Origin of the sequence: Nocardioides oleivorans (assembly GCF_004137255.1) — a bacterium.
GTDB lineage: Bacteria > Actinomycetota > Actinomycetes > Propionibacteriales > Nocardioidaceae > Nocardioides > Nocardioides oleivorans.
On sequence record NZ_SDWT01000002.1, the window covers coordinates 567884 to 625328 of the forward strand.

The 57445-nt window shown below is 73.2% G+C and carries 51 protein-coding genes, 1 pseudogene and 1 riboswitch (1 of these 53 only partly in view); of the genes and pseudogenes, 26 read left to right on the top strand and 26 right to left on the bottom strand.

Annotated features, from left to right (window positions below; translation table 11 throughout):
- Positions 1 to 730, bottom strand: the 5' portion of a protein-coding gene (locus tag EUA93_RS18325; RefSeq protein WP_129401719.1) for a zinc-dependent alcohol dehydrogenase. The gene continues 455 nt to the left of window position 1, outside the view; 730 of the gene's 1185 nt are visible here — the first part of the coding sequence; its start codon is at positions 728 to 730; its stop codon lies beyond the left edge, outside the window.
- Positions 731 to 867: 137 nt separating this feature from the next.
- Between EUA93_RS18325 and EUA93_RS18330 the strand changes: the two genes are divergently transcribed.
- The 7 genes from EUA93_RS18330 to EUA93_RS18360 all read left to right on the top strand — a co-directional run bounded on the left by EUA93_RS18330 (position 868) and on the right by EUA93_RS18360 (position 9106).
- Positions 868 to 1302 carry an SRPBCC family protein gene (locus tag EUA93_RS18330; RefSeq protein WP_129401720.1) on the top strand — a complete coding sequence of 145 codons (435 nt, stop codon included), beginning with the start codon at positions 868 to 870 and terminating at the stop codon, positions 1300 to 1302.
- Entirely contained in the window at positions 1299 to 2249 is a 951-nt protein-coding gene (locus tag EUA93_RS18335) for an SDR family NAD(P)-dependent oxidoreductase (protein ID WP_129401721.1), read from the top strand. Before EUA93_RS18330 ends, EUA93_RS18335 begins: the two co-directional genes overlap by 4 nt.
- 1 nt (position 2250) lies before the next feature.
- Positions 2251 to 3849, top strand: a complete 1599-nt coding sequence (locus EUA93_RS18340) for a phytoene desaturase family protein (protein WP_129401722.1) — start codon at positions 2251 to 2253, stop codon at positions 3847 to 3849.
- 140 nt (positions 3850 to 3989) lie between these two features.
- The gene (locus EUA93_RS18345; protein WP_129401723.1) at positions 3990 to 6068 is read left to right on the top strand and encodes a catalase; all 2079 of its coding nucleotides are present in this window, start codon (positions 3990 to 3992) and stop codon (positions 6066 to 6068) included.
- Positions 6061 to 7095, top strand: coding sequence for an acyl-CoA dehydrogenase family protein (locus EUA93_RS18350; RefSeq protein ID WP_129401724.1), 1035 nt, complete (start codon positions 6061 to 6063; stop codon positions 7093 to 7095). The genes EUA93_RS18345 and EUA93_RS18350 overlap by 8 nt, the downstream gene beginning before the upstream one ends.
- Complete coding sequence (locus tag EUA93_RS18355; RefSeq protein ID WP_129401725.1) at positions 7092 to 8411, top strand: bifunctional PIG-L family deacetylase/class I SAM-dependent methyltransferase; 1320 nt, start codon at positions 7092 to 7094, stop codon at positions 8409 to 8411. Before EUA93_RS18350 ends, EUA93_RS18355 begins: the two co-directional genes overlap by 4 nt.
- On the top strand, positions 8408 to 9106 hold the full coding sequence (locus EUA93_RS18360; RefSeq protein WP_129401726.1) for a glycosyltransferase family 2 protein: 699 nt from the start codon (positions 8408 to 8410) through the stop codon (positions 9104 to 9106). The genes EUA93_RS18355 and EUA93_RS18360 overlap by 4 nt, the downstream gene beginning before the upstream one ends.
- Before the next feature lie 31 nt (positions 9107 to 9137).
- Here EUA93_RS18360 and EUA93_RS18365 read toward each other — a convergent pair whose 3' ends face one another.
- The 3 genes from EUA93_RS18365 to EUA93_RS18375 form a co-directional block, all read right to left on the bottom strand.
- Entirely contained in the window at positions 9138 to 9848 is a 711-nt protein-coding gene (locus EUA93_RS18365) for an FAD-binding oxidoreductase (protein WP_242497501.1), read from the bottom strand.
- 12 nt (positions 9849 to 9860) lie between these two features.
- Positions 9861 to 10469, bottom strand: a complete 609-nt coding sequence (locus EUA93_RS18370; RefSeq protein ID WP_129401727.1) for a sulfite oxidase-like oxidoreductase — start codon at positions 10467 to 10469, stop codon at positions 9861 to 9863.
- A gap of 86 nt (positions 10470 to 10555) precedes the next feature.
- Positions 10556 to 10999, bottom strand: coding sequence for a PA2169 family four-helix-bundle protein (locus EUA93_RS18375; protein ID WP_129401728.1), 444 nt, complete (start codon positions 10997 to 10999; stop codon positions 10556 to 10558).
- Positions 11000 to 11565: 566 nt separating this feature from the next.
- On the opposite strand from EUA93_RS18375, the gene EUA93_RS18380 reads away from it, so the two are divergent.
- Positions 11566 to 13254, top strand: coding sequence for a CHAP domain-containing protein (locus EUA93_RS18380; RefSeq protein ID WP_129401729.1), 1689 nt, complete (start codon positions 11566 to 11568; stop codon positions 13252 to 13254).
- 37 nt (positions 13255 to 13291) lie between these two features.
- The gene (locus EUA93_RS18385; protein WP_129401730.1) at positions 13292 to 14071 is read left to right on the top strand and encodes a maleylpyruvate isomerase N-terminal domain-containing protein; all 780 of its coding nucleotides are present in this window, start codon (positions 13292 to 13294) and stop codon (positions 14069 to 14071) included.
- A 14-nt stretch (positions 14072 to 14085) separates the two neighbouring features.
- On the opposite strand, the gene EUA93_RS18390 is transcribed toward EUA93_RS18385, so the two are convergent.
- The 7 genes from EUA93_RS18390 to EUA93_RS18420 all read right to left on the bottom strand — a co-directional run bounded on the left by EUA93_RS18390 (position 14086) and on the right by EUA93_RS18420 (position 25018).
- On the bottom strand, positions 14086 to 14565 hold the full coding sequence (locus EUA93_RS18390) for a group II truncated hemoglobin (protein ID WP_129401731.1): 480 nt from the start codon (positions 14563 to 14565) through the stop codon (positions 14086 to 14088).
- Positions 14566 to 14568: 3 nt separating this feature from the next.
- Positions 14569 to 15429, bottom strand: a complete 861-nt coding sequence (locus EUA93_RS18395; protein WP_129401732.1) for a hypothetical protein — start codon at positions 15427 to 15429, stop codon at positions 14569 to 14571.
- Between the two features lie 44 nt (positions 15430 to 15473).
- The gene (locus tag EUA93_RS18400; protein WP_129401733.1) at positions 15474 to 17651 is read right to left on the bottom strand and encodes a glutamine synthetase III family protein; all 2178 of its coding nucleotides are present in this window, start codon (positions 17649 to 17651) and stop codon (positions 15474 to 15476) included.
- 109 nt (positions 17652 to 17760) lie between these two features.
- A complete protein-coding gene (locus EUA93_RS18405; protein WP_129401734.1) occupies positions 17761 to 21240 on the bottom strand; it encodes an ATP-binding protein in 3480 nt (1159 codons plus the stop codon).
- A 2-nt stretch (positions 21241 to 21242) separates the two neighbouring features.
- Entirely contained in the window at positions 21243 to 22010 is a 768-nt protein-coding gene (locus EUA93_RS18410; RefSeq protein WP_129401735.1) for a DUF4194 domain-containing protein, read from the bottom strand.
- A complete protein-coding gene (locus EUA93_RS18415) occupies positions 22007 to 23506 on the bottom strand; it encodes a DUF3375 domain-containing protein (RefSeq protein WP_129401736.1) in 1500 nt (499 codons plus the stop codon). Before EUA93_RS18415 ends, EUA93_RS18410 begins: the two co-directional genes overlap by 4 nt.
- Before the next feature lie 66 nt (positions 23507 to 23572).
- Positions 23573 to 25018, bottom strand: coding sequence for an MDR family MFS transporter (locus EUA93_RS18420; RefSeq protein ID WP_242497502.1), 1446 nt, complete (start codon positions 25016 to 25018; stop codon positions 23573 to 23575).
- A 102-nt stretch (positions 25019 to 25120) separates the two neighbouring features.
- On the opposite strand from EUA93_RS18420, the gene EUA93_RS18425 reads away from it, so the two are divergent.
- Positions 25121 to 26239 (top strand): NADH:flavin oxidoreductase/NADH oxidase, encoded by a 1119-nt coding sequence (locus EUA93_RS18425; protein ID WP_129401737.1) that lies wholly within the window; start codon positions 25121 to 25123, stop codon positions 26237 to 26239.
- A 36-nt stretch (positions 26240 to 26275) separates the two neighbouring features.
- On the opposite strand, the gene EUA93_RS18430 is transcribed toward EUA93_RS18425, so the two are convergent.
- Complete coding sequence (locus EUA93_RS18430) at positions 26276 to 26920, bottom strand: LuxR C-terminal-related transcriptional regulator (RefSeq protein WP_165355220.1); 645 nt, start codon at positions 26918 to 26920, stop codon at positions 26276 to 26278.
- Between the two features lie 184 nt (positions 26921 to 27104).
- On the opposite strand from EUA93_RS18430, the gene EUA93_RS18435 reads away from it, so the two are divergent.
- The 7 genes from EUA93_RS18435 to EUA93_RS18465 all read left to right on the top strand — a co-directional run bounded on the left by EUA93_RS18435 (position 27105) and on the right by EUA93_RS18465 (position 34363).
- Positions 27105 to 27539: a MarR family winged helix-turn-helix transcriptional regulator gene (locus tag EUA93_RS18435; RefSeq protein WP_129401739.1), complete on the top strand. Its 435-nt coding sequence runs from the start codon at positions 27105 to 27107 to the stop codon at positions 27537 to 27539.
- Between the two features lie 129 nt (positions 27540 to 27668).
- A complete protein-coding gene (locus tag EUA93_RS18440; protein ID WP_090970269.1) occupies positions 27669 to 27902 on the top strand; it encodes a BatC protein in 234 nt (77 codons plus the stop codon).
- 5 nt (positions 27903 to 27907) lie between these two features.
- A complete protein-coding gene (locus EUA93_RS18445) occupies positions 27908 to 29131 on the top strand; it encodes a cupin domain-containing protein (protein ID WP_129401740.1) in 1224 nt (407 codons plus the stop codon).
- Positions 29128 to 30036, top strand: a complete 909-nt coding sequence (locus EUA93_RS18450; protein ID WP_129401741.1) for a sucrase ferredoxin — start codon at positions 29128 to 29130, stop codon at positions 30034 to 30036. The genes EUA93_RS18445 and EUA93_RS18450 overlap by 4 nt, the downstream gene beginning before the upstream one ends.
- A gap of 39 nt (positions 30037 to 30075) precedes the next feature.
- Positions 30076 to 31137, top strand: coding sequence for an NAD(P)-dependent alcohol dehydrogenase (locus tag EUA93_RS18455; RefSeq protein ID WP_129401742.1), 1062 nt, complete (start codon positions 30076 to 30078; stop codon positions 31135 to 31137).
- Complete coding sequence (zwf, locus tag EUA93_RS18460) at positions 31134 to 32549, top strand: glucose-6-phosphate dehydrogenase (protein ID WP_207208834.1); 1416 nt, start codon at positions 31134 to 31136, stop codon at positions 32547 to 32549. Before EUA93_RS18455 ends, zwf begins: the two co-directional genes overlap by 4 nt.
- Entirely contained in the window at positions 32546 to 34363 is a 1818-nt protein-coding gene (locus EUA93_RS18465) for a glycoside hydrolase family 15 protein (protein ID WP_207208835.1), read from the top strand. The genes zwf and EUA93_RS18465 overlap by 4 nt, the downstream gene beginning before the upstream one ends.
- A gap of 3 nt (positions 34364 to 34366) precedes the next feature.
- Here the strand turns inward: EUA93_RS18465 and EUA93_RS18470 are convergent, their stop codons facing one another.
- Positions 34367 to 35074 (bottom strand): SDR family NAD(P)-dependent oxidoreductase, encoded by a 708-nt coding sequence (locus EUA93_RS18470; protein WP_129401744.1) that lies wholly within the window; start codon positions 35072 to 35074, stop codon positions 34367 to 34369.
- Between the two features lie 120 nt (positions 35075 to 35194).
- On the opposite strand from EUA93_RS18470, the gene EUA93_RS18475 reads away from it, so the two are divergent.
- Positions 35195 to 35830 (top strand): YceI family protein, encoded by a 636-nt coding sequence (locus tag EUA93_RS18475; protein WP_129401745.1) that lies wholly within the window; start codon positions 35195 to 35197, stop codon positions 35828 to 35830.
- A gap of 24 nt (positions 35831 to 35854) precedes the next feature.
- Here EUA93_RS18475 and EUA93_RS18480 read toward each other — a convergent pair whose 3' ends face one another.
- Complete coding sequence (locus EUA93_RS18480; RefSeq protein WP_129401746.1) at positions 35855 to 36646, bottom strand: nucleotidyltransferase family protein; 792 nt, start codon at positions 36644 to 36646, stop codon at positions 35855 to 35857.
- Between the two features lie 100 nt (positions 36647 to 36746).
- On the opposite strand from EUA93_RS18480, the gene EUA93_RS18485 reads away from it, so the two are divergent.
- Entirely contained in the window at positions 36747 to 37331 is a 585-nt protein-coding gene (locus EUA93_RS18485; protein ID WP_129401747.1) for a hypothetical protein, read from the top strand.
- Positions 37332 to 37490: 159 nt separating this feature from the next.
- Here EUA93_RS18485 and EUA93_RS18490 read toward each other — a convergent pair whose 3' ends face one another.
- The gene (locus EUA93_RS18490) at positions 37491 to 37844 is read right to left on the bottom strand and encodes a DNA polymerase ligase N-terminal domain-containing protein (RefSeq protein WP_207208836.1); all 354 of its coding nucleotides are present in this window, start codon (positions 37842 to 37844) and stop codon (positions 37491 to 37493) included.
- 63 nt (positions 37845 to 37907) lie between these two features.
- On the opposite strand from EUA93_RS18490, the gene EUA93_RS18495 reads away from it, so the two are divergent.
- From EUA93_RS18495 to EUA93_RS18515, 5 genes are all read left to right on the top strand, one after another.
- Complete coding sequence (locus tag EUA93_RS18495) at positions 37908 to 39473, top strand: peptide chain release factor 3 (RefSeq protein ID WP_129401748.1); 1566 nt, start codon at positions 37908 to 37910, stop codon at positions 39471 to 39473.
- Positions 39474 to 39506: 33 nt separating this feature from the next.
- Entirely contained in the window at positions 39507 to 40967 is a 1461-nt protein-coding gene (locus EUA93_RS18500) for a protein adenylyltransferase SelO (protein ID WP_129401749.1), read from the top strand.
- 85 nt (positions 40968 to 41052) lie between these two features.
- Positions 41053 to 42201, top strand: coding sequence for an AI-2E family transporter (locus EUA93_RS18505; RefSeq protein ID WP_129401750.1), 1149 nt, complete (start codon positions 41053 to 41055; stop codon positions 42199 to 42201).
- Between the two features lie 32 nt (positions 42202 to 42233).
- Positions 42234 to 42359, top strand: a riboswitch (cobalamin riboswitch).
- A 53-nt stretch (positions 42360 to 42412) separates the two neighbouring features.
- Entirely contained in the window at positions 42413 to 42793 is a 381-nt protein-coding gene (locus tag EUA93_RS18510; protein WP_129401751.1) for a (2Fe-2S) ferredoxin domain-containing protein, read from the top strand.
- Positions 42794 to 42795: 2 nt separating this feature from the next.
- Positions 42796 to 43074, top strand: coding sequence for a hypothetical protein (locus tag EUA93_RS18515; protein WP_129401752.1), 279 nt, complete (start codon positions 42796 to 42798; stop codon positions 43072 to 43074).
- On the opposite strand, the gene EUA93_RS18520 is transcribed toward EUA93_RS18515, so the two are convergent.
- The 8 genes from EUA93_RS18520 to EUA93_RS18555 all read right to left on the bottom strand — a co-directional run bounded on the left by EUA93_RS18520 (position 43058) and on the right by EUA93_RS18555 (position 52631).
- Positions 43058 to 43795, bottom strand: a complete 738-nt coding sequence (locus EUA93_RS18520) for a class I SAM-dependent methyltransferase (RefSeq protein WP_129401753.1) — start codon at positions 43793 to 43795, stop codon at positions 43058 to 43060. The genes EUA93_RS18515 and EUA93_RS18520 overlap by 17 nt on opposite strands.
- The gene (locus EUA93_RS18525; protein ID WP_129401754.1) at positions 43792 to 44601 is read right to left on the bottom strand and encodes an ABC transporter ATP-binding protein; all 810 of its coding nucleotides are present in this window, start codon (positions 44599 to 44601) and stop codon (positions 43792 to 43794) included. Before EUA93_RS18525 ends, EUA93_RS18520 begins: the two co-directional genes overlap by 4 nt.
- Positions 44598 to 45584: an ABC transporter substrate-binding protein gene (locus EUA93_RS18530; protein ID WP_129401755.1), complete on the bottom strand. Its 987-nt coding sequence runs from the start codon at positions 45582 to 45584 to the stop codon at positions 44598 to 44600. Before EUA93_RS18530 ends, EUA93_RS18525 begins: the two co-directional genes overlap by 4 nt.
- A 46-nt stretch (positions 45585 to 45630) precedes the next feature.
- Positions 45631 to 46674, bottom strand: a complete 1044-nt coding sequence (locus tag EUA93_RS18535; RefSeq protein WP_476703586.1) for a FecCD family ABC transporter permease — start codon at positions 46672 to 46674, stop codon at positions 45631 to 45633.
- Between the two features lie 110 nt (positions 46675 to 46784).
- Complete coding sequence (locus EUA93_RS18540) at positions 46785 to 47456, bottom strand: ABC transporter ATP-binding protein (RefSeq protein ID WP_129401756.1); 672 nt, start codon at positions 47454 to 47456, stop codon at positions 46785 to 46787.
- Positions 47453 to 48292 carry an ABC transporter ATP-binding protein gene (locus EUA93_RS18545; protein WP_129401757.1) on the bottom strand — a complete coding sequence of 280 codons (840 nt, stop codon included), beginning with the start codon at positions 48290 to 48292 and terminating at the stop codon, positions 47453 to 47455. Before EUA93_RS18545 ends, EUA93_RS18540 begins: the two co-directional genes overlap by 4 nt.
- Positions 48289 to 51360 (bottom strand): FtsX-like permease family protein, encoded by a 3072-nt coding sequence (locus EUA93_RS18550; RefSeq protein ID WP_129401758.1) that lies wholly within the window; start codon positions 51358 to 51360, stop codon positions 48289 to 48291. The genes EUA93_RS18545 and EUA93_RS18550 overlap by 4 nt, the downstream gene beginning before the upstream one ends.
- A 62-nt stretch (positions 51361 to 51422) precedes the next feature.
- Positions 51423 to 52631 carry a glycoside hydrolase family 16 protein gene (locus tag EUA93_RS18555; RefSeq protein WP_129401759.1) on the bottom strand — a complete coding sequence of 403 codons (1209 nt, stop codon included), beginning with the start codon at positions 52629 to 52631 and terminating at the stop codon, positions 51423 to 51425.
- Between the two features lie 111 nt (positions 52632 to 52742).
- Here EUA93_RS18555 and EUA93_RS18560 point away from each other — a divergent pair, with 111 nt between their 5' ends.
- Entirely contained in the window at positions 52743 to 53042 is a 300-nt protein-coding gene (locus EUA93_RS18560) for a helix-turn-helix domain-containing protein (protein WP_129401760.1), read from the top strand.
- A 26-nt stretch (positions 53043 to 53068) separates the two neighbouring features.
- On the opposite strand, the gene EUA93_RS18565 is transcribed toward EUA93_RS18560, so the two are convergent.
- From EUA93_RS18565 to EUA93_RS18575, 3 genes are all read right to left on the bottom strand, one after another.
- Entirely contained in the window at positions 53069 to 53671 is a 603-nt protein-coding gene (locus EUA93_RS18565) for a ClpP family protease (protein WP_129401761.1), read from the bottom strand.
- Positions 53668 to 54282, bottom strand: coding sequence for a ClpP family protease (locus EUA93_RS18570; RefSeq protein WP_129401762.1), 615 nt, complete (start codon positions 54280 to 54282; stop codon positions 53668 to 53670). Before EUA93_RS18570 ends, EUA93_RS18565 begins: the two co-directional genes overlap by 4 nt.
- A gap of 76 nt (positions 54283 to 54358) precedes the next feature.
- The gene (locus tag EUA93_RS18575) at positions 54359 to 55969 is read right to left on the bottom strand and encodes an amidohydrolase (protein WP_129401763.1); all 1611 of its coding nucleotides are present in this window, start codon (positions 55967 to 55969) and stop codon (positions 54359 to 54361) included.
- 523 nt (positions 55970 to 56492) lie between these two features.
- On the opposite strand from EUA93_RS18575, the pseudogene EUA93_RS18580 reads away from it, so the two are divergent.
- Positions 56493 to 57445, top strand: a pseudogene (locus tag EUA93_RS18580) (DUF222 domain-containing protein); the annotation flags it as partial.

Sequence of the window (57445 nt, forward strand, 5' to 3'; positions counted from 1 at the left end):
CGGTCAGGTCGCGCACGGCGTCGGCCACGTCGTCGACCGCGCTGAGGTCGATGGTGGTCGCACCCGAGGCCTCTGCCGCGGCGAGCCGCTCGGGGACGAGGTCCACGGCGATCACGTGCTCGATGCCCCGGTGCTTCGCGGACCGGACGGCCAGCTGGCCCACCGGTCCGAGGCCGAGGACCACGAGCGAGCCGCCCTCGGGCACGTCGGCGTACTCCACGCCCTGCCAGGCGGTCGGCAGGATGTCGGAGAGGTAGAGGTAGCGCTCGTCCTCCCCCTCGGCCGGCACCTTGACCGGCCCGAAGTCGGCGTGGGGCACCCGGACACGCTCGGCCTGGCCGCCGGGCACCGCGCCGTAGAGGCTGGTGTAGCCGAAGAGGCTGGCGCCCTTGCCCTGGTCGACGTTCTGCGTCGTCTCGCACTGCGCGAAGAGCCCGCGGCTGCACATCCAGCAGTGGCCGCACGAGATGTTGAACGGCACGACGACGCGGTCGCCGACCGCGAGGCGGGAGACGGCGCTGCCGACCTCTTCCACGATCCCCATGAACTCGTGGCCGAGGATGTCGCCCGGAGTGAGGTAGGGCGCCAGCACCCCGTAGAGGTGGAGGTCGGACCCGCAGATGGCGGTCGAGGTCACCCGCACCACGGCGTCCGTGGGCTGCTCGATGCGTGGGTCGGGCACCTCCTTGACCGCGACGTCGTTCAGTCCTTGCCAGGTGAGTGCCTTCATGTCTCGAACGTAGGCACCGTCCTCGCGGCCACGCACCACCCCACGGGGCTGCCGGGACCACCGCATCGCCTTCGGGGTGGTGGACGGCTGCGGCGGCCTCGTTAGCGTGGTGGGTCCCTCTACGTCAGGACCACGTCATGACCGAGAACACCCGGCTCGTCCACGCCACGCCCGACCAGGTCTGGAGCGTGATCAGTGACGGCTGGCTCTATCCGCTGTGGGTCGTCGGCGCCGCCCGGATGCGCGACGTCGACGAGGACTGGCCCGCGGTCGGCAGCAAGCTCCACCACTCCGTCGGCAGCTGGCCGCTCCTCCTCGACGACGAGACCGAGGTGCTGGACGCGACCCCCGGCCGCTCGATCACGCTGCGCGCGCGGGCCTGGCCGGCCGGCGAGGCCGAGGTGCACGTCCGTCTCGATGCCGTCGGCGTCGAGACGGAGGTCCGCATCACCGAGGAGCCCGTGGCGGGACCGGGGGCGCTGGTGCCGCGTGCCTTCGTCGCTCCGAGCCTGAAGTGGCGCAACACCGAGACGCTGCGGCGCCTCGCCCTCGTCGCCGAGAACCGGACATGAGCGAGGCCCGCGTCGTCCTGGTGACCGGCGCCTCGAGCGGCATCGGGGAGGCCACCTCTCGCCGGGCGGCCGCGCGCGGCGACCACGTCGTGCTGCTGGCCCGAGGCCGGGACAGCCTCGAGCGAGTGGCCGGCGCCTGCGACGACCTGGGCGCCGCGAGCACGCTCGTGCTGCCTGTCGACGTGGCGGACGACGACGCCGTGCGCGAGGCGGTCCGGACCGCGGTGGCGCGCCACGGCCGCCTCGACACGGTCGTCGGCTGCGCGGGCGTGGTCGCCTACGGCCGGATCCAGGACGTGCCGACCGAGGTCTTCGACGGAGTCCTGTCGACCAACCTGCACGGTGCGGCCAACCTGGCCCGCCACGTCGTGCCGGTCCTGCGCGACCAGGGTGATCGGGGTGACGGCAGCCTCGTGCTGGTCGGCTCGCTCATCGGCCACATCGCCGTCCCCGACATGGCGGCCTACGTGCTGAGCAAGTGGGGCGTGCGGGCGCTCGCCCGCCAGCTGCGCGTCGACAACCGCGACCGTCCGGGCATCCGGTTCGGCTACGTCGCCCCCGGCGGCGTGGACACGCCGATCTACCTGCAGGCGGCAACGTACGGCGACTCGGTGGGCCGCCCGCCCTTCCCCGTCGTCTCCCCCGAGCGGGTGGCGGCGAGGGCCCTCGCCGTGGCGGACCGACCGTGGCTTCCGAGCCAGGTCGGGGCGGCCAACCAGGTCATCCGGTTCGGCTTCGTCGCAGCGCCGTGGGCCTACGACCGCCTCGTGGAGCCGCTGTTCCGGGTGATCGCGCAGGACCTCGTCGCTCCGGTGGCGCACGGCCCCGGCAACGTGCTCGCGCCGCACCAGGCCCTCAACCGGCTGCGGGGCGACCAGGGCAACGCGCTCCTCGGCGCCGTCGACAACGTGCGCGAGCTCGTACGGCGCAGGCGTGGAGGACGGTGACATGAGCTGGGACGCAGTGGTGATCGGCGCAGGCCCCAACGGGCTGGTCGCCGCCAACCGCCTGATCGACGCGGGCTGGTCGGTCCTGCTGCTCGAGGCGCAGCCGGACGTCGGGGGTGCCGTCCGCAGCGACCGCGAGGTGCACCCGGACTTCGTCCACGACACCTTCAGCGCCTTCTACCCCCTCGCCGCGTCGTCACCGACGATCGCGTCCTTCGGGCTCGAGGACCACGGCCTGGAGTGGTGCCACGCCCCGTCCGTGCTGGGCCACCCGCTCCGCGACGGCAGCTGGGCCGTGCTCCACCGCGACCGCGCGGCGACCGCCACCGGGCTCGATGCCCTCCACCCCGGCGACGGGGAGGCGTGGCTCGACCTGTGCGCCGAGTGGGACCGGGTCGGTCCGCACCTGGTCGGCAGCCTGCTGACCCCGTTCCCCCCGGTCCGCAGCGGGGTCGCGCTCCTCGGGGCCCTCCGCCACGTGGGCGGCCTCGACATGGTGCGGACCCTGCTGACGCCCGTCGCCGACCTCGTGCGCCAGCGCTTCGGCGGAGAGGCCGCGCGGGTCCTGCTCGCCGGCAACGCCGGGCACGCCGACATCCCGCTCGACGCACCCGGGTCGGGACTGATGGGTCTGCTCCTCGCGATGATGGGCCAGACCGTCGGGTTCCCGGTGCCCCGCGGCGGGGCCGGCGAGCTGACCGGCTCGCTCGCACGTCGCTTCACCGCCAACGGCGGCACGATCCGTACCGGCGCCGAGGTCACGGAGATCCGTGTGCGCAACGGGCGTGCCCACACCGTGGTCACCGCCGACGGAGAGTGCCATCGCGCGCTGCGCGCCGTGGTCGCGGACGTCCTGGCACCGGCCCTCTACACACGGCTGCTCGATCCGTCCGTGGTCCCCCACCGCGTCCTGCGCTCGCTCGAGAGGTTCGAGCTCGACCCCGGCACGGTCAAGGTCGACTGGGCGCTCGGCGACGAGGTCCCGTGGACCGACGGACCGGTCCTCCGCAGCGGCACCGTCCACATCGCCGATGACGTGGACGACATGGCGCTCGCGCTGTCCCAGGTCGGCTCCGGGGACGTGCCCGCACGGCCCTTCATGCTCACCGGTCAGATGACCACCGCCGATCCCGACCGCTCCCCCGCCGGGACCGAGTCGTTCTGGGCCTACTCCCACGTACCCCAGCGCACCCGGCACGACGCGGGCGAGGGGGGCATCACCGGCCGGTGGGACCGCGACGACTGCGAGCGGTACGCCGACCGGATGCAGGCGCGCCTCGAGGAGGTCGCGCCCGGGTTCGGCTCGCGCGTGCTGGCCCGACGCGTCCTCGGCCCGCGCGAGCTGGAGGCGCGCAACGCCAACCTCGCCGGCGGCGCCCTCAACGGGGGCACGGCTCAGCTGCACCAGCAGCTGGTGTTCCGCCCCGTCCCGGGCCTCGGCAGGGCCGAGACGCCCGTCCGCGGGCTCTACCTGGGCTCGGCCTCCGCGCACCCGGGCGGTGGGGTCCACGGTGCGTGCGGCGACAACGCCGCGCGCGCCGCAGTCGCCCACGACCGGGTCGACCGCTGGGTGCCGGGGCGTTCCGGCCGGTCCTCCTGACGCGACGCCCGTCGCCAGCAGACCCGGAGGGGTGAGGTCGTCCCACCCCCATGCCCCTAGGGAGGTGACCGCGCCGTCTGCGCCGACCTAGCGTCGAAGATCCAGCGCGCTCCTGCGCCGACGACTCTTGGGGACACACCATGGCGAGCAAGCGACCGACCAGCACGACACCGGACCAGCGCGGGGCAGGCGACGAGCTGCACCAGGGCGTCAAGCGCGGAGAGCGCCTGACGACCGCCACCGGCACCCCGCTGGGGGACGGGCAGAACTCGCTCAAGGTGGGCGACCGGGGCCCGACGCTCCTGGAGGACTTCGCCTTCCGCGACAAGATGTTCCACTTCGACCACGAGCGCATCCCGGAGCGCGTCGTCCACGCGCGCGGCTACAGCGCCCACGGCACGCTCGAGTGCCTCGAGGCGATCCCCGACCTGACCCGCGCGGCACCCTTCCAGCGCAAGGGCCAGGAGACCGAGGCGTTCGTCAGGTTCTCCACGGTGGCCGGCAACCTCGGCTCCCCCGACCTCGCTCGCGACGTGCGTGGGTTCGCGGTGAAGATGTACACCGACGAGGGCAACTGGGACCTCGTGGGCAACAACATCCCCGTCTTCTTCATCCAGGACGCCACGAAGTTCCCCGACCTCGTGCACGCGGTCAAGGAGGAGCAGGACCGCGGCTGGCCGCAGGCGCAGTCCGCCCACGACACCTTCTGGGACTTCGTGTCCCTGATGCCCGAGTCGACCCACATGCTGCTCTGGCAGATGAGCGACCGCACCATCCCGCGCTCCTTCCGCTTCATGGAGGGCTTCGGCGTCCACACCTACCGCTTCGTCAACGCCGACGGTGACGACACCTTCGTGAAGTTCCACTGGAAGCCCCGCCAGGGCCTGCAGTCGGTCGTGTGGAACGAGGCGCTGAAGATCAACGGCGCCGACCCCGACTTCCACCGTCGCGACCTCTACGCCGCCATCGACAGCGGAGACCTCCCGCAGTGGGACCTCGGCGTGCAGGTCTTCGACGAGGCCTTCGCCGACGAGTTCGACTTCGACGTCCTGGACTCCACCAAGCTCATCCCCGAGGAGGTGCTGCCGGTCCGCGTCATCGCCCGGCTGACCCTCGACCGGGTCGTGGACAACATGTTCGCCGAGAACGAGCAGGTGGCGTTCGGCACCCACAACGTGATCCCCGGGATCGACTTCACCAACGACCCGTTGCTCCAGGGCCGCAACTTCTCCTACCTCGACACCCAGCTGAAGCGGCTCGGCAGCACCAACTTCACGCAGCTGCCGGTCAACGCCCCGCGCTGCCCGGTGCGGCACTTCCAGCGCGACGGCCACATGCAGACCGATCCCCAGCTCGGGCGCGGCAACTACGAGCCCAACTCGCTCTCCGGTGACGACCGCGGCCCTCGAGCCGACGTCGTCCACGGCTACCAGAGCGTGGTCCGGCAGGAGCAGGGGCCGACCCGGCGCCTGCGCGCGGAGTCGTTCGCCGACCACTACAGCCAGGCGCGACAGTTCTTCATCAGCCAGACCGACGTCGAGCAGCAGCACATCGTCAACGCCTTCGGCTTCGAGCTCAGCAAGGTGGAGGACCCCCGCATCCGCACCCGGGTGCTGGCCAACCTCCTCAACGTCCACGACGACCTCGCGTCGGGCATCGCCACCGTGCTGGGCGTGCCGCTGCCCGCAGCCTCGGAGGCCGCTGTGCCCACGCGCACCGACCTGCCGGAGTCGGCAGCGCTGAGCATCCAGCTCAACGGGCCCGAGTCCTTCGCCGGTCGCAAGCTCGGCGTGCTCGTCACCCACGGCAGCGACAAGGCGCTGGTGCAGGCCGTCGCCACCGCGTTCGAGGGTGCGGGGGCAGTCGTGGAGTACGTCGCTCCCGCGATCGGACCCGTCAAGCTCAAGGGGGGCGGCACCATCACGCCCCACCACGCCATCGACGGCGGCCCTTCGGTGCTCTTCGACGCGGTGGCGCTGCTGCCGTCGGCCGAGGGCGCCGCCGACCTCGCCGGACGTGCGAGCGCCCAGGACTTCGTGAGCGACGCGTTCGCCCACTTCAAGCTGATCGGCACCGGCCCGGCCGCCGCTCCCCTCGTCTCCGAGGCGGGGGTGGAGCCCGACGACGGGTTCGCGCACCTGGGCTCGGCGGACGACGCGGACGCCTTCCTGCAGCTGTGCGGCTCCCTGCGATTCTGGGATCGCGACATCCGTGCCTGACGCGGGACCGGTCCTGATCGGCGGCCGCACGGACCTCGAGCAGGGTGAGCTGGCCGAGCTCCACGAGCGCGCCGTCACGTCCGCCGCCGATGTGGAGTCGGCGCTCAAGATCGCCCTGGACGCCGGCGCCCGCCTGCCGTTCCCCGGCGACGGACGCACCGCCCACCTGTGGTCGGCCCTGGCCTCCGTCGCCGCGGCCGACCTGACGGTGGCACGGGTGCTGGAGCCGCACCTCGACGCCCTGGCGATCCTCGGACAGGCGCACGAGACCGCCGAGGCCGGGACCTACGGCGTCTTCGCCGCCGAAGGACCGGGCGAACCGCTGCGTGCCTCCGCTGACGGATGGGTCCACGTGCTCGACGGCCGCAAGCACTGGTGCTCGCTGGCCGGGATGCTCGACCGGGCGCTGGTCAGCGCGTGGGTCGGGGACGACCGGCAGCTCTTCTCCGTCGACCTCAGGCAGCCCGGCGTGCGCGTCGTCCCCGGCACGTGGGTGGCGCGCGGCCTGGTCGCCGTGGACTCGGGTCCGATCGACTTCGCCGGTGCGACGGCTCGGAAGGTCGGCGAGCCCAACTGGTACCTCGAGCGCCCGGGCTTCGCGTGGGGCGGGATCGGGGTGGCCGCGGTCTGGTTCGGCGGCGCCGTCGGCATCGCCCGGCGCATGAGGCGCGCCGCGATGTCCCGCACGCCGGACCAGGTCGCCCTGATGCACCTCGGGGCCGTGGACACCGTGCTGCACGCGGCTCGCTGCACGCTGGAGCAGGCCGCGTCGGCCGCCGACGCGGGGGTCCTCACCGGCTCGGACGGCTGGCGCGCCGCGCTGCGGGTGCGCGAGGTGGTGGCCCACGCCGCGGAGCAGGTCCTGCAGCGCTCCGCCCACGGGCTCGGCCCGGGACCGCTGGCCACCGACGAGGAGCACGCCCGTCGCGTCGCCGACCTGGAGCTCTACCTGCGCCAGTGGCACGCCGAGCGCGACCAGGCCGCCCTCGGCCAGGAGCTGCTCCGGCCCGGAGCACCCGGGTGGTGAGCGAGCCGACCTTCCGCCACGACAGCCCGGGAACCCCGGCCGACGACTGGGCCGGGTCGCCACGATGGAGCTCCCTGGCCGACCTGCGGCTGCCCGCAGGGCGCCGCCGTCTGGTGGTCGTCGGGGCCCACCCCGACGACGAGACCCTCGGCGCGGGTGGGCTGATCCGTGCAGCCGCGCTCGACGGATGGATCGTGGAGGTGGTCTCGGCCACCGCGGGCGAGGGCTCCCACCCCCTGTCCCCCACCCACTCGACCGACCGGCTCGCCGCACGGCGTCGAGGCGAGCTGGGCTCGGCGATCTCCTTGCTCGCCCCCGCCGCCACCGTGCGGTGCCTCGACCTCCCCGACGGTGGGGTCGCCGACGAGGTCGGCGCGCTCGTCTCCGCCCTGGTCGAGACCATCGGGACGGACGGCGACGAGGTGCTGCTCTGCGCGCCGTGGCGGCACGACGGCCACCCCGACCACGAGGCCGTCGGTCGGGCGGCAGCGCTCGCCGCAGCCAGGACCGACGCGCAGCTGCTCGAGTACCCCGTCTGGCTGTGGCACTGGGGGCGCATCGACGACCTCCCCTGGTCACAGACCCAGCGCCTCGCGCTCGACGTGCCGGCACACGACGCCAAGCGGGCCGCCGTCGCCGCCCACGCGAGCCAGGTGCGGCCCCTGTCGGACCAGCCGGGCGACGAGGTCCTGCTCGGCGCCGACCTCCTCGCCCACTTCGACCGCGACGGCGAGGTGTTCATCACCGACACCGGACCGGTCGACGACGACGCCCTCGACCTCGTGCACCACGAGCAGGCGGACCCGTGGCAGGTCGACTCCTTCTACGAACGGCGCAAGCGGGCCGTCACCCTCGCGTCCCTGCCCCGACAGACCTACGCCCGGGCGCTGGAGGTGGGTTGCTCCGTCGGCGCGCTCGCGCTCGACCTCGCCGGTCGCAGCGACCACCTGCTCGCCCTCGATGCCAGTCCCGCGGCGATCGACCTCGCCCGGGACCGTACGGCGCCCCTCCCGCACGTCGACGTGCGGCTGGCCCACGTGCCCGACGAGTGGCCCGACGGAGACTTCGACCTCGTGTCGATCTCCGAGGTCGGCTACTTCCTCAGCCCCCGCCAGCTCGCCGACGTGGTCCGCCTCGCGACCTCGGCGCTCGCGACGGACGGCCACCTGCTGCTGTGCCACTGGCGCCACCAACCCGTGGGCTGGCCGCTCGCCGGGCCGGCCGTGCACGACGCCTTCCTCGCGGCGGGCCTCGAGGTGCTGGTCGAGCACCAGGAGCCCGACTTCCTGCTCCACGTACTGGCGGTGCCGTCATGACCACGCCCACGGCGGTCGCGGTCGTGGTCCCGGCACGCAACGAGGAGGCGCTCCTCCCGGCGTGCCTGGACGCCATCGACGTCGCCGTCGAGGGCCTGCGGGCCGAGCACCCCCACGTGGAGGCCCGCGTCTTCGTGGCCCTCGACGCGTGCCGCGACGGGTCCGCCGCGGTCGTCGCCGGCAGGAGCGGCGTGACGGCTGTCGAGCTCTACGCCGGGTGCGTCGGGATCGCCCGCGCGGCGGCCGTCGATGCTGCCTCGGAGTGGGCCGCCGGCTCGTCGCACGGCAGCCTCTGGCTGGCCAACACCGACGCCGACAGCGTCGTACCCCCACACTGGCTCACCACCCAGGTGCGGCTGGCCACAGCGGGCTTCGACCTCGTCGTGGGGACCGTCCGCCCGCTGCCCGCCGACCTCTCCCCGGACGCGCTCGCGGCGTGGCACGAGCGGCACAGCACGGCCGACGGCCACGAGCACGTGCACGGGGCGAACCTCGGCTTCACGACGGCCGCCTACGCCACCGTCGGGGGCTACGCGCCGCTCCGCGCCCACGAGGACGTCGAGATCGTGGCGGCGATGAAGGAGGCCGGGCTCGGGTGGATCGCCACCGGCGCCATCCCCGTCACCACCTCGGGACGGGCCGTCAGCCGCGTCACCGACGGCTTCGCCACCTACCTCGAGGGCCTCGCGACCTGACGGATCCGTCGAGTCAGCCGAGTCAGCCGAGTCAGCCGGTGGCCCCGAACTGCTCCACCCGGATCATCGAGGGCGACAGCCCACACTCCATGAGCAGCGCCTCCGCGAGTCCGGCGAAGCGCGACGACCCGCAGACGAAGGCGAGCTCGATCCCGTCGAGCAGCGGCGCGAGCTCCGCAGCGCTCGGCGGTCCGGCGGGGCGGGTGCCGGTCGCGTGCCGTGTGTAGGTGACGGTCGCGCCGAAGCGGCGGAGCTCGTCGTCGTACGGCGTCTCCTCGGGGCTGCGTCCCACGGCGAGGACCCGCAGGAGGTCGGGCGCACCCGCGTGCCGGGCGGCGCGACTCATCGCGATCGCCGGGACGACACCCGTGCCGCCGACCAGGCACAGGGCCGGCGTCCGCACGTCCCAGGTGAACCACCGACCGATGGGGCCGCGCATCTCCAGCACGTCGCCGACCTCGGCGACCTCGGCCAGGAACTCCGACACCTCGCCGCCCGGCAGCTTCTCGACCAGCAGCTCCAGCAGCGGGTCGCTGTCGTCGGAGGCGACGGAGTAGGAGCGCTGTGCGGTGTAGTCGTCGGGCGCGCGCAGCCGGAGCAGGTAGTGCTGGCCGGGCCGGTGCCGCATCCGGTCGTCGACGTGCAGGCGCAGCCGGACGGTGGCTGGGGTCGGCAGCTCCTTGCTGATGATGCGGCCGGTGGTCCAGGCGGTGGCGGTCGGCGCGACGTCGTCGATGCTCAACGCGGGCCCTCGTCAGTCGCCCTGGTAGCGCTGCTCGAGCCACGGGTCCCCGCGGTCGTGGTAGCCGTTGCGCTCCCAGAAGCCCGGCTGGTCGTGCGCCATCAGCTCGAGGCGGCTGATCCACTTCGCGGACTTCCAGAAGTAGAGGTGCGGGACCAGCAGCCGCACCGGTCCGCCGTGCTCGCGGGCGAGCGGCTTGCCTCCGTGGTCCCAGACCACCCACGCCTTGCCACCCGTGACGTCGCTCAGCGGGAGGTTGGTGGTGTAGCCGGTACTCGAGTGCGCCATCACGAAGGCCGCCTCCGGCCGCGGCGTGGCCGCCTCCAGCAACACGTCGACGCTCACGCCCGTGAAGGCGACGTCGAACTTGGACCAGGTCGTCACGCAATGGATGTCGCCGGTGTAGGTCGAGCGCGACAGCTGGTGCACCTCGTCCCACGTCCAGCTCGTCGGATGATCCACCAGCCCGTCCACGGTGATCTTCCACGTGTCGGGCGAGATCCGCGGGGTGGCCTCGGCCGTCAGGACCGGCCAGCCGCTGCCGGTGTCGTACTGACCCGGCGGCAGCCGCCCCTCCGGCCCGTCCGGGCGACGACGCACGAAGCCCCTGGTCACCGGCATGGGCTCATCCTCCCGTGCAGGACACGAACGGGCAAGGAGCCGCGGTCACCCGGCGCCGCGTCATCACGCGACGCCGGGCAGGACCGCTAGCTGGCGCTCTGGAGCGCCTTGACCTCTTCGTGGGCCGCGGCGACCGCAGCCTGCTGGCGGACGACGACCTCGCGGAAGCCCGCGCTGAGGTCCAGCTCCAGGGCGTCCTTGTACTCCGAGACCGCGTGCTCCTCGCCGGTGACGACCGCCTTGAGGACGGCGCTGGCGTCATCGCCGGTCAGGGCGTCCTTGAGGGAGATCCAGCCGCGGTGCACGGCCGCGGCGACGCTGCCGCTCTCGTTCACGTCGTCGCCGTACTCGTGGCCCATGTCCACGATCTCGCGCCAGAAACCTGCGCGCTGCTCGGAGAGCCGCCCCATGACCGTGGCCCATGCGGCGTGCTCACCGTCGCGGAGCTTCTCGGCAGCGTCGGCGTAGCCGCGCTCCCCGTCCTTTAGCGTCTCGACCAGTTCCTTGGCCGCCTTGGCGTCATCAGACATCTGCGCTCCTATGTTGAGTGTGTCCTCCCACCGTCGCCGACGCGGCACTGCTGCGGACCACCCGTGGGGATGCCCGGGCGGGCGCGCGGCCCGACCACGCGGCGATCCCGGCCTGACGGGTCCGTCCGCTCACCCCTGCGGGGGCACCCGCACCATGCGCACAACGTGTATCAATGTTGTGGGAAAACCGCTGGCGCGTCCGGCCCGGTCTCGGGCTCACGCAGTCCACAGGCCGGACGGGCCAGCGGCCCCCCAGCGCCGGCCGCCCTGTTCCGTCGCAGAAGCCGCGCGACATCCGTAACCCGCGCGTGCAGGTGACGTTGAACTTGTTGCAGTGCCGGGAGCCGTCACGGTCCCCGCCGCCACCAGCGCGAGCGCGTGGAGGCACTGCCAGGTCGTCCGCCCTCCGCGGGGGCGAGGGCGGACGACGCGGCCTCGTGCGTGCCCGGGCTCCTCACCGGTCCGGCCCGTGGATTGTCGACCATGCGGCATTCCCACCCGAATTACACATTTGTTCTTCTCCCAACGGCGTGGCGGGCTTGACTAACTGCTCATAAGGTCTCCTCGTGCACCATCAGTCGCAGCAGTCACACCCGTCACATCGCACCCGGGGCGGTGCCCCGGCGCGCCTCGTCGTCGCGGTCGGACGGGTGCGCCGCATCGCTGGACTCCTGGTCGGCACCCTCGCCCTCGTCGTGACGGTCCTCCCGAGCACCGCGGGCACCCAGTCGGTGGCGTCGACGTACCTCTGCTCGAGCTACAGCGGGTGCCAGGCGGCGGGCTACGGCAGCGGCGGCTACCGCCAGGCCAACGGGACCCAGTACTGGAAGATGTTCGCCGGGCACAACTGCACCAACTACATCGCCTACCGGCTCATCCAGAACGGCATGCCCGACAAGCGGCCGTGGTCGGGCGACGGCGACGCCAAGAACTGGGGCGTCGCGATGGCCTCGATCACCGACCAGACGCCGCGGGTCGGCGCCATCGCCTGGTACCGGGCCGGGGTGTCCCCCGCGGGCTCGTCCGGGCACGTCGCCTACGTCGAGCAGGTCATCTCCCCCACCGAGATCATCGTCTCGGAGGACTACTGGGGCGGCGACTTCCACTGGCGCCGCGCCACGGCCGGCTCGGGCTGGCCAAGCGGCTTCATCCACTTCAACGACCAGGTGGTCGAGCCGACCACCGCACCGACCATCGCCGGCACGCCCATGGTCGGCGCGCCCCTGGAGGTGGTGCCCGGAGCCTGGACGCCCGCGCCCACCGCCGTGACGTACCAGTGGTCCGCCGACGGGACCGCGATCTCCGGCGCCACCGCCGCCACCTACGTGCCGACGCCCGACGTCAAGGGCAAGACGCTCACCGCGGCGGTGACCGCCCAGCTGAGCGGCTACGCACCCGGAGCAGCGACCCTGACGACCGCACCGGTAGCGCCCGGGACGTTCCAGCCCACCGCGCTCCCGGCGATCCAGGGCACCCCCGAGGTCGGCCAGACCCTGAGCCTCACCGCCGCTTCGTGGTCGCCCCAGCCCGCCAAGGCCACGACGCAGTGGTACGCCGACGGCAAGGCGCTGCCCGGCGCGACCGGGTCGTCCTTCGTGCTCGGGCGCGACCAGGTCGGTGCCCGCATCAGTGCCCGCGTCACCGGGAGCTCGAAGGGCTACCGCAAGGCCAGGACGACCGCACCGGACACCGAGCCGGTCCTCGCCAAGCCCGTCACGCTCACCAGCCCCAGCACCGTGTCGGGGCGGGCCGAGGTCGGCAAGGTCCTCACGGTGAAGGCCGGTTCCGCCCGCCCCAGCGGCGCGACGGTCTCCTACTCCTGGCTCCGCGACGGCAAGCCGATCGGCAAGGCCACCAACCCGCGCTACACGCTGCGCACCAAGGACCTCGGGCGCGCGATCTCCGTGCAGGTCACCTCGAGCCACCGCAACTTCCGCGCCACCACCGAGACGATCGCTGCGAAGGCGCCGGTCACCACAGTCGCGGAGGTGCGGGTCCGGGCCCAGGCCTCGAGGAAGCGCGTCACCGTCGACCTCCGCGTGAAGGCGCCCGGCGCGCCGGCACCGGACGGCGCCGTCACGGTGCGGATCGGCGGACAGACCGTGACCGGGCAGCTCACCCGGGGCCGCGAGCGCCTCGTCGTGCGCGGGCTCGCGCCGGGGCGCTACCGGGTGCTGGTGACGTACGCCGGGACCCCGCTGGTGCAGCCGGCGAAGGCCCGGGCGACGATCCTGGTCGCCCGCGGCCGCGGCTGACCGGAACAAGCCACCGGCCCGGACCGTTGAGCCCGGCATGACGGACCTCCTCGCACGCACCATCGCCGGACTGCGCACCAACCACGACGAGCTCGCCACCCTCGTGGCCGAGCTGTCCGAGGACCAGCTGGCCGGGCCCAGCGGAGCCTCCGAGTGGACGGTGGCCCAGGTGCTGTCGCACCTGGGAAGCGGCTCGGAGATCATGCACGGGCAGCTCGCGGCCGCGATCGCCGGCGAGCCGAACGGCGTCGACAACCAGACCGTGTGGGCGCGGTGGGACGCCGCGTCACCCGCCGACCAGGCCGCCGGCTTCCTCGAGCACGACGACCGCCTGGTGCGGGCGCTGGAGGGCCTCGACGCCGAGCAGCGGCGTGACCTGCGGGTCGACCTGGGCTTCCTTCCCGAGCCGGCGACCCTCTCGACGATGACGGGCATGCGGCTCAACGAGGTGGCCCAGCACGCCTGGGACGTCGCCGTCGCCGTCGACGCGGCCGCGGGGCTGGAGCAGTCGTCCGCGCCGGTGCTCGTCGAGCACTTCACGGGCGACCTCGCCTTCCTCCTCGGCTTCACCGCGAAGCCCGACGCGGCGCCCGCGCCGGCCCGGGTCGCCGCGGGCGACGTGGTGCTCACCATCGAGGACGGCAGCGTCGGGCTCAGCGACACCGTCGGCGACACGACGGCCACCTTCGAGGGACCGACCGAGGCGCTCGTGCGGCTGCTCGCCGGGCGCCTCAAGCCCGAGTTCACCCCCGCCGGGACCACGGTGACCGGCAACGTCTCCCTCGACGACCTCCGCCGGGTGTTCCCGGGCTACTGACGCCCGGGCGGGCCTCAGCCCTGGTAGGGCGGTGCCACGCCCCAGCCCCACCGGGGCGTGGGTGCCTGCTCGACAGGACTGGCTCCCGGCTGCGAGTTCTCCATCGCCAGCCGGGTGCCCCACTCGAGGTAGCCGATGATCGCGGCGCGGAACTCGGGATCGGCGGGCAGCTCGGCGTCGTCCGCGGCCAGGCTCATGGTCGAGGCGAACCGGTGCCGCTGGGCGGGTGTGATGGCGAGCCCGAGGTGGTGGCGCAGCATGGACTCGTAGCCGCCGTGCTGCTCGGTGTACGTCGCCGGTCCGCCGAGCACCTCCGACCACCAGTCGGCGACGTGCGCGCGGTGGTGCTGCGAGACGCCGCCGGGGAAGAAGTGCGACAACGCCTCGTCGGCCTCGACGCGGTCGTAGAAGGCGTCGATCATCCGGCGCAGGGCAGCGTCGCCTCCTGCCCACTCGTGGAGGGTGGGCAGTCCCGGTTCGTCGACGCCGGCCACGGGTCAGAAGCCCCCGAAGTCCCCGCCGCCACCGAAGTCGCCGAAGCCGCCACCGCCGTCGAAGCCGCCACCGCCGTCGTAGCCGCCGGAGTCACCGCCGCCGTCGTACCCGCCGCCGTCACCGCCGTCGCCGCCGCCGTCACCCGAGTCCCCGGAGCCGCCGTCACCGCCGCCGTCACCGCCGCCGTCACCGCCGCCGTCACTGCCGAAGCCGCCGAACATCATCCCGCCCATGAACATCCAGCTCATCGGGCCGAAGGCGCCGTAGTAGCCCGCGGCGTAGGGCTCGTAGGCCCGCCCGCCCTGCCAGTAGGGAACCCGCTGCGCGCCGACCATCACCTTGCGGATGTCGGGCTCGGCGCCGGCGTTCACCCGCTCGGCGTCGAGCGCGCAGGCGGGGACGTCGCGCTCGACGCCGTCGGGCGGCGTCCACAGGACGTCCGTGACCGCAGGGCCGTGGCGCGGGTCGAAGAAGCACGGCGGCCGGCGGGTCGGCAGGGCGTCGCCCGCCACCCGCGCCCGCACGCAGGCGACGGCGTACCGGCCGTCCTCGACGATCTCGGTGATGTGCCGGATGTCGTCGGGCTGCTTGATCGCGTCGCTGGCGACCTTGGCCGACTCGTAGGCGTCGAGCGCGCGCTGGTAGTCGGCGTTGGCGCTCGCGTCGAGGTCGGTGCCGAGCATCTCGCCGTCGAGGCGCTGGAGGTCCTCGCCGAAGGCCGTGATGTCCTCGAAGGCGAGCTTGCGGACCGGGTCCAGCTCCTCCTCGCGCTCACGCAGCTGCGCGGCCTGGTTGCGACGCTGCGCGGTGACGGCGATGGCGCCCAGGGCCGCCAGGACGAGGACCAGCAGGAGGAATCCCATCTCCTGAGCCTACGTGGCCCTCGTCTGCGGCGACCCGGCCTGCGTCACAGGATGTAGAGCATCTCCTGGTAGGTCGGCAGCGGCCAGAGGTCGTCGGCGACCAGGGTCTCGAGCGTGTCGGCCGCCGAGCGGACCGCCGCCATCGCCGGGAGCACCGAGTCACGGGAGAAGGTCGCCGCCTCGAGCGGGTCCGCCGGGTGCTCGTGGCCGATCGCGGCAGCCAGGTCGGCCAGTCCGGCGCGGAGGGCGGCGACGTGCGTGCTCACCGTCTCGAGGTCGGTCCTGTCCGGGTCGAGGCCGGCACCCGTGAGCGCGACGACGTTCTGGGCGAGCTCGGTCTGGTAGCGCAGGGCCGCCGGCAGGATCGTGGTCGCGCCGATCTCGAGGGTCAGGTTGGCCTCGACCGCGATCGCCAGGACGTACTGCTCGACGCCGACCTCGAAGCGGCTGTGCGCCTCGTGCTCGGTGAAGACGCCGTAGGTCGAGAACAGCTCGACGGCCTCGGGCGAGATCAGCTCGGGGAGCGCGTCGACCGTGGTGCGGAGGTTCTTCAGGCCCCGCTGCTCGGCCTCGATCGGCCACTCGTCGGAGTAGCCGTTGCCGTTGAAGATGACCGCACCGTGGTCGGCCACGATCTGCGCGAGCAGGGTCTGGACGGCCTCGTTGAAGTCCGTGCCGGCGGCGACCGCCGTCTCGAGCGCGGTGGCGCAGTGGTCGAGCGCCTCGGCCATGATCGTGTTGATGATGACCATCGGGGCGGCGACGGTCTGGTTGGAGCCCGGTGCGCGGAACTCGAAGCGGTTGCCCGTGAAGGCGAACGGCGAGGTGCGGTTGCGGTCGCCCGGGTCCTTGGTGAGGTTGGGCAGCGTGTCCACGCCGATGGTCAGCGTGCCCTTCTCCTTCGAGCGGGTGGCGCCGCCCTTGGCGATCTGGTCGAAGACGTCGGCGAGCTGGTCGCCGAGGAAGATCGAGATGATCGCCGGCGGGGCCTCGTTGGCGCCGAGGCGGTGGTCGTTGGAGGCCGACGCGACCGACACGCGCAGCAGGCCGCCGTACTTGTGCACCGCGCGGATCACCGCGGCGCAGAAGACGAGGAACTGCGCGTTGTCGTGCGGGGTGTCGCCCGGCACGAGGAGGCTGCCGAGCTCGGAGTTGCCGACCGAGAAGTTCACGTGCTTGCCGGAGCCGTTGACGCCCTCGAAGGGCTTCTCGTGGAACAGGCACTCCATGCCGTGCTTCTTGGCGACGGCCTTGAAGGTGGTCATCAGCAGCTGCTGGTGGTCGGAGGCCTCGTTGGCGCGCTCGAACATCGGCGCGACCTCGAACTGGCCGGGCGCGACCTCGTTGTGCCGGGTCTTCGCCGGGATGCCGAGCTTGAAGAGCTCCCGCTCGGTGTCCATCATGAAGCCGAGCACGCGCTCGGGGATGGCGCCGAAGTAGTGGTCGTCGAACTCCTGGCCCTTGGGCGGCTTCGCGCCGAAGAGCGTGCGACCGGCGTTGAGCAGGTCGGGCCGGGCGAGGAAGAAGTGGCTGTCGACCAGGAAGTACTCCTGCTCGGGGCCGCAGTAGGCCACCACGTTCTCCGGGTCCTCGTGGCCGAAGAGGGTGAGCACCCGCTTGGCGTGCACGGCCATCGCCTGCTGCGAGCGGAGCACCGGCGTCTTGTGGTCGAGCGCCTCCCCCGTCATCGAGATGAAGATGGTGGGGATGCAGAGCGTGTTGCCGTTGGGGTTCTCGAGGATGTAGGCCGGGCTCATCACGTCCCAGCCGGTGTAGCCGCGCGCCTCGAAGGTGTTGCGGAGGCCGCCGTTGGGGAACGACGACGCGTCGGGCTCGCCCTGGACGAGCGTCCTGCCGGAGAACGACGCGAGGGCGGTGCCGTCACCGACCGGGTCGAGGAAGCTGTCGTGCTTCTCCGCGGTCAGGCCGGTCAGCGGGTAGAAGACGTGCGCGTAGTGCGTGGCACCCTTCTCCAGCGCCCAGTCCTTCATCGCCGAGGCGATGGCGTCGGCGACCGCGGGGTCGAGGGGCGTCGACTTCTCGATGGTCGAGAGGACCGACTTGTAGACCGTCTTGGGCAGCCGCTTCTGCATCACGGTCAGGCTGAAGACGTTCTTGCCGAAGACCTCACCGGGCTCCTCGCCCGGGTCGAACGTGATCGGCGGCGGCTCGAAGGCCTCCACGGCAGTGATGGCAGACAGACGTACGGGGTTGGCGCTCACCCAGGCTCCTCGGGACGTGGCCACCCTCCGTGGCACTCCTGCGCAACCTAGGCCCGTCTCATGTCGGCGATGTTTCGCGGCCGTGACGGGCCCCGACGTGTGACGCACCTCATGGACGTACGTCCACCGCCGGGGCGTCGGTGATCGGGGTGATCCACGACTGGTGGGTCGTGGAGTTCTTGGTGATCGCGAGCAGCTCGTCCATGTGCGGCTCGAGGCCGGTGACCTTGTCGAGGGGGACGCCGACGATGAGCTGGAAGCCGAGCCCGCGCCACGCCTGCACGGCACGACCGGCGAACTCGGAGTCCGCCTTCACGAAGCCCTCGTCGAGGAACACCGGCGCGAACCGCGGCCGCGAGCGCATCTCGTCGCCGAGGCGGAACCGGAGGGCGGAGCCGACGATGAAGGCGACCAGCTCCTGGCTCTCGCCACCGCTCTTCTCCCCCAGCGTCCGGTAGGTCGCGCGCAGCTCGCCGGTGGTGTGGTCGTAGCGCTCGGCACTGATCTCGACGTGCCGGCGCACGTCGAGGAGGCGGTCGCGGTCGGTCAGCGAGGCCACTGCGTCACCGACCTGGCTGGGCCTGCGGAGCTGCTGCATGAAGCGGCTGAGCTCGGCGAACCGCTTCTCCAGCGCCTCCTCCCCCAGCTCGGGGGCGGCGCCGGACGACAACGCGCGGAGGTCCTTCATGAAGGCCTGGACGTGCGCCGGGGCGAGGCGGCGCAGGCGGATGCGCAGCCGGTCGCCGGAAGCGCCGAACTCCAGTCGCCGCAGGATCGCGTTGATCGGCTCGAGCCGGTCCTCGATCTCCTCGATGGACGCGGCCATCGCGCCGACGAGCGGCACGAGGTCCTGCCCGCTCCACTCGGTGAGCCTCCGGCGCCACTCGGCCCGACGGGCGGCGAGCCCCTCCCCGCGGATGTCGTCGAGGATGCGGGCGTAGTCGGGGTAGGAGTCCGCGGTCGCGCCGAGGTTCGGCGAGTCCCACTGGAGCTTGTAGAGCCGGAAGACCTGGGCGAGGTCGTCGTCGACCCGCTCGACCTCGGACTCCGCGTCGGTGACGGCGGTGCGCAGCCGCACCGCGAGCCGCTGCGAGGTCTCGGCGAAGCGCTCGAGGTCGTTCGGGTCGGCCGGCGCCGCTGCGGCGGCGAAGTCCTCCCGCAGGGCGGCGTCCTGCGCCTCGTCGAGGACGACCCGGCCCGCCTCCTCCATCGCCCGCAGGCGGTCGTTGACGTCGTCCTCGGCGTCGACGAGCTCGGCGTGGGCGGCATTGAGCGCGCGCTGCCGCTGCTCGACGGCGTACCGCGAGCGCCGGGTCTCCTCCAGCCGCGCGGTCAGGTCGGAGATCTGCACCTCCAGCGCCTGCAGCCCGTCGTCGGAGTCGAGGATCTCTGTGCGCCGGCGCTCGAGCTCGGCGATGCGCCGGTCGGTGCCGTCGACGTCGAAGTCGTCGAAGCGCGCGGTCACCACGGCGTCGTACGACGACCGCTGCCGCTCCAGGACCCGGGTCTGCCGGTCGAGCTCGCCGACCTGGGCGCCGACCTCGTCGAGCCGTCGGTCGAGCTCGGCGAGCTCGGCGTCGACCTCCGCGATCGCGTCGGTGTTGGAGAAGCCGATGATGCTGCGGGTGTCGTTGCGGCCGTGCGCGCCACGGCGGCCGCTGCGGGTCTGGCCGGCGAGGGTGACCCGCAGCCCCGGTCCGCGGGCGGCACCGGACAGGTCGTCCGCGGACTCGACGCAGAGCGCGTCGCGCGAGGGATCCGCCACGTGGGCCTGCACCCAGCCGGCGAACGGCGAGTCCTGGAAGACGAGCTTGCCAGCGACCCGCTCGGGGTCGCCGGGACCGAGGTCGGGCAGGTCCAGCTCGACGCCCTCGAAGACGAGCCGGCCGCGCAGCCGCAGCCCGTCGATCGCCGAGGAGAAGTCGTCGAGCCGGTCGAGCGGGACGAGCATCATCCGGGCGCTCGCACCCAGGACGGTCTCGATCGCGGTGCGCCAGCGTCCCTCGTCCGGCGCGACGTCGAGCAGCTCGGCGACGAACGGCAGGTCCGCGGGACTGATCCCGCTGGCCTCGGCGACCTCGGCCCGCAGCTCGTGCATCCGCGCCGGCATCCGACCGGCGCGGCCCTCCAGCGACGCCCGCTCGCGGCGGAGCGTGGACTGGCGCTCGCTGAGCGGGAACTGGCCGCGCAGCACGTCGTCGCGCTCGCGCCGGATCCGCTCCTGCTCGCGCTGCCAGCCGGACAGCCACTGCTGCGCGTGCAGCTGGAGCATCGCGAACGACTCGCCCGACTGCAGTGCCCCGTCGACGTCGGGTGCCTCGGTGTCGCTGGCGTCGATGAGCGGCAGCAGCCGCTCCTGCAGGACGCCCCGCCGGGCGAGGCGGTCCTCGCGGACGACCTGCTCCTGCTCGAGGGACAGCGCGAGCGACTGGAGGGTGGACCCGCCTGCCGCGCGGTGCGACTCGCGGGCCGCCTCGAGGTCGGCCAGCTGCGTGCGCTCGGCGGCGGTCGTCGTACCGAGCTCGTCGACGGTCGCGGCGCGGTCGGCGCGGTTGTCGGCCACGGCCGCCTCGATCAGCCCCAGGTGGGTGCGCAGCAGCCACATCCGCAGCGGGGTGTCCCCGTCGACGGTCACGCCGTAGGAGTCGAGCTCGGCGAGGCGCTGCGTGGCCGCGGTCCGGCGCTCGTGGAGGTCGGCGATCGGGGCGAGCAGCTCGAGCTTCTGCTCCTCGGTGCGCATCGCGGAGTGGGCGGTGTCGAGGTCGTCGAAGTGCTCGATCGCCCGGTCGGCCGCGGCGAACGTCGAGGGCCGCTCGAGCACCATGTCCTTGTAGAGCTCGTCCACGCTGCGCACCTGGTTGCCGGCCTGGATGCGGGCGAGCAGCCGCAGTGCCTTCGCGCCGTCGCCGTTCGCGCCGATGCCGAGGCGCGCGTGCAGGACGGCGGCGTACTCGGCGTAGGTCCGGTGCACCCGGATGCCGGGGAAGAGCTTCTTGAGCGTGTTGGCGTGGAACCGCTCGGGCACGGCGACCTCGAGCGTGTCGAGCGCCAGCGCGCCGTCCTGCGTCGCGAGCTGCATCTGCACGTCGCTCGACCGGGTCGCGCGCCGGGGGACGTAGTAGGTGCGGACCGCCGTGAACCGGCCGCCCTGGTCGTTGACGTACGTCATTGCGATCGCGCCCCACGTGTCGGCGCCCCTGCCGCGCAGCAGCTTCTCGACCGGGCGGCCCGTGCGGGGGTCGTCGACGACGTCGACCGCACCCCGGAGGTACGACAGCAGGTTGCGCTGGCCGGCGCCGCGCGCGCGGCCCGCGACGGCGTCGTTGGAGGCGCCGTTGAACTTCGTGTCGGACGGCATCATCAGCGCCGTGTAGGCGTCGAGGATGGTGCTCTTGCCGACGCCGGAGGCGCCGGAGATCATCGTCGCGTCGCCGCGGAGGGGTACGACGGTGAGGCCGCCGAAGCCGCCCCAGTTGACCAGCTGCAGCAGGGCCGCGCGCCACTGCATGGTGTCGTCCGCCGGGGTGGCGACGTCGCTCCGCTCGAAGAGGCCGTCGGCCGGCGTCTGCTCGATCTCGTCGATGGACATGCTCAGTCCTCCCCCGCCTCGTCGGTCTCGTGGTCGAAGAGGTCGCTGTCGTCCGGCTCGGGCACGGCTCCGCTGCTGTTGGCCGCGAGCAGCGCCTCGAGGAGCTCCTGGAGCAGCTCCATCGGGATGAGCGGCTCGACGGCCTCGCTGATCTCGAGGCGCTCCTCGGACCCGGTCGGGATGAGGAGGCCGGACTTCACCACGCTGGCCACGGCGTTGCGCGCCCGCTTCTCGTCACCCGCGACGTCGGTGGCGTGCGACGGGCGGAAGCTGGCGACGTAGGCCACGACGTCCTCGCGGTCGATGTAGACGCGTGCGTCCCCGCCGGCGAGCCCGGCGCGCAGCCGGTCGCGCAGGTGCACCAGCACCAGCGTCTCCTCGCGCGACCACGCCGCGTCGTAGAGGATCGTCGGGAAGCGGCCGCCGGTCTCCGCGCTCGCCTGTCTCTTCCACGCGACCTCGCGCTCGCGGTCGACCTGGAGGTCGAGGAAGAGGTCGTTGAGCCGCGAGCGGACGAGGCGCTCGTGCTCGACGAGCACCGCCCAGTCGCGCGGGTGGGTGCGGGCGCTGATGAAGCGCTGCTTGAGCAGCGTGACCAGGGCGCGGCGCTGGCCGTACTCGAGTCCGCCCTCGTCGCCCTCGAACAGCGACACCGAGCCCTCGTCGAGGAGCTCGTCGTCCACGATCTCGGCGTCGGCCTCGGCGTCGGGCTCGAGCTCGACCTCGGGCTCGACCTCGGGCTCGACCTCGGGGTGGGCGTCGATGCTCATGTGCGGGTCTCCGTGTCTGGACGAGGTGCGAGGTCGGGGTCGGGCAGCGCGGTGCGCGGGACCGCGAAGGACCGCCTGCTGCCGTCGGGGCGGACGGCGTCGAAGGCCTCGGTGGTCTCCTCCGCCTCCCACGCGCGCTCGGCGGCGAGGTGGAGCAGCCCGAAGATCTCGACCGGCCTGCGCAGCGACGGCTCGAGCCCGTCGAACAGCGCTCCGAGCGACTCGGCCGGGAGCAACGAGGCCAGCGCGGCGTCGAGGCGCTCGCGCAGCGTGGTCAGCCTCGGTCCGCCCTGGGCCACGAGCTCGGCGAGCGAGACCTGGGGCGCGAGGTCGGGGTCGGCCGCGACGATCCGGTCCGGCAGCACGTCGTCGGCCGGGTCGTGGAACCGCTCGCGGAGGTGCTCGACGCCGGCCCGCGGCGGCAGGAGCGCGACGTCGTGGGTCGCACGCGGTCCGGTGCTCGCCATCCACGACATCAGCTCCGACTCGACCTGGCGCAGCACCTGCTCGAGCTCGCGGTCGCGGGCGGCGTCGTGGGAGACGATGTACTCCTTCAGGGTCGCGGTCACCCGCGAGCGCTGGGCCAGCACGCGGTCGAGGCCGTCGCGCACCAGTCGCACGGTCCCGCGCAGCTCGGCACGGTCGGCGTCGCTGAGGATCCGGTCGGAGAGCGGGTGCTCGAGGAGGTCGGTGAGGTCCTCCCGCAGGCGCGTGACCAGGGCGTCGTCGCGCAGCAGGGCGAAGGCACCCTCGAACGCCCGGCCCTCGTGCGTGGCCGTCATCAGGGCGTCGGCGCGGGAGAGGTAGGCGTCGATCACCTCGCCGGCGGGGCGGTCCTCGGCCCGGAAGGCCGCGAGGATCTCGGCGCGGATGGTGGCGAACCGCTCCTCGACGCGGGCGAAGTCGCTCGGCAACGCGGAGATCAGCGAGAGGAGCTCGGTGAACCCCTCGAGCATGTAGTCCTCGGTCGCGCCCTCGAGGTCGCCGCCGTCGACGAGCCGGTCGCGCTCCCCCTGCAGCCGGGCGATCTCCTCGTTGAGGATGGTCACCCGTGCGGTCCGGTCGGGGTTGGCCTCGGAGTTGAAGCGGCGCACGGTGCTCAGGATGGTCGCGACCCGGTGCTCGCTGAGTGTGGCGCGGTCGCGGGCCAGGTTCTTCACCAGCTCCAGCGCCTGCTGCGCGTGCGAGGTGAGCGCGTAGACCTCGTTGCCCTGCTCGTCGAGCGAGCGCACGAGCCACTGCCCGCGCATCCACCGCTGGCAGATCTCGCGCCCGCTGCCCACGGGCACGTCCTGCTCCCCCGACCGTCGCATCTGCTCGACGTGCTCCTCGACCTGCGTGTGCAGCCGGGCGGTCGGGATGGGGGTGTTGGAGCGGCCGAAGGCGGTGCGGAAGATGGTGATGACCACGGGCGCCTGGCGCTGGTGGAGGAGCGTCAGCGTCGGCTGGGCGAACGCGCCCTTGACGCGCGCCAGCTCGCCGGCGATCTCGCTCACTGCCCCGCTCCCCTGCTCGTCGTCCACCGTGGTCGGTGCGCAAGCATGGCAAAGCGGGTCGTCAGGTCAGGGAGCGGGTTGCTGCCCGGCGTCGCGCGGCATCAGCAGGCCGGACAGCACGAGCACGGACGCGACGACCGCGGAGCAGACGAAGACGGCGTGGATCGCCGGCGCCAGCACACCGGCCGCCAGGTGCTCGACGTCGACCGCCCCGGCCGCCCCGCCACCGGCCACGCGGCTGTTGACGATCGCGCCGAACACCGCGACGCCGACGGCGCTGCCCATCGAGCGGGCGAACATGTTGGTCCCCGTGGCGACACCGCGGTGCTCCCAGCCCACGCTGGACTGGGCGACGACCACGCCCGGGCTGGCGACGTACCCGAAGCCGATGCCCATCACGAAGCACGGCAGGGCGAGCTCCCACAGGGCGCTGTCGGCGCTCACGCGGAGCAGCAGCAGCCCACCGGCGACCACGAACGCCGCACCCATCAGCACCGTCTTGCGGAAGCCGATCGTCAGGTAGAACCGGCCACTCGTCGACGCCGCGATCGGCCACCCGATGGTCATCGACGCCAGCGTGAGGCCGGCCACGAGGGCGCCGTGGCCGAGCACGGACTGGGCATAGAGGGGGACGTACGACGTCAGGCCGAGCATCACCACGCCGACCACGAACGACCCCGAGTTCGCGGCGTTGAGCACGCGGCGCCGGAAGATCCACAGCGGCAGCACCGGCTCGGCGGTGCGTGACTCCACCACCACGAACGCGACGACCAGCACCGCGGCGGCGACCAGGATCCCGACGCCCGCGACCGAGCCCCAGCCCCAGCGCACGCCGCCCTCGAGCAGCCCGAGCAGCAGGAGCGAGCCGCCGGCCGCGAGCAGGACCGCGCCGAGGTAGTCGATCGTGTGCTTGCGCGGCTCGACCTTCTCCTCGAAGCGGCGCCACAGCACCCAGCCGGCCGCGAGACCGAGCGGGAGGTTGACGAAGAAGATCCAGCGCCAGGACAGGTAGTCGGCGAAGATCCCGCCCAGCGTCGGCCCGACCACCGAGGCCGTCGCCCACACGCTGGCGATGTAGCCCTGCACCTTCGCGCGCTCGGCCAGCGAGTAGACGTCGCCGACGATCGTCATTCCCATCGGCTGCACCGCGCCCGCACCGAGGCCCTGCACGAGCCGGAAGACGATGAGCGCCGGCATGCTCCACGCGACGCCGCACAGCAGGGAGCCGACGACGAAGAGGCCGATGCCGACGAGCATCACGGGCTTGCGGCCGTAGAGGTCGGCCAGCTTGCCGTAGATCGGCACCGAGACGGCCTGCGCCAACAGGTAGATCGAGAACAGCCACGGGAACGACGTGAAGCCACCGAGGTCGTCGACGACGGCCGGGACCGCGGTCGCCAGGATCGTCGCGTCGATGGCCACCAGCCCGATGCTGAGCATCACCGCGAGCAGGACGGGGCCGCGCTCGCTGCGCAGGCCGACGCTGGCTCGGGTGATCTCGGGGGCACTCACGGTTCCCCCAACCGACCTTCACGGTCGACTGTTCCCCCGCCCGTCCCGCGCCTGGGCCCGCGACCCCGGAATCCCCACGGCGCCGGACCGGTTGTCCCCGGCATGACGTCTCTCCTGGACCCCCTGACCCTGCGCGGACGCACGGCCCGCAACCGGGTCTGGCTCTCGCCGATGTGCCAGTACTCCGCGTTCGACCGCGACGGGGTGCCGACCGACTGGCACCTCGTGAACCTCGGTCGGCACGCGGTCGGCGGCTTCGGCCTCGTCATCACCGAGGCCGCTGCCGTGGTGCCGGAGGGCCGCATCAGTCCGCAGGACGTCGGCATCTGGAACGACGAGCAGGCCGCGGCCTGGACGCGCATCGTCGACTTCGTGCACGCGCAGGGCGCACTCGCCGGCATCCAGCTCGCGCACGCCGGCCGCAAGGCCGGCACGCACGCACCGTTCACGGCTCCGGGCAGTGGCGAGGACGAGGCACCGGTGGCTCGTGGCTCGGTCCCGATCGAGGACGGCGGGTGGGAGACGGTCGCCCCGTCGGCCCTGGCGTTCGACGGGCTGGCCACCCCGCGCTCGCTCACGACGGACGAGGTCGCCGCGATCCCCGCGGCGTTCGCCGACGCCGCGGTCCGGGCCGACCGCGCCGGGTTCGACGTGATCGACCTCCACGGCGCCCACGGCTACCTCCTGCACCAGTTCGTCTCACCGCTGGTCAACCGGCGCACCGACCGCTACGGCGGGTCGTTCGAGAACCGGACCAGGCTGGTCGTCGAGACGGTCGCCGCGGTCCGCGCGGTCTGGCCGGACGATAAGCCGTTGTTCGTGCGGCTGTCGGCCACGGACTGGGCAGACGGCGGCTGGGACCTCGACCAGACCGTGCTCCTGGCCGCGATCCTGCGCGACCACGGCGCCGACCTGGTCGACGTCTCCTCGGGCGGCGCGGTGCCGCAGCAGGAGATCACGGTCGGGCCCGGCTACCAGGTGCCGTTCGCCGCCGCCGTACGCCAGCAGGCCGGCGTCGCGGTGTCCGCGGTCGGGCTGGTCGACGACCCCCGGCAGGCGCAGGAGATCCTCGACGCCGGTGCTGCCGACGCGATCATGCTGGGGCGTGCCGCCATCCGCGAGCCGTCCTGGCCGCTGCGCGCGGCCCACGAGCTCGGGCTCAAGCCGTCCGACGCGCCCTACGCACCCCAGCACACCCGTGGGGCCTGGCGCGACAGCTGACGGCGCCCTCGCGCGGGCCCGCTCGTCGTAGCCGTCCTACTCGGCGGGCTCGGCGGACTCGGTGTGCGTGACGACCGGTGCCCGGAGGCCGTGCGTGATGCCCCACAGCACGGCCTTCGTGCGGCTGTCGACGTCGATGACCCGGTAGGCGCCGCGGATGTAGGACTTCACGGAGTTGATGGTCACCCCGAGCTGACGGGCGATCTCCTTGTTGCTCATGCCGGCCGCGATGAGGGAGAGCACGTCGGCCTCGCGCGCCGTCAGGCCGGCGGCCTGCCCCGGCCAGACCTCGCCGTCCGCCGGCGCGGCGTCCGAGCCGGGTGCCAGCACGCGTTGGCCGGCGTGGATGGCGCGCAGGCTCTCGATGAGCTCGTCGTGGGAGAGCGCCGTGCTGAGGTAGCCGGCGTACCCGCTCCGGAAGTGGGTCTCCGCCGTCGCGGGGTCGAAGTCGTTCGTGTAGGCGACGACTCGGCCGAGACGGGGATCGGCGACCAGCCGCTGGAGGACCCTGGCGCCGGCTCCCACGGTGCCGCTCGGGTCGTGCAGCGCGAGGTCGACGAGGTCCTGCGGACGCTTGCGCGGGTCGTGGACCTCGATGTCGCGGGCGTGCCGCGCGAGCATCGTCGCGACGCCGAGGACGACGACCTCGTCGTGGTTGATCAGGGTGATGCGCACGTTCATCCGCTCTTTCGTGACAGGGCCACGAGCCCGTCGGTGATCCGGTCCTGCGTTGTCTCGGGCCCCGAGCCGCGCGACTGCGTCGGCCGGTCGTCGTGCCACGTCGACCCCCGGCCCTCGGGAGGCGATGACATGTGCACCAATCTCTTGGGCACAAGTTATATCCCATGAGGCAGAATGTGGTGTCATGGCCTCCATCCAGGCGCCGCCGCTGTCGGACCAGCTCTGCTTCGACCTCTACGCCGCGTCCCGCGCAGTCACCGCTGCGTACCGTCCGGTGCTCGTCGAGCTGGGGCTGACCTATCCGCAGTACCTCGTCCTGATCGCGCTGTGGGAGCGCGACGGCCGCACGGTGCGCGACATCGCGGACGCCCTCCAGCTCGACCACGGCACCCTCACCCCCCTGCTGAAGCGGATGGAGGCACGCACCCTCGTCGAGCGGCGACGCAACCACGCCGACGAGCGCGAGGTCGTGGTGTCGCTCGCCCCCAGGGGCGAGGAGCTGCGCCAGCACGCCGACCGCCTCCACTGCGACATGAAGGACCTCCTCGGGCTCGACCCCGTCGAGTTCGTCCAGCTGCAGGAGACCCTCCGGGCACTGACGCGTCGCGCCCACGGCTGACCGACCCGGGCGTCGCTCGTCCCTCCGGGTGTGGGCAGCCGCCCCGGGCGTGGATATACACGAGGTGACGGCGTCGTCCGGCGCCGCTCCACCGGGCCTTCGTGGCCCAGACGTGCAAGGGAGGACGACATGAGTCAGTCCGAGAACGAGGGTCCCGCCGACGGCGGAGCCGAGGGAACCCCGGGCGTGCAGGACGGCGGTGCCGATGGTGGCGCCGAGGGTCCCGCCGACGGCGGGGCCGAGGGCACCCCGGGCGTGCAGGACGGCGGAGCTGACGGTGGCGCCGAGGGTCCCGCCGACGGCGGGGCCGAGGGCACCCCGGGCGTGCAGGACGGCGGAGCTGACGGCGGAGCCGACAGCTGAGCCCGATGCCCCATCAGGCCGATGACGGCAGGCCCGGGACTCCCGGGCCTGCCGTCGGCGGTCGTCCGGCGCTCTCCCGCCTCGTCGGGGACCCCGACGACTTCGCCGCATCCACCTGGGCGCGTGGTCCGCTGCTCCGCACGAAGGCGGACCCGGACGGCTTCGACGACCTGCTCACCGGCGACGCGGTCGACGAGCTGCTCGGCGAGCGCGGCCTGCGCACCCCGTTCCTCCGGGTCGCCAGGGCCGGCTCGACCCTGCCCACCAACGCCTTCACGGCACCGGCCGGCGTCGGCGCCGGGATCGCCGACCAGGTCAGCGACGACAAGCTCACGGCGCTCTTCGCGGGCGGCTCCACGATCGTGCTCCAGGCACTCCACCGGGTCTGGCCGCCGATCATCGCGTTCTGCCAGCAGCTGGCCGCCGACCTCGGCCACCCGGTGCAGGCCAACGCCTACGTCACGCCTCCGCAGAACCAGGGCTTCGACGACCACTACGACGTGCACGACGTCTTCGTGCTGCAGGTCGCCGGGCGCAAGAAGTGGTCGATCCGCGCACCCGTGCTGCCCGCACCGCTGCGCGACCAGCCGTGGACCGACCGCCGCGACGACGTACGCCTCGCAGCGGAGCAGGAACCGGTGATCGAGACCGTCCTCGAGCCGGGCGACGCGCTCTACCTGCCCCGCGGCTACCTCCACTCCGCGACCGCCCTCGGCGGGGTCACCATCCACCTCACGCTCGGCGTGCACAGCTGGACCCGTCACGCCGTCGCCGAGGAGCTCACCGGCCTCGCCCTCCGCCGGCTCGCCGAGGACGAGGAGGCGCGCGGCTCGCTGCCGCTGGGGACCGACCTCGGCGCCGACGACATCGACGCCGAGGTGGTCGCCAAGCTGCTGCGTGACGTGCTCGACAGCCTCGACCCTGCCGAGGTCGCCGCGCGGATGCGCGCGCGGCGGCGTGGGACGCAGCGTGCCGCGCCGGTCGGTCCCCTGGCCCAGCACGCCCTCGCCGCCTCCCTGGCGGACGGGACCGTCCTGCGGCTCCGTGACCACGTCGACGCCACCCTGGTGGACACGACGATCACCTCCCGCGTCGCGACCGTCGCGGTCGACGACGTCACACCCGACGTCGTACGCCGCCTCCTGGCCGTCGAGCCGGTGACCGTGGCAGACCTCGGGCACGACGCTGCCCGCCGGATGATCGAGGCGGGTCTGGTCGTGCGCGGATGACCTTCCGCTGCTCCGACGACGCGGCGGAGCGGCACGACCCGCCCCTGGGCACCGCTCCCCCGCAGCACGACTGGCTGCTCGTCGAGCACCCCGGCCCGTGGCCGGTGACAGCACCCTTCGGAGCCGACCTGCCCACGCCCCTGCTCCGCGAGCTCGGGCATCCCGAGCTGCGGATCCTCTTCGTGCGCCGCCACGGCCGCGCGGGTGCCGCCGACTCGATGACCGGCCCCCGACGCTGGTTCCGCTCCCGCGCGGGTGCGGTGCACTCCGGCCGGTGGGAGCGCCCCGACGACCTCCTCGCCAGCCTCGGCGACGACCGCGGCGAGCCGTACGCCGACCCGCTCCTGCTCGTGTGCACCCACGGCGTGCACGACGCGTGCTGCGCGATCAAGGGACGCCCGGTCGCCGAGGCGCTCGCACGTCGCTGGCCCGACGCGACGTGGGAGTGCAGCCACCTCGGCGGCGACCGGTTCGCCCCCAACGTGCTGCTCCTCCCCGACCTCGCCTGCTACGGCGGGATGCCGGCGGACGCCGCCGTGAGCACCCTCGAGGCGCACCTGGCCGGGCACGTCCAGACCCGCTGGCTGCGCGGGGTCGCGGGCCGGCACCCGGCCGAGCAGGTCGCCCTCGGTGTCGTGCTCGACCGGTGGGGTCCGGCTCCGGTGACGTCGGCCGCTCCGCGCCTGGTGACGCAGGACGGCACCTTCGACGCAGGACGGTGGACCGTCGAGGTGCTCGGCACCGACCCGCTGCCTCCGGCCGTGCGCGTCGTGATCGCCAGCGGCCGCCGCGCCGAGGCCCTGCTCACCTGCCGCACCGCGCGCCCGACCCGGGCGCTCCAGTGGGACGTCGTCTCGGTCACGACCCGCAGCGTCGACGAGATGACCCCTTCGGGTGATCGCTAGCGTCGAACAAGTCCAACGATCAACGATGGAAGGACCTCCATGACCACCACGATCTCCGCCCTCTCCACGCCGAAGGCATCCGCCGGCTTCGAGGAGACCACGATCGAGCGGCGCGACCTCCGCGACGACGACGTACGCATCGACATCCGCTGGGCCGGCATCTGCCACTCCGACATCCACCAGGCCCGCGACGAGTGGGGCCAGGGCGTCTTCCCGATGACTCCCGGCCACGAGATCATCGGCACCGTCTCCGAGGTCGGCTCCGCGGTGACCGACCACCAGGTCGGCGACGTCGTCGGCGTCGGCTGCTTCGTCGACTCCTGCCTCGAGTGCGAGGCCTGCAAGGACGGCGAGGAGCAGTTCTGCGAGAAGGGCGTCGTCCAGACCTACAGCAGCAAGGGCTACGACGACGAGATCACCCACGGCGGCTACAGCCGCCAGGTCGTCGTGCGCGACCACTTCGTGCTGAAGATCCCCGACGGCGTCGACCTCGCGGGCACCACGCCGCTGCTGTGCGCCGGCATCACCACCTACGCCCCGCTCAAGCGGCACGGCGTCGGTGAGGGCAGCCGCGTCGGCGTGATCGGCATGGGCGGGCTCGGCCACGTCGCGGTCAAGATCGCGGCTGCCATGGGCGCCGAGGTGTCCGTGCTCAGCCGGACCGACGCCAAGAAGGACGACGGTCTCGCGTTCGGCGCGACGAGCTACCACGCGACCGAGGACGAGTCGGTCTTCGATGACCTCGCGGGCAGCTTCGACCTGCTCGTCAACACCGTCGGCGCCGCCGTGCCGCTCGACTCCTTCCTCGGCCTGCTCGACCGCGGAGGCCGGATGGTCAACCTCGGTGCTCCGAGCGAGTCGCTGGAGGTCGGTGCGTTCTCGCTCCTGACCATGCGCCGCGGCGTCGAGGGCTCCATGGTGGGCGGCCTGCCGCAGACCCAGGAGATGCTCGACTTCTGCGCCGAGCACGGCATCACCGCCACCGTCGAGGTGATCTCGGCCGACCAGGTCGACGACTACTACGACAAGGTCGTCGACGGGGACGTCCGCTACCGCGCGGTCATCGACGCCGAGACGCTGGGCGAGGCGCCCGCATCGTGAGCGAGCCGACCGGCGACGACCTCGCGCCCCACGTCCTCATCGTCTTCGGGGCGACCGGCGACCTCGCCGCCCGCAAGCTGTTCCCGGGGCTCTACCGGCTGGCCGCGGCCGGCCGGCTCCCCGGGGACTACGCGGTCATCGGCAGCGGGCGCCACTCCCCCGGCACCGACGACGAGTTCCGCGAGCAGCTCGCCGAGGGACTGCGCGACACCGTCGACGACCTCGACGAGGACCTGGTGAGCGACCTGCTCGGCAGGGTCTCGTTCCAGACCTCCGACTCCGACGACGGCGCCGACCTGGCCGCGGCGGTGCGTGAGGCGGAGCAGGGCCTGGGCGAGGACGGGTCGGGCGACGTACGCCGTCTCGTCTACCTGTCCGTGCCGCCGACCGCCATGTCCGGGATGGTCGGCATGCTCGACCGCGAGGGGCTGACCGATCGCGCCCGGCTGGTGATCGAGAAGCCGTTCGGCCTCGACCTCGAGTCGTTCCAGGAGCTCGACAAGGCGATCCACGACGCAGTCGACGAGGACCAGGTCTTCCGGATCGACCACTTCCTGGGCAAGGAGGCCGTGCAGAACATCCTCGCCCTGCGCTTCGCCAACGCGCTCTTCGAGCCTGCGTGGGACCGGCGCAGCATCGCGCAGGTGCAGGTCGACGTGCCGGAGACCCTGCAGATGGAGGGCCGCGGCTCGTTCTACGAGTCGACGGGCTGCCTGCGCGACATGGTCTCCACGCACCTCTTCCAGATCCTCGGCGTGGTCGCGCTCGAGGACCCGGGCGAGTGGACGGCGAGCGCGGTCCGGCAGGCCCGCAAGGACGCCTTCGACGCCCTGCGCCCGCTCGACCCGGCCGACGTCGTGCTCGGGCAGTACGACGGCTACCGCGACGAGGACGACGTCGACGAGGACTCCGACGTGGAGACCTTCGTCGCGCTGACGGCCTACGTCGACAACGACAGGTGGCGCGACGTGCCGTTCCTGCTGCGCACCGGGAAGGCGATGGCCGAGACCCGGCGCACCGTCACCCTGCGCTTCCGCCAGCCGGAGTCGAGCACCTTCGGCCACCCGGCCGGCGACGAGCTGGTCCTCGAGCTCACCGACGAGCCGAAGGTCGCGGTAGACCTGTTCGGCAAGAAGCCGGGCCCCGACATCGAGCTGGCCGCGGCGACGATGCACCTCGACTTCGCCGACGAGCTGCCCGACGAGGAGCCGCTCGAGGCCTACGAGCGCCTGATCCTCGACGTGCTCCGCGGCGACCACACGCTGTTCGCCCGGTCCGACGAGACCGAGCGGCTGTGGGCGGTGTGCCAGCCGGTCCTCGACGACCGGCCCGCGCCGCAGCCGTACGAGCCCGGGTCCTGGGGACCGCAGGCGGCCCTCGACCTCGCACCCGGCGGATGGCGACTGGGATGAGCCGCACGACCCCGATCGCCGACCACGGGCTGATCGGCGACCTCCGCACGGCCGCGCTCGTCGCCACCGACGGGACCATCGACTGGTTCTGTCCCGGACGCTTCGACAAGGCGAGCGTCTTCGGGTCGCTGCTCGACCCGGACGCCGGTTCGTGGCGGGTCGCACCCGACGACGCGGACGCACGCAGCCAGCAGTACTACGTGCCCGAGACCAACATCCTGGTCACCCGCTTCATGACCGAGCAGGGCGTGGCCGAGGTGCACGACTTCATGCCGGTGCGCCGCGCCAACGACCCCGACCACCGGCAGCGGCTGGTCCGCCGCGTCGTCACCGTCCGCGGCTCGGTCGCGATGACGATGCGGCTCTCGCCGCGCCCGGACTACGGCTCGCTCACGCCGACGCTGTGGCAGGAGGCCGACGGCGTGCGCTTCGAGGACGGCGACGTCGCGCTGGTGCTCTCGAGCACCGTCGACGTGGCCGTCGAGGACGCCGACGCGGTCGCGAGCATCGACCTCGAGCCGGGCGAGGCCGCGCTCTTCGTCCTCGAGGTCCTCGGCCCGGACGACGAGGCGCAGGGCAGCAGCGAGAGCGACGTCGACGACCTCTACGAGAGCACCGCCACGTTCTGGCGCCAGTGGCTGGCGACCTGCACCTACACCGGCCGGTGGCGCGAGCGGGTCAACCGGTCCGCGCTCACGCTCAAGCTGCTGTGCCACGAGCCGAGCGGCGGCATCGTCGCCGCCCCCACCACGAGCCTGCCCGAGGAGATCGGCGGCAGCCGCAACTGGGACTACCGCTTCGTCTGGATCCGCGACGCCGCGTTCAGCGTCTACGCCCTGCTCCGGCTCGGCTTCACCGAGGAGGCCGCGGCGTTCGTCCGCTGGCTCTCCGAGCGGATGGGTGACTCCTCCGGGGTCGACGAGGGCGACCTCGGTCCGCTCCGGGTGATGTACGACCTCGACGGCGAGGTCCCGCACGAGCGCGAGCTGGACCACCTCGCGGGCTACCGCGACTCCCGGCCGGTCCGGGTCGGCAACGCCGCCGTCGACCAGCTCCAGCTCGACGTCTACGGCGAGCTCATCGACTCGGTCTACCTCTACGACAAGTACAGCGCCGGGATCAGCCACGACGCCTGGCTGGACCTCCAGCGGATCGCCGACTGGCTGATGGACAACTGGGACCGCGACGACGCCGGGATGTGGGAGGTGCGCGGCGAGCCGCGCGCCCACACCACGTCGCGACTGATGTCGTGGGTCGCCGTCGAGCGGATGATGCGCGTCGCTCGGCGTCGCGGCCTCCCCGGCGACCTGACCGAGCTCGCCCGCGTGCGCGACGAGATCTACACGCAGGTCATGGAGGAGTGCTGGGACGAGGACCTCGGCGCGTTCGTCAGCCACATCGGCTCCGACACCCTCGACGCGGGCGTGCTGCTGATGCCGATGGTGAAGTTCATCGCGCCCAACGACCCGCGCTTCCTCTCGACGCTGGCGCTGGTGGAGGAGCGGCTGGTCACCGACAGCCTGGTCTTCCGCTACGACGCCGAGCGCTTCTCCGACGGCGTCGAGTCGTCCGGCGGACAGGGCGAGGGCACGTTCTCGCTGTGCTCGTTCTGGTACGTCGAGGCGCTGACCCGTGTGGGCCGGCTCCAGGACGCGCGCCTGGCGATGGAGAAGATGTTCACCTACGCCAACCACCTCGGGCAGTACGCCGAGCAGGTCGGGCTCAACGGCGAGCAGCTCGGCAACTTCCCCCAGGCCTTCACCCACCTGAGCATGATCAGTGCGGTCATCAACCTCGACCGCGAGCTCGGCTGAGGATCACTCCAGCCGGAGGCTCGTCACGTCCTCGAGGTGGCTGATCACCCGGTCCTGGAAGGCAGGGTCGACCGCGCTGCGGTGCGGGTCACGCGGGCTGTGGTGGTGCCAGTAGCCGCCGGCCCGCGGGTCGATCTCCGACTCGGCCGCGGTGGCGAGCCAGACCTGGGTCCGGTGGCCCTCCACGAGGTCGTCCGGTGCGCCGCGACCGCCCATCCGGGTCGGGACCCAGCCCGGGTCGACCGCGTGGAACGACGTGCCCGGCCGCCGCTCGGCCAGCGCCAGGAAGAGCGCGGTGACCCAGAGCTTGCTGTCGGAGTAGTCGCCGCCGTGGGCGAGGTCGGTCCCGCCGCCGAGGTGCATCCCGCTGCTCAGCACGATCGAGCGGCCGACCGGTCGCATCGCGGCGGTCAGGACGTAGGGCGCCACGACGTTCACCGGGACGGCCAGGGCGCGGTCCATCGTGCCGGCGTTGTGGATCACCGCGTCGAACGGACCGAGCTGGTCGAGCCGCTGCGCCAGGTCGACCGTCGCGGCGACGTCCGCGAGGTCGGCGTACGCCGTCGCGGTGACGCGGTCGAGGACCGAGGCGTCCTCGAGGCGGTCCTCGCTGCGGGCGTGGAGGACGACGTCGTGGCCGGCGGCGGCCAGCGCGTCGACGGTGGCGAGGCCGAGGCCGGTGGACGCACCGGTGACGAGGACGAGGCTCATGGCCCCAGTCTCGCCCAGTGCCCCGCACGGCGCGTGGGCCAGGTCACAGCGAGGCGGGAATGAACCCGTGACCGGTGTCGTTCATTGATTTAATCGTCAACCACTTCAGGAGCACCCACCATGTCGTTCTTCCGCCGCAAGCCCAAGCACGTTGCCACCCCCGAGACCGCCGCCGAGACCGCTGCCGAGACCCCGGCTGCCCCGGTCGCCGTCCTCGACCGTGACGCCCTCACCGGCGACTACACCATCGACGCCAGCCACAGCCGCCTCGGCTTCTCGGCCCGCCACGCGATGGTCACCACCGTCCGCGGCCAGTTCGCCGACTTCGACGGCACCGCCCACGTCGACGCCGAGAACCCGGCCGCCTCGACCGTGACGATCGACATCCGCCCGGCCAGCATCTCGACCGGCACGGCGGACCGCGACGGCCACCTCGTCTCCGGCGACTTCTTCGACGTGGAGAACCACCCGGCCATCACCTTCGTCTCGACCTCCGTCGAGCGCGACGGCACCGAGTGGAACGTCACCGGCGACCTCACCATCAAGGGCGTCACCCACTCGGTCGTCATCCCCTTCGAGGAGACCGGCACCGCCGTCGACCCGTTCGGCAACACCCGCGTCGGCTTCGAGGGCGCGACCACGATCAACCGCAAGGACTGGGACCTCTCCTGGAACGCCGCGCTCGAGACCGGCGGCGTCCTCGTCTCCGAGAAGATCAAGCTCGAGCTCGACATCTCCGCGATCAAGAACGCCTGACCGGACCAGCACCACGCCGGCCGCTCACGGCCGGCCTCGCGTGCCGTCCTCGACGATCCACGTGAGGAGGTCGTGGGTGTCCTGCCCACGCCGCACCGGGTCGTCGTACAGGCTCTCGGTGCCCGGGCGTTCACGGACCCTCAAGGCCTCCTCCGCGATGGGCGACCACCGCGCGTCGAGGCGCTCGATGACGTAGCGGCCGGCGCCGCTCTTCGACGTCAGGGCGTGCGTGCGGAGCAGGTGGTGGAGGCGCGGAGCGCCGAGGGCGATCCATGCGACGGCCTCGTCGCTCCGCCCGATCTCCTCCACCCCTGCTCCCCCAGCAGTCTGCTCGGCGATGCCGCGCCAGTACGTGTCGAGGTTGGCACGCGTGAAGGCCAGCAGCTCGTCGAGGTCCGTGTGGATCGGCGGCACCCGGCCGCGCACCACGACCGGCCCCAGGGCCAGCTCGTGCCACGTCACGAGGTTGATGTCGAGCGTGCCCTGCTCGTCGAACGCACCCTGCTGGAACACCGGCCTCGTGCCCGTCCCGGTCGGGCTGGCAGCCAGGTCGGCGGCGGTGCAGTGGAAGCCGTCGAAGGTGGGCGTCGCGAACCGCTCCGCCACGCGCGCGTGGGCCTCCGCCAGGGCGGCCAGCCGGTCACCGGTGGGGAGCTGCTCCCAGACGGCCACGAAGTCGACGTCGCTGCCGAGGAAGAGCTCGCCCCACACGATCGATCCGTGGAGGAACAGCCCGGTCAGCTCACCGGGGAAGCGCCGGTCGACCTCGTCGAGGAAGCCGTCGAGGAGCTCCTGCACGTGCGGCGGAGGGATCATCCTCCGAGCCTAGGTCCGCTCGTCGAGGCAGGGCTCGACACCGGGTACTAGCACCATCAGACAGATGGCGCGGGTCGCGCGGCTGGCCGAGGCTTGGTCCATGAAGACCTCCACGAGCACCCCCCGCACGCTGGCCGCCACCGCGGTCACCGCCACCCTGGCACTGGCCGGCCTGGCAGCCGCCTCGGCTCCCGCGCTCGCCCACTCCGACTCCCACTCCCAGGTCCGGTTCAGCGGTCACGACGACGACGACCACGGCGACGACCACGGTGGCCGGGGCCGCGGCGGCGACGACCACGACGGCAACGACGACAACGGCGGCGACCGCGGCAACGGCGGCGGCGACGACAACGGCGGCGACCGCGGTGGCCGCGGTGGCCGCGACGACGACCGCGTCATCCGCACCGGCGACTGCTCCTCGGCCGGCACCTGGAAGCTCAAGGTGAAGACCGACGACGGCCGCCTCGAGGTCGAGGGCGAGGTCGACACCAACCGCGCCGGCCAGGCGTGGGCCTGGACGATCAGCCAGAACGGCTCGGTCGCCAGCCGCGGCTCTGCGACGACCGGCGGTCGCAGCGGCTCCTTCAGCGTCGAGCGCAAGATCGCCGACCCCGCGGGTGCCGACCGGATCGTGTTCCGCGCGACCCGCGACGGGAACGTCTGCCAGGGCTCCCTCACCTTCTGAGCCCCGACCCGACCCACCGACACACCCGGTTCCCCACCGCGTCGACCGGGCCTCGCTCCCCCACCCCCCTGTGGGCGAGGCACCACGACGCACGTCGCCTCCCCAGCGACGGACAGCCCCCGACCAGCGTGCTGGCGGGGGCTGTCGTGCTGCTGCGGCTCAGCGCGCGCCCGGCTGCTCCCGGGTGAGGTGGAGCAGCCACTGCTTCCCACCGGTGTGGATGAGCGCATAGCGACGTACGCCGTCGCGGCCGTGGAGCGAGAACACGAACCGCCGCTCGTCGCGGTCGTGCTCCTCCCACGTGCCCTCGTCGGCGATCGACTTGTGCTCGTCCTCGTAGGCCACGTGGTCGAGGTCGTGGTCGCCCACGGCCACCGCGAGCCGGTCGTGCGCGGTGTCGACCGGGAGGCCCTTGGGCACGGCCCAGCTGCGCAGCACGCCGTCCTCCTCGAGCCGCAGGTCGAAGTGCGGACTCGGCTTGCGGTGGTCGTGCAGCACGAAGCGTGGCCTCACGCAGCCATCCTGACGCACGCCGCCGAAACGGCGTCCGGGCGGGATCGCCGGTAGATTCGCGCGGTGCCCGACACCCGCCCCCGCCGTACCTTCGCCGTCATCAGCCACCCCGACGCGGGCAAGTCGACCCTCACCGAGGCCCTCGCGCTGCACGCCCGGGTGATCACCGAGGCCGGCGCCGTGCACGGCAAGGGCGACCGTCGCGCGACGGTGTCGGACTGGATGGCGATGGAGAAGGCCCGCGGCATCTCGATCACGTCGGCGGCCCTGCAGTTCGTCTACCGCGACCACGTGATCAACCTCGTCGACACCCCCGGCCACAGCGACTTCTCCGAGGACACCTACCGCGTGCTGTCGGCCGTCGACTCGGCCGTGATGCTGGTCGACGCCGGAAAGGGGCTCGAGCCGCAGACGCTCAAGCTCTTCAAGGTGTGCGCGCTGCGCGGCATCCCGGTGCTGACGGTCATCAACAAGTGGGACCGGCCCGGCCTCTCGGCCCTCGAGCTGATGGACCTCATCCAGGAGAAGATCAAGCTCCGGCCCACTCCCCTCACCTGGCCCGTCGGCGAGGCCGGCGACTTCCGCGGCGTGCTGGACCGGCGCACGGGCGAGTTCGTGAAGTACACCCGCACGGCCGGTGGTGCGACCCGCGCCCCCGAGCGCCGGATGGCGCCCGACGAGGTCGAGGAGACCGACGCCCACCAGTGGCAGGCGGCCGAGGAGGAGCACGAGCTGCTCACCCTCGACGAGGCCGACCACGACCAGGCGCGCTTCCTGGCTGGTGAGACCACGCCCGTCATGTTCGCCTCGGCGCTGCAGAACTTCGGTGTCGCGCAGCTGCTCGACCTCCTGCTCGACATCGCCCCCGACCCCAGCGCGACCGAGGGCGTCGACGGCTCCGTGCGTGAGACCGACGACGACTTCAGCGCCTTCGTCTTCAAGGTGCAGTCGGGCATGAACAACGCCCACCGCGACCGACTGGCCTACGCCCGCGTGGTCTCCGGCCACTTCGAGCGCGGCATGGTCGTCACCCACGCCGGCAGCGGCCGCCCGTTCGCCACGAAGTTCGCCCAGTCGGTCTTCGGCCGCGACACCGCTGCCGTCGAGACCGCCGAGCCCGGCGACATCATCGGCTTCGTCAACGCCCAGGCCCTGCGCGTCGGCGACACCGTCTACGTCGGTGAGTCGATCGAGTACCCGCCCGTCCCGAGCTTCGCGCCCGAGCACTTCGTGACCGCCAGCGCCGGCGACATCAGCCGCTACAAGCAGTTCCGCCGCGGCATCGAGCAGCTCGACCAGGAGGGTGTCGTCCAGGTGCTGCGCTCGGACCTGCGCGGCGACCAGAACCCGGTGCTCGCCGCCGTCGGCCCGATGCAGTTCGAGGTCGTCGAGGACCGGATGACCAACGAGTTCAACTCGCCGATCCGCCTGTCCCGCCTCGACTACCAGGTCGCGCGCCGCACGAACGCCGAGGGCGCCACCGCGCTGGCCGGGATGCGCGGCATCGAGGTGCTCGAGCGCAGCGACGGCACCCACATGGCGCTGTTCGTCGACCAGTGGCGCGCGATGGTCACCGCCCGCGACAACCCCGAGATCATGCTCGAGGCGCTGCCCGCCGGCGGCGCCTGAGGCCGCGCCCGCCTCCCCCGTATCGTCGACAGGGTGAATGCCGCCGTCGTCCCGCTCGACCTCGGGCACCACTTCGCCGACACGCTGCCCGAGCTCGCGCTCCCGTGGCAGGCCGCCGACGTGCCCGAGCCGCAGCTGCTGGCCCTCAACGAGCCCCTCGCCACCCAGCTCGGGCTCGACCCCGACTGGCTGCGCACGCCCGAGGGGCTCGGCCTGCTCACCGGCACCGCGGTGCCGGAGGGCGCGACCCCGGTGGCGCAGGCCTACGCCGGCCACCAGTTCGGCGGCTACTCGCCCCGCCTCGGCGACGGCCGCGCGCTGCTCCTCGGCGAGCTCACCGACGCCGACGGCCGGCTGCGCGACCTGCACCTCAAGGGCTCCGGCCGTACGCCGTTCTCGCGCGGCGGCGACGGCTACGCGGCCGTCGGGCCGATGCTGCGCGAGCACGTGGTCAGCGAGGCGATGCACGCCCTCGGGATTCCGACGACCCGCTCGCTCGGCGTCGTCGCGACCGGACGACCCGTGCACCGCGAGACCGTGCTGCCGGGCGCCGTCCTCGCCCGGGTCGCCAGCAGCCACCTGCGCGTCGGCTCCTTCCAGTACGCCCGCGCCACCGACGACCTCGACCTGCTGCGCAGGCTCGCCGACCACGCCATCGCGCGGCACCACCCCGACGTCGCCGACGCCGAGCAGCCCCACCTCGCGCTCTTCGAGGCCGTGATGGCAGCGCAGGCGTCGCTCGTCGCGCAGTGGATGCTCGTCGGCTTCGTCCACGGCGTGATGAACACCGACAACATGACGATCTCCGGCGAGACCATCGACTACGGCCCGTGCGCCTTCATCGACGCGTTCGACCCGGCCACGGTCTTCAGCTCGATCGACACCGGCGGGCGCTACGCCTTCGGCAACCAGCCGGTGGTCGCGGAGTGGAACCTCGCGCGCTTCGCCGAGACCCTGCTCCCCCTCCTCGCCGAGGAGCAGGACGACGCGGTCGCCATCGCCACCGCCTCCCTCGGCCGGTTCCGCACGTCCTACTCCGAGGCGTGGTCGCGCGGGATGCGCGCCAAGCTCGGCCTCCCCGACGGGCTCCCCGACGAGGTCACCGCGGGGCTGGCCGGCGACCTGGTCGAGCTGATGCGCGACAACCACGTCGACCACACCGGATTCTTCCGGGCGCTCGGCGCAGCGGCCCGCGGCGACGCCGACGCGGCGCGCGGGCTCGTGCTCGACCTGGCGGCGTACGACGCCTGGGCCGCGCGCTGGCTCGCGCTCTCCCCCGACGCCGACGCGATGGACCGCGTGAACCCGGTCCACGTCCCGCGCAACCACCTCGTCGAGGAGGCACTGGACGCCGCCACGGGCGGTGACCTCGGCCCGCTCGACCGGCTGCTCGAGGCGGTCCGCCGGCCGTACGACGCACGTCCCGGGCTGGAGAGGTACGCCGAGCCCGCCCCGGAGTCGTTCGCCGGCTACCAGACCTTCTGCGGGACCTGACCCCACCCCGCTGTGACCGCTGTCTCGGGGTCCACGACCCACTCGGGTGGTATGGACCGGGGCCGGGACTGACAAGGTGTCGTCCATGGCTCGACGACGCACCCCCGAACCCGCCCCCACGCCTGCGCCCGTCCCGGCGCCGCCGTCGCGCGAGGAGACCATCGGCCACGGCCTGTCGTGGACGGCGCGGTGGAGCCTGCGCTTCGTCGGCATCGCCCTCGGGCTGGTGCTGGTCGGGCTCGTCGTCAAGTACGCCTGGGTGATCATCTTCCCGGTGCTGATGGCCCTGATCCTGTGCACCGTCCTGGCGCCGGTCGCCTCTTTCCTGCGCCGACGCCTCAAGCTCCCCAACGCGCTCGCCGCGGCGATCACCGTCCTCGGCGCCATCCTCGTGGTGGTCGGGGTCGGCTACACGATCGCCCCGTCCGTGGCCTCGCAGGGCGGCGACATCGTCGACAGCGCCAGCGAGGGGCTCCAGCACGTGCAGGACTGGGTGCAGAGCTCCGACTTCGTCTCCAAGGAGCAGATCGACGCCGGGCTCCAGGGGCTGCAGGAGAAGCTGACCGGGTCGGCCGGCACCATCGCCTCCGGCGTGCTGGTCGGGGTCTCCGCGATCACCAACGGGCTGGTCAACCTGGTGCTGGTCCTGATCCTGACCTTCCTGTTCGTCAAGGACGGCTCCCGGTTCCTGCCGTGGGTGCGCCGGCTCGCCGGCCCCACGGCCGGCCGGCACCTGGCCGAGGTCGGTGACCGCGCCTGGGCGACCCTGGGCGGCTTCATCAGGACCCAGGCCCTGGTGTCGCTCATCGACGCCGTCCTCATCGGTGGCGGCCTCCTGCTGATCGGCGTCCCGCTGGCCGTCCCGCTGGCCGTCCTCACCTTCTTCGCCGGGTTCGTGCCGATCGTCGGCGCCTTCGTCGCCGGCTCGATCGCCGTCCTCATCGCGCTGGTGTCCAACGGGCCCACCGGTGCGCTGCTGGCGCTCGCGCTCATCGTCGCCGTGCAGCAGGTGGAGGGCAACGTGCTGTCCCCAATCCTGCAGTCGAAGTCGATGAACCTCCACGCGGCCGTCGTCCTGCTGGCGGTCACCCTCGGCGGCACGCTGTTCGGGATCTCGGGCGCCTTCCTGGCCGTGCCCTTCACGGCCGTGCTGGCCGTCGTGCTGCGCTACCTCGACGAGGTCGTCGACGCGCGGACCAGGTCGCGCGTCGCGCCACGCACGGCCGAGGACTGACGACTGCCCTAGACTCGCCGCCAGACGCAGACCGGGAAGTCGGTGCAAGCCCGACACGGTCCTCGCCACTGTGACTGGGGAGCTGCGCCCGAACACGCCACTGGACCACACGTCCGGGAAGGCCGGGAACAGCGCTCGACCCAGGAGTCAGGAGACCGCCTGCGTCCATTTCCGCACACGACGATTCCACGAGAGATGGAGCGCAGGACTGATGGACCGACCCCTCGCACGAGCAGACCGACCCACCGTCACCGTCTGCCGCGGCTGCTGCTGCGGCACGACGAAGAAGCGGCCGCTGGTCGACCACGCCGCCCGGCTCGACGCCCTGCGCTCGATGCTCGGCGACACCGCGACCGTTCGTGTCACGGACTGCCTCGGCCCCTGCGAGCGCTCCGACGTCGTCGTGGTGAGCCCGTCGCCCGGCGCCCGCCGGGCCGGCGCGCGCCCGGTGTGGCTGGGCCTGCTCAACGGGCGCCACGAGGCCTCGGCGATCGCCGACTGGGTGCAGGCGGGTGGCCCGGGAGTCGCCGACCTGCCGGAGAGCCTGCGGCGCTCGCCGTTCCGGCCGTCCGCCACCGCGACGAAGGTGTGACCGTGCGGCACCTCGACACGGACCTGACGTCGCTGGCCGTCTTCCTCGTCGACCGGCTCACCGAGGACCTCGCCCGGCTCTGGGAGCGCGAGGCGGCGCGCGAGGGCGACCTGCTGCGGCCCGGTCTCGCCGCCCAGGTCGCGATCATCGACGAGGTCCTCGCGACCCTGCGATCGGGCCTGCTGCCGTCGCAGCGCGAGCTCCGGCTGCTGCTGCTCGGCTACGGCGCGCACCCCGACTACGACCCCGTCTGGGCGCAGCGGCTCAGTCGGCCGGCGTGAGCGGACGGCAACCGGTCAGCAGGTACTGCAGCACCACCTCGTGACCCGGCGCGACGCCGTGGGCGCGGTCGAGCTCGCGGACCTGCTCGAGCGGGGTCACGGCCACGTCGACCAGCCCGCCCCGGCGGAGGGCGTCGGCGACCTCCTCGATGGAGCGGGCGTCGGCCAGCGGCAGGTGGCCCTCGGGCCGCTCGCCGTAGAGCTCGCCGAGGCCGTCGGTGAACCACAGGCTGTCGGCCATCGCCACGACGCCGCCCGGTCGCAGCAGGCGCACCCAGCGCGCGACGGCCGTCTCCGGGTCGCGCAGGGTCCACATGACGTAGCGGCCGACGACCGCGTCGAAGGACTGCTCCGCGAAGTCCGGGTCGACGGCGTCGCCGGCGAGGAACCGGGGCGGAGTCACGTCGGAGGTCACGTCGGAGGTCGCGTCGGAGGTCGCGTCGGAGGCGGCGTCCCCGGCGGCGATCTCGAGCATCCCCGGCGAGAGGTCGATGCCCGTCACGCGGTGGCCGAGCCCGGCGACGAGCCGCGCCACGTGGCCGCTGCCGGTGCCCACGTCTAGCACGTCGGCCGGGGCGGCCGGGAGGGCCGCGGACCAGATGCCGCGCCACACCTCCAGGTCGAGGTCGCGACGCTCGGGACGTTGCTGGTAGGCGTCGTAGGCCGGGGCGCGACGGGTCCAGTAGTCGTTGATCGAGTGCTGGAGCTGCTGCTCGGTCATGCGGGTGCGGTCTCCCTCAGGTGATCGTGCTCGAACGGCTGGAACGGGTGGAAGAGCAGGTGGAGCTGGTCGCCGGTGCGCACGCGCTCGATGCCGATGCCGTAGACCGGCTCGAGGAGCTCGGGCACCAGGACGTCCTCGACCGGGCCGGTGGCGGCGATCCCGCCGTCGCCGAGCAGGACCAGGTCGTCGCAGTAGCGCGCAGCGAGGTTGAGGTCGTGCAGGACCACCACGACCGTGCGGTGCAGGTCGTGGGCCAGGTCGGCGACCAGCCCCAGGACCTCGTGCTGGAAGCGGATGTCGAGGTGGTTGGTCGGCTCGTCGAGGAGCAGGTGGGTGGCCTGCTGGGTGAGCGCGCGGGCGATCAGCACCCGCTGGCGCTCACCGCCGGACAGGCCGGCGAAGGGCCTCGCCGCCAGGTGCGAGGCACCGACCCGGGCGAGCGCCTCCGCGGCGACCCGACGGTCCTCGGCACCGGTGCGCTGGAACGTCGACAGGTGCGGGCCGCGGCCGAGCAGCACCATCTCCGCGACGGTGAGCGTGCTCTCGCCGCCCGTCTCCTGGACCACGACCGCCACCCGTCGCGCGGCCTCGCGCGGCGGGAGCGCGGCGAGTGCCTCCCCGTCGACGGTCACCGACCCGGTCGGGCTGTCGAGGGCGCCGTACAGGAGCCGCAGGAGCGTCGTCTTGCCGCTGCCGTTGGGCCCGATCAGGCCGAGCACCCGGCCGTGCGGCGCGGTCAGCGAGACGGCGTCCAGGACCCGCGACGAGCCGTAGGACCAGGAGAGGTCGTCGGCGCCGATCACGAGGTGCCGAACCGCTCGACGATGCGCGCGAGGCCGTCGAACGCCAGCGGGCTCGGCGGCTCGGTGAAGTTGAAGAGCTGCGTCATCACGTCGCCGTTGCGCACCGCCGTGAGCTGGTCGGCGCCCGGCAGGTCGGTGATCGCCTGCTCGACCGGTCCGGGCTCGCCCTCGCTGTGCAGGAGGACCAGCACGTCGGGGTCGCGACCGAGCAGCTCCTCGAGGGTGACCTCGAAGACCCGCTCGTCGACGTCGGCGAAGACGTTCTCGAGGCCCGCCGCCTCCAGCTGCGGGTGCGCCATGCTGCCGGTGCCGTAGGCGTACGTCGTCCCGCCGCCGACGGTCGGGTAGAGCACGGCGGCGGTGCGGCCCGATCCCTCGCCCACCTCCGACTCGATCCCGGCGAGCTCGTCGCGGAGGTCGGCGATCGCCTCCTCGGCCTGTGCCTCGCGGCCGAACACCGTGCCGTACAGCTCGAGCTGGTCGTAGACGTCGTCGAAGGCCGGCTCGCCACCCGTGCCGCACAGGGCGGGCTCCTCCAGCAGCGGGATCCCGACGGCGTCGAGGGTGTCGCGGGAGAGGTTGTCGACCTGGCCGAGGACGAGGTCGGGCTCCTGGGAGATCACCACCTCCTTCGAGATCTGGAGGTGACCGCTGCTGTCGAGCTCGTCGGTCAGGAGCGGGATCTCGTCGAGCTCGGCCAGCGTCTCCTCGTCGTAGTAGTCGTCCGGGTACTGCCCGGCGCGGGCCGTGACGCGGTCCATCACGCCGAGGTCGTGGAGGAACGGCACGGCCGAGCTCTTCAGCAGCACGACGCGCTCGGGGTCGGCCTCGAAGGTGACGTCGGCACCGCAGTTCTCGACGGTGACCGGGTACGACCCGGTGCTGGGCGAGGTGGGCCCGGACCGGTCGTCGGCCTCGGCACCGCACGCGGCGAGTGAGCCGGCGAGCAGGAGGGTGGCGGCGATGCGGGTCGGGACGGGCACGGAGGTCCTCCTCGGGTCGGGGTCGGGGTCGGGGTCGGGCGAGCGGTCACGCACTGGTGGCGTGGAGGCGGCGGATGAGCACGAGCAGGAAGGGTGCGCCGACGAGGGAGGTGATGATCCCGATCGGCACCTCCTGCGGGGCGAAGACGGTGCGGGCGAGGATGTCGGCCCAGATCAGCAGGATCGCGCCCATCAGCGCGGCCACGACGACCACGCGGACGTGCGCGCCGCCGACGGCGCGGCGTGCCAGGTGCGGGATCACGAGCCCGACGAAGCCGATGCTGCCGGCCGCCGCGACCACCACTCCGACGCACAGTGCGACGACGACGAGCAGCCGGAGCCGGAAGCGCTCGGGACGTACGCCGAGGGTGTGGGCGGTCTCGTCGCCGACGGCCAGCGCGTCGAGTCGCCGGCCCCATACCGTGAGCAGGGCGACCGAGACGAGGACCACGACGGCGACCACCGCGAAGGGCAGGTCCCACTGCGCGAGGGCCAGCGAGCCGAGCAGCCAGAACATCACCGAGCGGGCTCCCTCGGCCGAGCCCGAGGCGAAGATCAGGAAGCTGGTCAGCGCGTAGAGCGCGTAGCCGACCGCCACCCCGGCCAGCAGCAGCCGGACCGAGGTGACCCGGCCGGCGCTGCGCGCGACGAGGAAGACCAGCAGCGAGGCGGCGAGCGCGCCGAGGAACGCCGTGACCTGGAGGGCGTGCTCGGCGAAGCCGGCGCCGACCCCGAAGAGGATGGCGGCCGCGGCGCCGCTGGAGGCGCCCGAGTTCACGCCGAGGAGGTAGGGGTCGGCGAGCACGTTGCGGACCATCGCCTGCAGCGCGACCCCGCAGATCGCTAGGCCGGCTCCGACGAGCGCGCCGAGCAGCACCCGCGGCAGGCGGACCTGCCACACGATCGCGTCCATCGGGACGCTCCACGTGCGCTCCCCCGGCCAGCCGAGGAGGTGGTGGGTGACGACCTGCGCGACGGTGCCGGCCGGCACCGAGAAGGCACCGATGCCGACCCCGGCGACCATCGTGGCGACGAGGCCGAGGACCAGCCCGAGCAACCACGACGTCGTACGCCGCCGGGTGGCGCCCACCCCGAGGGGGTCACCCGGGGGCTCGGTCGTCGGTCGCGGCACCTGGACGGTGTCGGTGGCCACCCGCAGCCCTCGCTCTCGTTGTTGCAACTGACTTGCAACAAGGAACTCTAGGCGACAGGCCTCCTCGACCAGGCGGCGGCTCCCTCGTCGAGCCCGAGCACCGCGCTCGCACCGGCGGCGGCGTCCGGGTCGTGGGTGGCCAGCACGACGGCGGCGCCGCGGGCGGCCTCCTCGTGCAGCGCCGCGAGCACGAGCTCGCGGTTGCCGGCGTCGAGCTCACTGGTCGACTCGTCGGCGAGCAGCACCTCGGGACGCAGCGCGAGCGCCCGGGCCAGCGCGACGCGCTGCTGCTGGCCGCCGGAGAGCTGGTCGACGAGGTGGCCCTCGGAACCGGTCAGGCCGACCCGGCCGAGTGCCTCCGCGACCCGCGCCAGGGCGACCGGGGCCGTCTCGCCGCGGGCGAGCAACGGCACCAGCACGCTCTCGTGCGCGGTGAGGCTGGCGGAGAGCGCGTTGCGCTGGGGCACCAGCACGACGCCGCGCCCGGCTGCCCCGTCCCGGTCGCCCACCACCTCGCCACCCACCAGCACCTGTCCGGTCACGGTCGCCACCGCCGGCCGCAGCGCGCACGCCAGCGCCCACAGCAGCGACGACTTGCCTGCACCCGACGGGCCGGTCACCGCGACGACCGAGCCGGCGGGCACGGCCAGGTCGAGCGGGTGCACGGCGAGGGTGTCGCCCCACGCCACCGACAGCCCGGTCGCCGCCAGGTCGGTCATGGCTCCTCCACCCGCAGCTCGAAGTGGTCGTCGACCTCGTGCAGCCGCACCAGGGTCCCCGGCGGGAGCCGGTCCAGCGCGTGCCCCTGCAGCGGCAGGAAGCCGTCGGCGGTGACGACGGCGTACTCCTCACCACTGCGGCCCTCGCCGCCGATCCGGCCGTCGCGGATGGTGACCGTGCGCGGCAGCACGCGCGCGACCTCGGGGTCGTGGGTCACCAGCACGACCGTCGTGCCGTGGGCGCGGTTGACCTCGGTGAGCACCTGGAGGACGCGGTCGCGGGCCGCGTGGTCGAGCTGGCTCGTGGGCTCGTCGCACAGCAGCAGCCCCGGCCGGGTGGAGACCGCTGCGGCGACCGCCGCCAGCTGGAGCTCCCCGGGCGTCAGGCCGCCGAGCGGCCGGTCCGCCACCGCGGCCAGGCCCACCTCGCCGAGCACCGCTCGGGGGTCGGAGACCTCCCGTCCGGACCGGCGCGCCTGCTGCTGGGCGAACCGCACGTTGTCGAGCGCCGAGACGTGGGGCAGCAGGTTGCGCGCGGCGCCCTGGAGCATCAGCCCGACGTCGGTGGCCCGCAGGCCGTCGAGCACGCGCGAGGTCGCCGCGGACACCTCCGTCTCGCCGACGAGGACCTTGCCGGCGCTGGGCCTCAGGATCCCGGCCAGGAGGCTCATCAGGGTCGACTTGCCCGAGCCGGACGGACCGAGCAGGCCGACCACCTCCCCCGCCGCCACGTCGAGGTCGACGCCCGACAGCGCGGCGACGTCGTGCTCCTCCACGTGGTAGATGTGCACGAGCCCGCGGGTGCGGATCGCCAGACCCCCTCCCCGGCCCGTCACCCCGCCTCCCCCGCACGCTCGAGGTGCGCCCGGCGGGCCACCGCCCAGCCCGTCGCCACCACGGCGGCGGGCAGCGCGACCGCGCAGGTCACGGCCACGAGGAGCACGGCCGGCCACGCCGTGGCGGTGTCGACCACGGGCACCGAGGGCGGCTCGGGGAAGAAGGCGACGTCCGACATCGACAGCGCCGCACCCGCCAGGCCCGCGCCGATGCCGGCGACGACGGCCAGCAGGACGGCGGGGAGGTGCGCCCACACGGCCAGCCGCACCGTCGTACGACGCCCGGCGCCGTTGAGCCGGAGGATCGCGAGGTCCCGCGAGCGGGCGCGCCAGCCGATGACGGCCAGCACCAGCAGGACCAGCACCGCGGCGAGCACGACCGCAGGGCCCACGACGGACCCGAGCGCCAGGCTCCACGTCGGCACGGTGCGGGCGTAGGACGAGCTGACCTCGGACAGGCGGCGGACATCGGTCACGGCGATCCCGCTCGACCGCAGGGAGTCCTCGACGGCGGTCACCAGCGCCCGGTCGTCCGCGAGCCACACCTCCAGGTGCGCGTCGAACGTGATGTCGCGACCGCGCGTGGCGGCGTCGAGGTCCACGAGCGCGGACGTCGCGGGCAGGGCAGGGAGCAGGGTGGTGCGTCCGACGACGTCGGCTGCGCGGTCGCTGCCGTCGACCCCGGTGACGAGGAGGTCGTCGCCGGCGGACCGGCCCGCGGGCACGATCGCGTCCAGCGTCGGCGGCACCCAGGCCGGTGTCAGGTCCACGGGGTAGAAGCCCCGGACGCTCACGACGAGGGACAGCGCGTCGGTCGCGCCGCCGGTGACCGGCCTGAGCACGGTGTGCTCGTCCTCGTCGGCGTTCCAGTCGTCGACCGACGTCCCCACGTCGACGGGCGCGCCGTCGACGCGCAGGTCGCCGAACGCCAGGCTGCCCGCGGTGATCGACCCCTGGGCGGCGCTGAGCCGGACCGCCGCGAGCCGGCAGCCGTCGCCGCACCCGGCCGCCTCACCGGTGAGGGTCGTCCGCTCGCCGGCTGCCGGGACCGCTCCGAGCGGGACCGTGCGGCGTACGCCGGTGCCGGCAGTCACCACGAGTGCGAGGCGCAGCTCGGACGGCACGTCCAGGACGTCCTGGACGGCGAAGTCGTCGCCGGCCTCCACCGTGAGCGAGATGCGGGACCCCGTGAGCTCCACGGGTGCGTGGACGGGCGGCTCGATCGCGCGCCACTCCTCGGACGTCGGACCACCGCGCGGGAAGAGGGCGACCCGCCTGAACGGCTCCGGGTCGACGGCCAACGTGTCCTGGGCGAGCACGACCACGGTCGCGCGCTCGCCCGTCGGGTCGGCGGTCCGCAGCGCCGTACGCACCTGGTCGAGGTCGTGTCCCTCGACCCCGAGCACGACCGGAGCGCCGGCATCGTGCTCGCCGGCGTTGTCGCGGGTCCGGTCGCCGACGGCGAGGGCGTCGAGCGAGAACACCGCGAGCGCGGTGGCCACGGTGATCACGGCGACCAGCACGCGCGTCTCCCGACGTCGACCCACGTCGAGCAGGGTCAGCCCCGCCACGAGGCGCCCGCGCCGCAGGAGGCGTCGCCCGGCCCCGGTGGCTGCGGGGGCGACGACGTGGCCCAGGAGCAGCCCGACGAAGAGGCCGAGCAGCGCTGGTCCGGCGAGTGCGGCCGATCCGGTGAGGCTGCCCGTGACGAAGGCGAGCACGCCGGTGCCGACGGCGGCCAGGACGACGGCGTCGAGGGCGCCGAGCCGCCACCTCCCCGGGCCGGGCCGACCGCTGCGGACGAGGGCGTCGAGGGGCTCGCGGGCCACGCGCACGGCGGCGGCGACCGTGGTCAGCACCAGGACCAGCACGGCGACGAGCACCGCCACCACGAAGCCGGGGGCGAGCTCGACGACCGTCGGCCCCGGGAGCAGGGCGCGCGCCACCAGGCCGCCGAGGACGGCGATCGCCGCGCCCGGGACGACCCCCGCCAGCAGCACCGGGAGCAGCTCGGCCAGCAGCAGGCGTACGGCACCACCGGGTCCCCTGCCACGGAGCCGGGCGACCGCCACCTCGCCGCGCCGCTGCTGCGTCGCTGCGACGAGGACCAGCCAGAGGACGAAGAGGAGCAGCACGGCCAGCGGGGCCAGGAGCAGCGGGACCGTGCGTGCGCCCAGTGCGCCCTGGGCGCGCACGTCGTCGGCCGTGTCGCCCACGCTGCTGAGCACCCGCAGGTCGTCCTCCTGCTCCCGGACGTCGTCGCCCAGCGCGCGGACGGAGTCGTCGAGCGCGAACAGCTGGTCGACACCCGTGGTCTCGGGCACAGACCCGCCCGCGCGTGACGCCTCGGCTGGCAGGACGGCCGCGTCGACGAACGTGTCCTCGGCGGTCAGCCACGCGTCGTGAGCCGCCGACGGGTCGGTCCCGCCCCCGGCGATCCTCGAGGTGCCGACCAGGCGGAGGTCCTGCCACCAGCCCTCGTCGCCGACGGCGTAGGTCCCCACCACCTCCAGCGGCACGTCGGGACCGGCCTCGGACGTCGCGACCGCGAGGGTCGTGCCGATGGTGAGGCCGAAGTTCTCCGTGTCCGCGTCGCTGACCAGGATCTCGCCGGCGGCGGTCGGGCACGTGCCGGCGAGCAGCAGCAGGTGGTCACAGGCGCCGTCGCGCCACACCAGGAGGCCGTTGGGCGGGACCGCGCCGGTCGTCGGGCTCACCAGCGCTCGACGGTCCAGCACGACGGGGCCGAGCCGCTCCGTGACGTCCGCCGGCAGCATCGCGCGCAGGTCCCTGGGGTCGCGTGCCTCGGTCGTGCCGATCGCGTTGACCGCGGACTCCGACCGGATCGCGACCACCCGGTCCTCGGCGCTCGCCCGCGCGAGCAGCGTGTCGACGAGCGCCTGCTGCATGCTCCGGTCGTAGACCGGCGCGAAGGCCGTGCACGCGGTGACGAGCGTCGAGACGGCGAGCAGGGCGACGGCCTGTCCACGGCGGTGGCCGACGGCAGAGCGCCACGCGTGGCGGAGCGCCGACCACCCGGGCGCGCGCGAGGATCCCCAGCCCCTCATGGCCACGCCCTCCTCGTCCTGCGGTGAGCGGAGCGTACCGACAGCCGGGCTCGCCGACGCGGTCAGCCGCCGGTCTCCCAGACCCGCACCCAGTCGACGTACATGTGCTGCGGGAGCCGGCCCTCGCGGATCTTGGGGATCTCGTAGTTCGCGGCGATCAGGCTGAGGATCACGAACTGGCGCTCGGCCGAGATCCGGCCGCGCACCCGGCCGGTGACCTTGCCGTCGATCCGGTAGACCAGCTGTCTCGGGGTCCACTCGACCGAGAACACGTGGTAGCCCTTCGACCAGCCGTCGCTGCGGCTGGCGAGGTAGGACTCCGGCCGGTCGATCCAGCCTCCCGTGGTGACCTTGCGTGCGCCGTCGAAGCGGTGCACGAAGCTCGCCAGCCCGCCCTGGGGGTGGTGGTCGCCGAAGTACTCCACGACGTCGATCTCGTTGCCGAGCGCGCCGGGGTGGATGCCGCCGGACGGCTGGAGCCAGAAGGCGCCGTGCTGCCCGCGGAGCCGCTGGAACTTCACGCGCGCGGCGGCGACGCCGTACCGGAAGGAGAAGGCGCCCTCGGTGCCGATGTGGCCGTTGAGCCGGTAGGCGAACCTCCCCGGCACGGCGTCGCGGCCCACGATCCGGCACCGCGTGGTCGCGTCCGGGTCCTTGATCACGCTGAGCCGCACCGCTCCCCCGGCGACCTGCACGGCCCGCGGGTCTCCCTTGGCGCACGAGCGGCGGCTCTCGTGGACGTGCTCGAGCCCCCGGTCGCGCCAGTCGGGGCGGAGCGTCGTGCCGGTGAACTCGTCGGTCCACGTCGGCTGCAGCCAGCGCTGGTCGGTCGCGGGCGCGCTCGTGATCGCCGGGAGGCCGTCGTGCGCCAGCGCGCGGACGCGGTACGACGACGCCCGCCCGTCGGCCGCGGGCGGGACGGCGAGCTGGGCGCGGCCGCGCCGGTTCTGCCGGGCCGTGGCGAGGTGCTCCCACGTGTCGCCGCGCAGCACCTCGAGCTCGACCCGGCGACCCTTGCGCACCGGCCGGACCGTCGCGACGACGGCGGTCGAGGCGTGGTCCGCGTCGGCCACCCGGCCACCGTGCTGGACGATCTGCGGCAGCACCTCGAGCCGGATGCGCTGCCGCGCGGTGGCGTGGGTCGACACGTTCGTCGGGTCGCCGGTCGCATCGTCGATCGGGCCGTCGTCGGCCGTCGCGGGCTGCCACCCGAGCAGCGGGACGACGAGCAGGAGGATGAGGGCCCACCGGGGCGCGGATCGAGCTGGCACGCGACTGGGACGCACGTGACGCCCGCAGAGTTGTGGACGGGTGCGCGTGGACCGTTCTGCTGTGAGCGGAACGGGGCCTGCTCACGGGTCGACGATGGCTACATTCGATCCATGGGCGAGATCCTGCGGTTCCCGGCACCCGACCCCGACGCCTCCCCCGAGACGCCCGAGCCGCTCTGGCGTGAGCTGGTCGGGCAGGAGCTCCACCGCGAGCGCACCGACCGCGGCGAGCGGCTGGTCGACGTGGCCAGGCGGGCCGGCGTCTCGATGCAGTACCTCTCCGAGGTCGAGCGTGGCCTCAAGGACCCCTCCTCGGAGATGCTCCAGGCGATCGCCGGCGCGCTCGACCTCAGCGTGCGCGAGCTGGCCACCCGCACGGCACGGCCCGAGGCGCTCGCGCTCGCCGCCTGACCCGACGCTCCGCCGACGCGGCCAGCTCAGCGGACCACCGGCACCTGCTCGCGCAGCACCGTGTCGACGATCCCGTACTCGACCGCCGCCTCACCCGGCAGGACGAGGGTCCGGTCGGTGTCCTGGCGGACCTGCTCGGTCGTCCGGCCCGTGTGCCGTGCCAGCACCTCCTCGAGCTCGAGCCGCACCCGGGCCACCTCGTCGGCCTCGAGGATCAGGTCGGGGATCGTGCCGCGGCTCTGCGTCGCGGGCTGGTGGAGCACGACCCGGCCGTGCGGCAGGATCGCGCGGCTGCCCGGCGCTCCCCCGGCCAGCAGGACCGCGGCCGTCCAGGCCGCCTGGCCGACGCAGACCGTCTCCACCGCCGGCTTCACGAACTGCATCGCGTCGTAGATCGCGAGCATGTCCGAGATCGAGCCGCCCGGTGAGTTGATGTAGAGGCTCATCGGGAGCTCGGGGTTCTCCGAGGACAGGTGCAGCATCTGCGCGATGACCGCGTTCGCGACGCCGTCGTCGATCTCGGTGCCGAGGTAGACGATCCGCTCGGACAGCAGGCGGGAGTAGAGGTCGAGGGTCCGCTCGCCCCGGGGCGTGGTCTGGACGACGTAGGGGATCGTGTAGCTGCTCATCGCGCACCCGCCAGCCCGACGGGGCGCTGGGTCCCCGGCGTCACGTGGTCGACCGAGGTGATCACCTGGTCGACGAAGCCGTACGCCAGCGCCTCCTCCGCGCCGAACCAGCGGTCGCGCCGCGAGTCCCGCTCGATGGTGTCGCGGTCCTGCCCGGTGTGCGCCGCGACCAGTCCGATCACGGTGTCGCGGGTCAGGCGCAGGTCGTCGGCCTGGATCTCGATGTCGACGGCCGTGCCGCCGATCCCGGCGGAGCCCTGGTGGAGCAGCACCCGGGAGTGCGGGAGGGCGTACCTCTTGCCGGGCGTGCCCGCCGACAGCAGGAACTGGCCGGCGCTCGCGGCCATCCCCATCGCCAGCGTGCTGACGTCGTTGGGGATCAGCTGCATGACGTCGTGGATCGCGAGCATCGCCGAGACCGAGCCGCCGGGCGAGTTGATCCAGAGGCTGATGTCGGCGCGCGGGTCCTCCGCGGACAGGAGCAGCAGCTGGTGCATCAGCCGGTTGCCGTTGCCCTCCCGCAGCTCCTCGCCGAGCACGATGATGCGTTGGTGCATGAGGCGGCGGACCAGCTCGTCCTCGATGCGTTCTGTCGTGGGATTGATGCTCATGCCTCCACAGTGACGGGAGCGTTCGGCCCGCCACAGGGCGCTCTGCCGGCAGCGGATCCGCTGGGAGCGGAGCGGTTCAGGCCTCGAAGACGCACTCCCCGTCGACCCACGTCGAGCGGACGCGCGCGGCCCCGATCTCGTCAGGCATGGCGAAGGGGTCACGGTCGAGCACCACGAGGTCGGCGACCGCCCCGACGGCGACCCGGCCGGCGTCGTCGCGGTGGTTCACCCACGCCGAGCCGCTCGTGTAGGCGGCGAAGGCCACCTCGATCGGGAGCGCCTGCTCCGGCAGGAACGGCTCGGTGCCGGCTGGCGCGGGCTCGTCGTACGACGTGCGGTGCACCGCCGTGTGGATCGCGGCGAGCGGGTGGGGCGTGCTCACCGGCCAGTCGCTGCCGGCGACGAGGCGCGCGCCGGCGCGGTGGAGGTCGCCGAAGGGGTACTGCCGCCGCGCCCGCTCCTCGCCCAGGAACGGGATCGTCAGCTCGGTCATCTGCTCGTCGAGGCACGCCCACAGGGCCTGGAGGTTCGCGGCGACGCCGAGGTCGGCGAACCGTCGTACGTCGTCGGGGTGCACGAGCTGGAGGTGGGCGATGTGGTGGCGACGACGGGGGTCCGTGCCCTCGAAGGCGTCCAGGGCCTCGCGCACGCCGCGGTCACCGAGTCCGTGGACGTGGACCTGGAACCCGTGCGCGTCGAGCGCGCGGACGTGGCGGCGGAGGTCGACCGGGTCGACGAAGGAGATGCCGGTGTTGGTCGTCGCGTGCCCGCACCGGTCGAGGTAGGGCTCGACGAGCGCGGCCGTGCCGTTCTCGGCGACGCCGTCCTGCATGATCTTGACCGACGTCGCGGCGAAGCGCCCGCGCGAGTAGTCCCCGCGCTTCGCGACCAGGTCGGCGACCTGCTCCTCGCCGCGCCCGCGGTCCCACCACAGCGCCCCCACGACGGTGCCGGTGAGGTCGCCGGTGTCCGCGGCACGGGCGTACGTCGGCCCGCCGTCGCGCATGTTGGAGTAGGTCCCGACGATCGCGTCCTGCCAGCCCGTGATGCCGAGCGAGTGGAGGTGGCGCTGGCCCTCCATCAGGCCGGCGTACATCTCGTCGTCGTCGGCGACCGGCGCGACGCCGGCGAGGAGGTCCATGGCGCCCTCGTGCAGGCATCCCGTCGGCTCGCCGTCGGCGTCGCGCTCGATCCGGCCGTCGTGCGGGTCGGGGGTGTCGCGGGTGATCCCGGCGACCTCGAGCGCACGGGTGTTGACCCACGCGCCGTGGTGGTCGCGGTTGACCAGCGCGGCCGGGCGGTCGGCCACGACCTCGTCCAGCGCGCTCGCCGTCGGCAGGCCGCCCGGGAACGCGGCCATCGCCCAGCCGCCGCCCTGGATCCAGGGCCGGTCCGGATGGTCGTGGGCGTAGGCCCGGACGTGCGCGAGGTACGCCGCGCTGTCGACCGGGAGCTCGCTCAGGTCGCACCCGAGCCGCTCGAGCCCGCCCTGGATCGGGTGCACGTGCGCGTCGGTGAAGCCGGGCAGCAGCAGGCCACCCGCCACGTCGACGACCCGCGCCCCGATCGGCGCGACGTCGTGCCCGATCGCGATGATCCGGCCGCCCTCGACCAGCACGTCACCGATCGCTCCCCGATGGGCATGGCCGTCGAAGACGGTGGCGTTGCGGAAGACGGTCGCGCTCACGCCGACAGTTCTACCGGGTGGAAGCGACCTCGCGTCGACGACATGACGCGCCACGCGAGCCCAGCCGGACGTCGCAACGGGCTGCTGTCCGAGCAGGCGCTCCGCGCCCGTCGTCGCTGGTCGAGCAGGGCGCCGGGCGGGCGGTGGTCGAGCGTGGCGCGTCGCGCCCGTGTCGAAACCAAGGCTCACCACCACCCCTTCACCGATGGTCGAGGAGGGCGCCCCGCGCCCGTCACGAGACCCTCCTGCTGGTTGAGCAGGGCGCTCTGCGCCCGTGTCGAAACCAAAGGCTCACCACCATCCCCCCACCGTTGGTCGAGGAGGGCGCCCCGCGCCCGTCACGAGACCAAGACCCCCGCTGGTCGCTGGTTGAGCAGGGCGCCCCGCGCCGTGTCGAGACCAAAGACCGCCCCCGACGGATCGAGGCGAGCGCGGCACACGCCTCAACACCCCGCCGATCCCGCCCTCCACAGATCCGGTTCAGGCATGGCGGCTGTCGGTGCTGGTCGATATAATCGAACACATGAGCGAAGCGCTGGCGGTGGCACGGGAGGCGGGGGTTGAAGACCTCACCGCCTCGGCCCTGCTCGCTGCCCTGCGCAATCGCAAGGCCGTCGAGGACCGCGCCGCGGCCGACCAGCTCGATCTCGCCGCCAGGTGGGCCGACCTCCACCCGCCGGAGTCGATCCACCTCGCCGCGGCGTTCACCGTCCCCGGGTCCGAGCACGAGGAGCCGATCGCGGGCGAGGGCTGTCCGCTGGTGGCGGAGTTCTGTGTGGCCGAGCTCGGCGCCGTGCTCGGGATCTCGTCGACGGCTGCGAAGAAGCTGATCGGGCACGCCCTCGAGCTCCGCCACCGCCTGCCCCGCCTCTGGTCGCAGGTCCACGCCGGCTCGGTCCCGGCCTGGCGGGCACGACTGGTCGCCGAGACCACCATCCACGCGGTGCCGTCGCTGACGCGTGAGGCCGCGGGCTGGGTGGACGACCAGGTCAGTGCGGTTGCTGGTCGCGTCGGGACCGCGCAGCTCGACCGTCTCGTCGCCGAGACCATCAAGCGGTTCGACCTCGCTTCACCCGATCCCGCATCGGATCCCGAGGACGGCTACCTCCACGTCGACCCCCGACACGTGACCATCCACGACCAGGACGTCCACTTCTCCGGCACGATCCACATCGAGGCCGACGTCGACCTGGCCGACGGGCTAGACCTGGATCACGCCCTCACCCACGACTCCGCCGCCCAGAAGGCCCTCGGCTCCACCGAGACCCTCGACGTCAGGCGTGCCAAGGCGCTCGGCAACCTCGCCCGCACCCAGACCGCCCTTGACCTCTACGCCCAAGGCCCTACGAGCGCGGCGGCCACCACGACGCGCGACGACACCGACGGGCTGCCAGTCGCGCGGGAAGTCGTCCTCCACGCGCACTTCGACGCCACCCTCACGAATGTGGGGACGGTGTTCGGTCCCACCGGACGGAT

Coding starts and splice junctions, on each gene's coding strand:
- EUA93_RS18330 (WP_129401720.1), top strand. CDS start 868: ATGACCGAGAACACCCGGCTCGTCCACGCCACGCCCGACCAGGTCTGG.
- EUA93_RS18335 (WP_129401721.1), top strand. CDS start 1,299: ATGAGCGAGGCCCGCGTCGTCCTGGTGACCGGCGCCTCGAGCGGCATC.
- EUA93_RS18340 (WP_129401722.1), top strand. CDS start 2,251: ATGAGCTGGGACGCAGTGGTGATCGGCGCAGGCCCCAACGGGCTGGTC.
- EUA93_RS18345 (WP_129401723.1), top strand. CDS start 3,990: ATGGCGAGCAAGCGACCGACCAGCACGACACCGGACCAGCGCGGGGCA.
- EUA93_RS18360 (WP_129401726.1), top strand. CDS start 8,408: ATGACCACGCCCACGGCGGTCGCGGTCGTGGTCCCGGCACGCAACGAG.
- EUA93_RS18370 (WP_129401727.1), bottom strand. CDS start 10,469: ATGCCGGTGACCAGGGGCTTCGTGCGTCGTCGCCCGGACGGGCCGGAG.
- EUA93_RS18375 (WP_129401728.1), bottom strand. CDS start 10,999: ATGTCTGATGACGCCAAGGCGGCCAAGGAACTGGTCGAGACGCTAAAG.
- EUA93_RS18385 (WP_129401730.1), top strand. CDS start 13,292: ATGACGGACCTCCTCGCACGCACCATCGCCGGACTGCGCACCAACCAC.
- EUA93_RS18395 (WP_129401732.1), bottom strand. CDS start 15,429: ATGGGATTCCTCCTGCTGGTCCTCGTCCTGGCGGCCCTGGGCGCCATC.
- EUA93_RS18405 (WP_129401734.1), bottom strand. CDS start 21,240: ATGTCCATCGACGAGATCGAGCAGACGCCGGCCGACGGCCTCTTCGAG.
- EUA93_RS18410 (WP_129401735.1), bottom strand. CDS start 22,010: ATGAGCATCGACGCCCACCCCGAGGTCGAGCCCGAGGTCGAGCCCGAG.
- EUA93_RS18425 (WP_129401737.1), top strand. CDS start 25,121: ATGACGTCTCTCCTGGACCCCCTGACCCTGCGCGGACGCACGGCCCGC.
- EUA93_RS18430 (WP_165355220.1), bottom strand. CDS start 26,920: ATGAACGTGCGCATCACCCTGATCAACCACGACGAGGTCGTCGTCCTC.
- EUA93_RS18435 (WP_129401739.1), top strand. CDS start 27,105: ATGGCCTCCATCCAGGCGCCGCCGCTGTCGGACCAGCTCTGCTTCGAC.
- EUA93_RS18440 (WP_090970269.1), top strand. CDS start 27,669: ATGAGTCAGTCCGAGAACGAGGGTCCCGCCGACGGCGGAGCCGAGGGA.
- EUA93_RS18445 (WP_129401740.1), top strand. CDS start 27,908: ATGCCCCATCAGGCCGATGACGGCAGGCCCGGGACTCCCGGGCCTGCC.
- EUA93_RS18450 (WP_129401741.1), top strand. CDS start 29,128: ATGACCTTCCGCTGCTCCGACGACGCGGCGGAGCGGCACGACCCGCCC.
- EUA93_RS18455 (WP_129401742.1), top strand. CDS start 30,076: ATGACCACCACGATCTCCGCCCTCTCCACGCCGAAGGCATCCGCCGGC.
- EUA93_RS18465 (WP_207208835.1), top strand. CDS start 32,546: ATGAGCCGCACGACCCCGATCGCCGACCACGGGCTGATCGGCGACCTC.
- EUA93_RS18470 (WP_129401744.1), bottom strand. CDS start 35,074: ATGAGCCTCGTCCTCGTCACCGGTGCGTCCACCGGCCTCGGCCTCGCC.
- EUA93_RS18475 (WP_129401745.1), top strand. CDS start 35,195: ATGTCGTTCTTCCGCCGCAAGCCCAAGCACGTTGCCACCCCCGAGACC.
- EUA93_RS18480 (WP_129401746.1), bottom strand. CDS start 36,646: ATGATCCCTCCGCCGCACGTGCAGGAGCTCCTCGACGGCTTCCTCGAC.
- EUA93_RS18485 (WP_129401747.1), top strand. CDS start 36,747: ATGAAGACCTCCACGAGCACCCCCCGCACGCTGGCCGCCACCGCGGTC.
- EUA93_RS18505 (WP_129401750.1), top strand. CDS start 41,053: ATGGCTCGACGACGCACCCCCGAACCCGCCCCCACGCCTGCGCCCGTC.
- EUA93_RS18510 (WP_129401751.1), top strand. CDS start 42,413: ATGGACCGACCCCTCGCACGAGCAGACCGACCCACCGTCACCGTCTGC.
- EUA93_RS18520 (WP_129401753.1), bottom strand. CDS start 43,795: ATGACCGAGCAGCAGCTCCAGCACTCGATCAACGACTACTGGACCCGT.
- EUA93_RS18540 (WP_129401756.1), bottom strand. CDS start 47,456: ATGACCGACCTGGCGGCGACCGGGCTGTCGGTGGCGTGGGGCGACACC.
- EUA93_RS18550 (WP_129401758.1), bottom strand. CDS start 51,360: ATGAGGGGCTGGGGATCCTCGCGCGCGCCCGGGTGGTCGGCGCTCCGC.
- EUA93_RS18560 (WP_129401760.1), top strand. CDS start 52,743: ATGGGCGAGATCCTGCGGTTCCCGGCACCCGACCCCGACGCCTCCCCC.
- EUA93_RS18565 (WP_129401761.1), bottom strand. CDS start 53,671: ATGAGCAGCTACACGATCCCCTACGTCGTCCAGACCACGCCCCGGGGC.
- EUA93_RS18570 (WP_129401762.1), bottom strand. CDS start 54,282: ATGAGCATCAATCCCACGACAGAACGCATCGAGGACGAGCTGGTCCGC.